Origin of the sequence: Psychrobacter sp., assembly GCF_041554015.1 — a bacterium.
Taxonomy (GTDB): domain Bacteria; phylum Pseudomonadota; class Gammaproteobacteria; order Pseudomonadales; family Moraxellaceae; genus Psychrobacter.
In genome coordinates this window covers 57,672-106,695 of the sequence record NZ_JBFFMS010000006.1, presented here as the reverse complement: position 1 = coordinate 106,695, position 49,024 = coordinate 57,672, and the positions used below count along the sequence as shown (strand labels likewise).

Genomic DNA, 49,024 nt, shown 5'->3' with positions numbered 1-49,024 from the left:
TAACAATATATGTTTGATTAACGAGAGGACATATACTCTCGACATGCATCATTGAGTTTCATCACCAGCGTCGAAGCCAGAACATCCCCAATAAGGTCAATAATTATACAACACTTATACGGCTGCTTCAACCTATCACAGCTCTGTATTACATTACGTTACAGCTTGCATATCTATGCCAATACTTTATTTAGCCATTTACCGATATTTTGAATTTGCGGCATACATACCTGATGCGCCATCGGATAGGTATGATAAGTGACCTTGTATCCTTTCTCTGATAATACTTGCTTTGCTTGCTCACCCAATATTACAGGGACAACAGGGTCATGTGTACCATGCTCAATCAGAACTGGCATGTCTGTGTTGGCAGCACTATAGTGGATGCTGTCATTGGTTGCAAAATAGGTAGACAGCGTCATCAAGCCAGCCAAGGGCTCTGGATAACCTAACGCCACATGATACGCCACTGCCCCGCCCTGCGAAAATCCTGCAATGACAATATGCTCAGGTTTGACACCGCGCTCGATTTCACGAGCAATCAAATCCTGTATTTGCTGCGAGGACTCTTCAATCTGAGCAGTATCGACTTTACGCTCAAGACTCATCTCTAGGATATCATACCATGCGGGCATGACCATACCGCCATTGATAGTCACTGGTCGATTGGGTGCATGCGGAAAGATAAAACGTACACCCATGTCATCCGCTAAGCCGAGCTGCGGTACGACTGGCTCAAAATCATGACCACTAGCACCCAAGCCATGTAGCCAAATGACCGCTCTATCTATCTTTTTCTGTGAGGGATTATGCTCAACGATAACGGCATCTAAATACTTATTCATTAATTATCCTTAATAAGAGTCAAAAATTTAAACAGGATTCATATTATAAAGTGACTTTCATTATAAAACTGCTTTGCTTGTCATCATTCCTTAAACATAACCCTATATTTTAGGAGCTAAGTCAGTCACCACAAAATTACGAATGATGATGTATGCACATTTATAAGGACAGTTTACATGACAATGTCAAAAAATTCAGTGAATGCGCGGGCGCAGCTGCACAGCCCTATACAGAATAGAATCAGACGCCAAGGTCTGACCCTACCTTTAGCAGTTATCAGCACCTTTTTATTAATAGGCTGCAATGAAGATGACGGCTCATCGGCCATCGTACCGCCCACGCTACCACCAACGACTGAACCCACGCAGGCGCAAGCTTTTACCTATGGCGTTCGACCATTCTACTTGGTCAACGATATGGATGAAAGTCCGCTAAAAGATGAGTTACTGGCATGTAAAGGTCAAATACCTAGCAAGACGGACTTCTCTATTGCCCATCGCGGCGCGCCGCTACAGTTCCCTGAGCATACTTATGACAGTTATATGGCCTCAGCACAGATGGGTGCAGGCATTTTAGAGTGTGATGTGGCCTTTACTAATGATGGTGAGCTGGTATGTCGCCATGCCCAAAACGACTTGCATACCACGACCAATATCGTTGCTACGCCATTAGCGAGCCAATGTAGTGTCCCGCCTATCATAGATACTAATAGAGCTCTTACCAATGCCGCTGATATCGAATGTCGAACCTCAGATATTAGCGTCAGGGATTTTAAAAGTTTAACGGGCAAAATGGACGCTGCCAATACAAAAGCCACCAGTATTAGCGCCTATATGCATGCAACTGCCCCATGGCGAACAGACTTATATTCACAAAATGGCGAGGTATTGACCCTAAAGGAACATATAGAGCTTGCCCGACGCTTGGGCATGAAGCATACACCTGAGCTCAAAGAACCAGTGGTTACTATGCCATTTAATGGCTATCGTTTAGATGATTATCGTCAACAGCTGATTGATACTTATAAAGCGGCAGGCGTACCAGCCAGCGATGTATACCCGCAGTCGTTTAATCTTGCCGATATCGACTATTGGATGAATAACGAACCAAACTATGCCGCCAATGCCGTCTATCTTATCGATGATAACAATGAGGCTGCGATGGGTAAAATATTTGATAAAAATGACCCAGCGACATGGAAGCATTCATTGGCTGAGCTGAAAGCACGCGGCGTTAATATTATTGCCCCCGCAACCTGGCTACTTGTCACCAGCGATGGTAATGGTAAGCTGCTACCATCAGCATATGCCTTGCAAGCCAAAGCCAATGGCCTAGACATTCTAACGTGGTCGCTTGAACGCTCAGGGCCATTAAAAAATGGTGGTGTCTGGTATTATAGTGGGCTTAGCGATGCCATCAATAATGATGGCGACATCATGACTGTCATTGATATGCTGGCGCAACAAGTTGGGGTTAAAGGTATCTTCTCAGATTGGCCAGCAACGGTCAGTTACTATGCCAACTGTAAAGGCTTAAATTAATGGAGCAAGCCTACTGAGCACGTAAAGACATTAAGTAATCGATTGGACTGGTTGCTTAATATCCGCGTTTTGACCACGATGACGCAGATAATGATCTAGTAAGACAATCGCTAGCATCGCTTCAGCAATGGGCGTGGCTCGAACGCCCACGCAAGGATCATGACGGCCTTTGGTTAGCATCTCAATCGCTTGTCCATCTGTATTGATACTCTTGCCAGCCGTCGTAATACTGGAGGTTGGCTTGAGTGCAATACTGACGCGGATATCCTGTCCTGATGAGATACCGCCCAAGATACCGCCTGCATGATTGGCAGTAAAACCATCGGGTGTCATCTCATCACGTGAGCGATGACCAAACTGCCCTGCTACCGCCATACCATCGCCAACTTCTACGCCTTTAACCGCATTGATACTCATCATCGCATGGGCAATATCCGCATCCAAGCGGTCAAATACTGGCTCACCCAATCCAACAGGCACTCCGCTTGCGATAATCTCAAGACGGGCGCCGCAAGAAGTGCCTTCACGGCGCAAGCTGTCTATCAAGGTCTCAAAGCGACTGACAGCATCTGTATCAGCACAAAAGAACGGATTGCTATTGACAAAATCCCAGTCGATTTGGCTTGAATCCACAACATTACTATACTCATTACCGATTTGGGTCACATGGCCGCGCACTTGTACGCCCAGACGCTCTCGCAAGTATTTCTTAGCGATAGCCCCTGCTGCCACACGCATGGCAGTCTCACGCGCCGATGAACGACCGCCGCCGCGATAATCGCGAAAGCCATACTTCATACTATAAGTATAATCGGCATGACCGGGGCGAAAGGTGTCTTTTATGTCACTATAGTCTTTGGATTTTTGATTGGTATTACGAATCAGCAGACCGATAGAGGTGCCCGTTGTTTTACCTTCAAAAACACCAGAGATGATCTCAACTTCATCAGACTCGCGGCGCTGAGTCGAGTACTTAGAAGTACCCGGCTTGCGGCGATCCAAGTCTATCTGTAAATCAGCTTCAGATAAGGCCAAACCTGGTGGCACGCCATCGACGATTGCCATAAGACCTGCACCATGCGACTCGCCGCATGTAGTGACGGTAAAGAGCTGTCCAATACTATTGCCTGCCATATTTATCCTTAAATAACTGAAGTCGTTCTCTAATGGTTTTGACTATTATGTCAATTTTGATTTATTGATTGCTATCCAATAACTGCACGTAATTGGCAAATAGCGAACGATAACTCATCAGCTCGTCATAGGTAATCGCAAAAACACCATGACCGCCATGGGCGAATTTTAACCAATCAAATTGAATCTCAGGATAAGCTTGTTTTAGTGCCCACTCGCTATCACCCACTTCACAAACCAGCAAGCCTTCGGGGCTTAGATAATCAGGTGCTTCAAACAAGATACGATGTACCAAGTCTAAACCATCTTGACCGGCAGCTAGTGCATGCTCAGGCTCATATAAAAACTCAGGTGGCAAATCTGCCATGATGGCGGCATCGACATATGGAGGATTGGTGACAATCAGCTCATATTGATTCTCAGCAGGGATTTTGGCAAATAAGTCAGATTCAATCACATTGACTTGATGACCTAGGTCGTGATGATCGACGTTGACCATCGCCACTTCAAGCGCGCCTTTATCAATATCAACCGCATCTACCAGCGCATCGACAAAACGGGTCGCTAGCGCAATCGCAATACAACCAGAACCTGTGCACAAATCTAAAATACGCTCAGGCTGTGACAGCTGCTTAATCTCTAAACCATGATCAACGAAAGCTGGCGCTTGGTTATTCACACTCACACCTAGTGGTTTTGCAAGCTCGCTCACTTCAAAGTACGGATGGAACTGCTGACGAATCAACTCCGCGATTGGTGAGCGCGGAATCAAGACACGCTCATCGACGTAAAACGGCAGGTCACAGAAATAAGATAAATTAATCAGATAGCTTAATGGCTTACGCTCAGCGATACGCTCTTCTAGCAAGCTTAACACCAGCTGCTTCTCTGATGTGGTCAAGCGGCAATCCAAAATCTGATCGTTAGCAGACCAATCTAAAGACAAAGAATGCAGCACAATCGCAGATGCTTCAGCAAACTCATCAGTCGTACCTTGAGCGACGACCACATCGTAATTGCGCAGCTGCGTCACCGCAAAACGAATAAAGTCACGGATACTGACCAGCTGCTCACGCGCTTCTTCAAGCTCAGCACGCAAGGCAGCAAATTCATCATGCTCACCCAGCAGACCTGTTGCCAAATCATATTCCATATCGCCATTGATACCTTGCGACTCCTCATCGCTAAAATATTGATCTTGAAACTCTTCTGCGCTCATTGTTTGGTCTTCTGACATATCGCACCTTGCTGATTACATGTTTACTGATTACATGCGGATGGGTTAAATCGTTTTCAATGATGCCGTTCATATCGCTGGCGTCATTAAATGAACCATTTATTAAATAAAAATCTCGTACCATATTATAGACGTAAACAAGATGCGGCGCCAATGACTACCGTTTTTAGTGCAATAAAACTTTTGCAGTATAAATTTGACCACTTATATTTTCATCACTTATATATAGCACCGCATTTAACACTGCCATCTGCCCAGATTGGCAGCAGACAAGTCAGTCAAACTCATTTGTAATATGACAATCCTTATATAGCCTGACTAAACTCTTGCGCAACTGTAGTGAATACGTCAACCGTTGTCGTTTGGCAAGTCTTAAATGAAAAAAAATGTGTCAAAAGTTTGCGAAGCTTACCAATTATGAGCATAATAGCTGCATTAGTAGCAACCACAAGTGTTCCCATATTATGATGAAAATAAAGCCTCTTATCACCGCTATTTCTCTTGCTATCGTTAGCGCTAGCATCAGTGCTGTTGCGGCGCCTGCCGATGGTACACGTACTTTACCGGTACGCACAGCAGATACGCTTCCTAGTATTTCTAAACCTAGCATTGCCAAAAAAGTCAGTCTGAATGTACAAGAAAACCGTACCAGCTCACCTACTGACCGTATGACTCAGCTGATTGATGCCAAGCAAGAAGCGGAAGTCGATGTCGATGCATCGGTTGCCGTGAGCGCTGATAACATGAGCGTAGAAGAGCTGACTCGTAAAGATGAGCAATCAGATAGCGATGATATCAGTGAAGGTCAAGCGGTCGCAGCACCAAGTTCTGCTAATGCTGATATCTCAGCCGATACCTCTATCAAAAGCATCGAAGATGTGGATGGCAAAAGACACACCACGCTAAATTTGTCTGATTACGCCAAACAAGTAAACGGAGCGGTCTGGACACCGAGTATGAAAGTTAACTCGGCAATGACGATCAAAATGCAGGCCTTGCTCGATTGGAATCACGCCTCTCCTGGCGCGATTGATGGCGGCTGGGGTATGAACAGTAAAAAAGCGCTGATTAACTTCCAAACCATGAAAGGCTTGCCAGCAACGGGTAAAATGGATCAAAAAACCTGGGATGCTTTAAATAAAAATATCCCTGCTAATAAGCCAGTACTTGTAACCTATACTATTACTGAAGACGATGTGAATACCAATTTTGCGACCACACCTTCAGGCTCAGAAGCCAAGTCAAAAATGAAAGGTTTGTACTATCAAGACATCAAAGAGATGTTTGGTGAGCGCTTCCATATGGATGTGCGTTATTTAGACAAGTTGAATAAAAACAAGCAGTATAAAGCGGGCGAAACCATTACGGTACTTAATACCCGCGCACCGCTTAAGCAGCGCATCAACCGTGTGGTTGCCAATAAAGCCGATAAGACTTTATATGCTTATAACGGTGACAAATTGGTTGCCACCTACCCAACCACCATTGGTAGTGATGCAACGCCATCACCACAAGGCACCTTTAAAATCATTAATAAAGTAAAAATGCCGTGGTACAAAGCGACGGTTGGTAAAGGCGCAGATAAGCAGATCCACATGTTACCACCAGGACCAAATAGCCCTGTTGGGGTCGTATGGATGGGTTTATCTAAACCCTCTTATGGTATCCACGGCTCGCCAAAGCCTGAAGGCATTAGCCGCCAAGCCTCAGCTGGCTGCGTACGCTTGACCAACTGGGATGTATTAGAGATGTATGCCAATATCGAAAATGGCGCAACCGTTGAGCTAAAATAATCTAGCCTATAGCTCTTAGTAAAAAAGACCTTGATCATTCCATCAAGGTCTTTTTTTTATTAAAAAACGCAAAACCAGAGCTTACAATGTAAAAATGTAGAAATATAGACAGGACTTAATCAACTCCAATACAGGTTTTTTAACGCAAATCAGGCTTTGCGCCCCTCTTCATTACCTGTAATGCTGCCTATTTTTTTAGTAAAAAATAATGCTGTAGGTATAGAAACTAAAAAACCGATCACGACGACGACTTGAATATGCCGGATCTCATTAAATCCTGTGAGCAGTGCTGCAATCATAAAGAGACCGACAGTGACGGTTGCTGCCATTGAATAGGTAACAGAGAATAGTGGCCAATTCATCATTTATTCCTTACTTTTATCATGGATATAATACTTTATACACCATATCCACAATAAAAGTAAGCCTTTTATTATCTGTGCGTAGCCCAATCATAGTAAGTCATTGCTATTAATAACCTTATTATGAGTATTGATTTATATCCTGCGCTTTTTTAACAGCAAATTCTATTACATCTAAGGATTTCCTATCCCTTATGTTGGACAAGTTTTATTTAATAGGATTTATCATTAGGTGCTTGTTTGTCCTTAATATGCAAACACTCGACTATCAATCCACATAAAATGCGCTGTTTTATAATAGAAAATGCGTCGTGATTGCCCTGCATTTACTTATGAATCTTCAACACCTAAGGCACGTTTGTGCTAAAATCGCTTGCAAAATTATTTTACTTATTCTACCCAATACATCCGTCAGTAAGGAGCCGCTGTGAGCCAGCCATTTCGCTCAGCCGATATTCGTCAAGCTTTTATCGATTTTTTCATAAGCAAGCAGCATACCCAAGTTTCATCGTCTAGCTTGATTCCGCACAATGACCCGACCTTGCTATTTACCAATGCCGGTATGAATCAATTTAAAGAAACCTTTTTGGGTATGGAGCCGCGTGACTATACGCGCGCGGTAACCTCGCAAAAGTGTGTACGGGCGGGCGGTAAACACAACGATTTGGACAATGTCGGCTATACGGCGCGCCATCATACGTTCTTTGAGATGCTTGGTAACTTCTCTTTTGGTGATTACTTTAAGCAAGCCGGTATTGAATATATTTGGGAGTTTTTGACCTCCGATGAATGGCTAGCGATTGATAAAAACCGCTTGTATGTGACCATTTATGAGACCGACGACGAAGCCTTTGATATTTGGCATAAAGACATCGGTATCCCAAGCGAGCGCATTATCCGTATCGGTGATAATAAAGGCGCGCCTTACGCATCAGACAACTTTTGGACGATGGGAGATACCGGTCCTTGTGGTCCTTGTACCGAAGTCTTTTATGATCATGGCGCTCATATCGAAGGTGGTCTACCGGGTACGCCAGAAGAAGATGGCGACCGTTATATTGAGATTTGGAACTGTGTCTTTATGCAGTTTAATCGTCAAAAAGACGGCACCATGCTGCCACTACCAGCCCCAAGTGTCGATACTGGCATGGGACTTGAGCGTATCAGCGCCATTATGCAAGGCGTGCATGGCAACTATGAGATAGATTTATTCACTCATTTAATGGATGCAGCCGCTGAAATTTTAGGCATTGAAAATAAGCAGCAGTCGTCGTTAAAAGTCATCGCCGATCACCTCCGCGCGGTGGCGTTTTTGATTGCTGATGGCGTCACCCCAAGTAATGAAGGTCGCGGTTATGTACTGCGCCGTGTGATCCGCCGTGCCGTCCGCCATGGTAATAAGCTTGGCGCTGACAGTGAGTTCTTTTATAAAATGGTCGCGCCCTTGGTTGCTGAGATGGGCAGCGCTTATCCAGAGCTAAAAGATAAGCAAAGCGTCATCGAAAACGCCATTCAAAAAGAAGAAGCGCAGTTCGCCAAGACATTGGCGCAAGGTTTACGCCTGCTTGCCAGCGAGCTTGAAGGGTTAAAAGACGGCGATACCCTCTCTGGCGAAGCAGCATTTAAGCTTTATGATACCTACGGCTTCCCGCTTGATTTGACCGCTGATATCACCCGTGAGCGCGGTATTGTGATTGATAAAGCGGAGTTTGATGAGCATATGCAAGCTCAGCGTGCGCGCGCACGTGATGCGGGCAAATTTGACGTCGATTACAGCAGTGTCATTCAAGTGGAAAACCCAACCACCTTTATCGGTTATGAGCAGCTTGAAGAAGACGGCGTGACGATTGACGCGCTTTATCAAGATGGTAATCCAGTGGGCAGCTTAACTGAGGGTATGGAAGGCGTGATTGTCCTTGACCGTACGCCATTTTATGCCGAAGGCGGTGGTCAAGTTGGTGAGCTGGGTGAAATACGCAGTGCAACCGGCGTTTTTGAAGTCCAAGATACCAAAAAATCTGGTCAAGCCATCATTCATTATGGCGTGGTCACCATGGGCGAGATTAACGCTCAGCAAACAGCAGATGCGCAAGTATTGTCAAGTATCCGTGCCGCCAGTGCCAAAAATCACTCTGCCACTCACCTACTGCATGCGGCATTGAGAGAAGTATTGGGTGATGAGGTTACGCAAAAAGGCTCGCTAGTATCAAGTGACGTCTTGCGTTTTGACTTCTCTTACGATAAACCAGTGAGTAGCGCTGAAATCATGCGTATCGAACGTATGGTCAATGAGCAAATTCAAGCCAACACCCCTGCCCGTATCCAAAACATGTCTATCGATGAAGCGATGAAGCAAGGCGCGATGGCGTTATTTGGCGAAAAATATGGCAGTGATGTACGCGTGCTGACCATGGGGACGGATAGCATCGTAGACGGTCAGCGTAAGCCGTTTTCTATTGAGCTATGCGGCGGGCTGCATGTGCAGCGTACTGGTGATATTGGTCTATTAAAAATCACCAGTGAATCTGGTATTGCCGCTGGTATTCGCCGTATTGAAGCGGTCACTGGTATGAACGCGATTAAGAACATCCAGCAAAGCGAGCAACAACTCAGCGAGCTTGCCAGTCAGTTAAAAGTGAAACGTCCAGAGGTCGCACAGCGCGTACGTACCATGGCAGACAAACAGCGTGAGCTAGAAAAGCAGCTCGAACGCTTAGAGCAAAAAATGGCCAGCGCCCAAGCTGCCAATTTACTCGATGACGTACAGACCATTGCTGGCACGCCTGTGCTTATCAGCACTTTAAGCGGTATCGATGGCAAATCCATCCGTACCCTAATGGATGACATCAAATCAAAACTACCAGATAGCGTGATTGTCTTGATTGGTGATAAAGATGAGCAATTGGCATTAGCCGCAAGCGTATCAAAATCGGTCACGGCTAAGATAAAAGCTGGTGATATCATTCGTCATTTAGCAGGTGAGCTTGGTGGTAAAGGCGGCGGTAAGCCAGACTACGCCCAAGGCGGCGCGCCAAAAGCTGCCAATACCAGCGCTGTTATCAATGCGCTACCAGCTTGGATGGCAGAGCAGCTTGGTTAAGTAGTAAGCTGAGGCTAATAGGTGATTGGTTATAGTGGTTATAACCAATCGCCATATATCTAATGCTTGTTGGCACTTAAAGTTATCATACTAATATGGTATAAAGTACCACGCTTAAATGACTCTCAACATAGGAAGTCTTTAGCATAAACAAAAAGTAAAACATCAAAGATGTAAAATACAGGGCGCATTTTTATAATCCGGCTCTATCGTTATTAAAATTAATCCCACACTGAATTTGTAAACTCAATATATAAATAGTGGCTTATAAATAGTGGCATAACAGATTGATATTAATAATTAACAGATGGCCATTGGTGAATAATAGGTAGATTTTTATGGCGTTAATAGTACAAAAATACGGCGGCACCTCGATGGGCAGTATCGACCGCATCAAAAACGTCGCCAAACGAGTCAAGCGCTGGCATGATAACGGTCACCAAGTGGTCGTGGTCGTCTCTGCTATGAGCGGCGAAACCAACCGCTTGATCGATTTAGCACGCCAAATCAGCACCCAGCCCGACCCTCGCGAATACGACCAGATGGTTTCAACCGGTGAGCAGGTGTCTATCTCACTACTTGCTATGGCGATTAAAGAGCTGGGTATTGGTGCCCGCTCATTTACCGGTCGTCAAGTCGCTATTAAAACCGACAGCGCCCATAATAAAGCGCGTATTGAAAGTATCGATGATAAAAATATCCGTGAACAGCTCGATGCCGGCAATGTCGTTATCGTAGCAGGCTTCCAAGGTATCGATGAAGAAGGTAATGCAACCACCTTAGGTCGCGGCGGCTCGGATACTACTGGCGTGGCGATTGCCGCTGCCCTAGGCGCTGATGAGTGCCAAATCTATACTGATGTCGACGGGGTTTACACCACTGATCCACGCGTCACATCAAAAGCCAAAAAACTTGAAAAAATCACCTTTGAAGAAATGCTAGAGATGGCAAGCCTTGGCTCTAAGATTTTACAGATTCGCTCAGTAGAGTTCGCTGGCAAGTACGGCGTGCCGCTGCGTGTATTATCTAGCTTTGATGAAAATACCGATGGTAGCTTCGACCAAGAATTTCAAGACAATGTCGGCACCCTAATTACGATAGACGAAGGAGACAATATGGAACAGGCAATCATCTCAGGTATCGCTTTTAATCGAGACGAGGCAAAAATCGTCGTACGCGGCGTCCCTGACCACCCTGGTATCGCCTCTGCTATTCTTAGCCCCATTGGACGCGCCAATATCGAAATCGATATGATCGTGCAAAACCTATCAACCAACGGCATGACCGATTTCACCTTTACCGTTAATCGTACTGACATGGACAAAACCATGAAAGTATTAGAAAACGAAGTCAAAGATGAGATCGGTGCCAAAGAGATACTGGCCAATGATGAAGTGGTTAAAGTCTCATTAGTCGGCGTTGGTATGCGCTCTCATGCTGGGGTTGCAAGCCTTATGTTCCAAACCCTTGCTGAAAACAATATCAATATTCAGATGATATCGACCAGTGAAATCAAGGTGTCTGTCCTTATCCAAGAGCAGTATCTAGAAAAAGCAGTTAAATCACTGCACACCGCTTTTGGGCTTGATCGTGAAGACGGTGAAAGCAAAATCGCTGGTTTATAAACGCAGTTTTGTAAGATTTTACCAAAGCGTTATCAAATAATGTCAGCCTAGGTATTTTTAAACGAACAGCGAGTTTTATTAAAATCTCCTTAAATAGGGTCTTAATCAGACCCTATTTTGTTTTTTATGATGACTTAGCTGGTTATAAACCTAATAGTTTTGTGAAAACCCGTGACAGTATCTGTTCTGCCCCCTATAATGAAGCTTTCATTTGGGCTAAATGAATTTATCTATCATTATCGCTATTAGCATCCTATTTTGGGTAAGATTTATAAAATAATGTTCATAGCATTGACTTTATAAGCGCTGCCTATTTTGTGCCGCGATAATGTCCTGTAATTGAGACGCAATCTAATGAGTAATAATCTGTTGATGCGACATAAGGAGTGTGACGCATGTTAATTTTGACACGCCGCGTGGGCGAAACGCTAATGATTGGCGACGAGGTCAGTGTGACTGTCCTAGGTGTCAAAGGCAATCAAGTACGTATTGGCGTTGATGCGCCAAAAGATATTGCCGTACACCGCGAAGAGATATATCAGCGTATCCAACATGAGCGCACAGTACAATCGCAAATGCAGCATCTTGAGCAAGGCAGCTTTGCGCCATCTTTTGATGATGAAGACTATTTTAATCGTTAATCTATTCGCTTTATAGTTAACTATCATTAAGCTTGTATTAAGCATGCTAGTTTTGGCTTTTTAATAGCTTTGAGGTCATTTATTTATGAGTATCCGCCAATCAGATGTATCGGCTCTACTTAATGGTTTGAATAAAAAAGCCATTGGTTTTAATGATGTCATCAGCTTTATTGATGATTTTTATCGTTATGCGCCAGCGCCTTTTGTTAATGGCTTGCTGCATAATGCGGCTGGTGAAAACGAAGGCAGCGCCAAGATTTTTGGTTTTGCAAAACATCATGGCTTAAACCATTTAGATACTTTAAAGTTGTTTGGTGAGCATTACCAAACTGTTCAAGCGACGCCTAAAGGCGTTGATCATCCCAATATTCGCAATTTTTTGCATTGGGGTTGGCAAGGCTTTTTGATGGAAAAAAACCCATTAACACTGCGTCCTAGCGTCGATACCAGCACGCTTTAATGGTTTATGATTGACGATTATAAAAAAGCCACGCTATGATAGCGTGGCTTTTTTATGCTGCCTTTTTCACCAGTGCACTCAGGTAATTGAATACTTAAGCAATCAGACGCTTAGGAATTTAGGCACTTAGACTCATACACACATAGACATCAGTCTATTTATCGCGAAACTTCACAGGTTGTACTGCGCCTTTCGGATTTGGCATATTGGGATAATGATGTTCATGTTCGACATCACATTCAGCGCCAACGACAGAGCCGTCTTCTCTGACCGGCTTATGAATGTAGCCTGTGCGCTCAGCAGGGGCTAGATGCTCATGTTCCCATACCATCACAGCTTGCATACAGGTCTCACGCTGCTCAGCGGTCAGTTTGCGCCCGTCTTGCCATTTGCCAAGCTCAATCGCCGTACGGAAATTATCGACCACTTCTGGTGTTAGGCTTGCTAATATCGTTTGTTTGTCCATCGTGCCTACTCTCCACTACTATTTTTGTATCACATGTTTGTCTAATAAAGACGCTTATTCATCGTCCATAATATCATCATCAGCGTCGAGACTGAATTCTTCAGCATGCACATTCCAGTGCAACTTCGTCCGACATGCTTCATAAAAATCAAACCCTGGCGGATGTAATAAGGTTAATTTGTCCGGATGTTTGCGAATATATAGGCGCTGCTCTTGCTCAAGCGGCGTGCTCGGCTTACCATCAGCACTGACCATCGGTTGGGTGCGGTTATCCTCGTGAATACGAATACAAATCTCACTGGTACCACTGACCACAATAGGGCGACTGGACAGCGTGTGCGGGTGCATAGGTACCAAACATATCGCATCCATACTCGGGTGGATGATAGGACCACCGCCAGAGAGTGCATAAGCGGTCGATCCCGTCGGTGTCGCCACAATAAGACCATCACTGTGCTGCCGATAAACATCGTGCCCATCAATTTTCATCTGAAAATCAATCATATGCACCGACTTACCAGCATGCAGTACCACATCATTAAGTGCCATATCCTCATGAATAATCTTACGACCTTCACGAATCTCCATCGTCAGCAAAAACCTATGATCTAATTGATAATCACCCATCAATACTTGGCGTAGTTTGAAGGCAGCTTCATCAGGTTTGACATCAGCTAAAAACCCAAGGCGACCACGGTTAACCCCTAGGACGGGCACACGATAGCGCGCCAGCGCCTCGGCAGCATGGAGTATAGAGCCATCACCACCCACCACAATGACCAAATCACAAATCTCACCGATAAGGCTACGCTTGACGATTTTCACTCTTTCTATTTCAGTGAGATTTAGAGTTGGCAAGTTGGCGGTTTGCACATCCATGATCAAGGTCAGATTCATATCGTTAATTATCTGAGCAATCTGCCCAATACTTTGAGTAACGCTGCGCTTTCCGGCACGGCCCATCAGGCCAATACGGCGAAAAGCGGGGTTTTTGATAGCGTGGAACAGCTCTGACTCATGTAGGTGCGGCAATCTTGCAGACTGCGCTGAGGTTTCCATAAAACGACTCGGCATAACGGTAAATTACAGAGCAATGATAACGAGAAATGGGCAATTAGACTAGCCTGTTTATCAATTATCGTTGTTAACTGTCGTTATCGACCCCATATAATCCTCAATATATGCTGTTTTAAGCGTATCTATTTGGCTACTTACATCTGCTTATTAAAGGCTTACAAGCACTCTAGTTATCGCGTAAAGCCTTGTATGCGGTCACGCAAACACCGTTGACAATAATAGCGGTTTTGCTAAAGTAGCTGACATCTTATTGATATTTTATTGAGGACAACTTTATGGCCAATCCTATTGTCAGTCGCGCAGAGCTTGCTGTTGGCGGCGCTTCGATGACGGTTAAGGGCGTGATTCAAAAAACCAGTCTATTGCTTGGCTTATCGGCGATTACTGGCATTGGGTTTTTCTTTTATGCGCTGATGGCAGGTTTATCGCAAGGTTTTATTACCATGGCAGCTTTTGGTAGTATGCTTGCAGCTTTCGGCTTGGCGATGTTTATCACCTTTAAACCACAAAAAGCTAAGACGCTTGCTGTTCCCTATGCACTTTTGGAAGGTATATTCTTAGGTGGTATTTCTCTGTTTTTTATGAGAATGTACCCAAGCGTGCCAGTCACGGCAATGTGTGCGACCTTTGTGACAGCAGCAGTAATGCTAGGGCTATATCGCTCAGGTCTGGTCAAGGTTACTGAAAAGTTCCGCTCAATCGTTACCTCAGCATTGATCGCTATCATGCTGGTTTATGTGGCGCAGTGGGTGTTATCTTTAGCCTTTGGTTCAAGCTTACCCTTCTTGTTTGAAGGTGGCGCTATCGCTATTGGCTTTAGCTTATTTGTCATTGTTATCGCCTCTTTTACCCTGTTATTAGACTTTGATAACATCGAGCGCGGTGTGGCGATGGGCGTGTCAGAAGACTACGAATGGTTGTTCAGTATCGGTCTTCTTGCAACGCTTGTTTGGATGTATATCGAATTTATGCGTCTGCTAAGCTATCTGCAAGACTAAGCGAAACACGGTTTATCCGTTAGTTAGAATAAAAAACCGCCTTTATCAAAGGCGGTTTTTTATGGATTAAATTCAGTGCTCATTGAAGAGCGTATTAAGCACGTTTTAGACGCAGCGCATTTAATACCACAAATAGTGAACTTAGCGACATACCAATCGCAGCCAGCCAAGGTGGTACATAGCCCAAAGCTGCTGGTATCAATACACTGCCATTATAAATAAGTGCCCAGCGCAAGTTTTGTTTGATAATACGCTTGGTTTTATCAGCGATACGTTTGGCCGCAATAATCGCTTCGATTTGTCCGTTTAGGATAATACTGTCACTAGATACTTGCGCCAAATCCGCAGCACCAGCAATCGAGGTTGAAACATCTGCTGTTGCCAACACCGGCGCATCGTTGATACCATCGCCGACCATCAATACAACCGCGCCTTTTGCTTGCAGCTGCTGAATATGATTAACCTTGTCCATCGGCGACAGACCATTATACGCGGACTGCATACCCAGATTTTCGGCCATAACCAAGGCTTGCGGACTTGGATCTCCTGTCAGCATCACAGGCTCGATACCTAGTTCTTTTAGACTATCGAGCATAGATTGAGCGCTATCACGTACTTTATCATTAAAATAAAAACCTGCCAGCGCTTGCCAGGCATTTGATTGACTGTTGTGACAAGACAATACCACAGCCGAGCTAGCACGGTGCATGACCAAATCAATTACTAAATCGTTATCTGTATTGGCGTTATCATTTGCTTTATCTAAGGCAAAATCCACATGTCCTATACGATATAGCACGCCATCGATCATTGCTTCCACGCCACCTGCTGGATAATGCTGCAGCGCTTGTGTCGCTGGCAGATGTAGCTGATAGGCAGCGGTCAGTAACGCATGAGCAATCGGATGGCGACTGCCTACCTCTAGCGCTGCCGCAATAGCCAATACCTTTTCTCTTTGCTCTTGTACCTGTGTGATGACACCTATGTCTGTTAGGAGTTCAATATTTAATAAATTGGGTTTTCCATAAGTCAAGGTTCCCGTTTTATCGAATGCCACATGGGTAATTTCGGCAAGCGTTTGCAAAGTATGTCCGCGCGTGGTCAAAAACCCATAGCTGGCCAATCTATTGGTCGATACAGTAAGCGCAATCGGTGTCGCTAAAGACAGGGCACAAGGACAGGTCGCGACCAGTACCGCAACTGTGGCCCAAATCGCTTGGCTTGGGTCAACGATATACCAGCCGATAAACACTAAAACGGACAATACTAATATCCGCGCAACAAACCAACGTGCCAGCTTATCTGCTTGCTGGGCAAGTTTTGGTTTCTCACTCATTGCCCGATTCATTAGCCTATCAATCAGACCGATTTGGCTGTCTTCTGGCAGGGCGGTGACCAGCATCTCAAACGGTTGGCTGTCATTTTGCGCGCCGCCAACGATATAATCACCTTGGGATTTAGTGATTAAATCCCCTTCTCCTGTCAGTAGGCTTTGCGATACCGTTGCCGTTGCACTCAATAAAATACCATCACTAATAATTTCAGAGCCGGCCTCAACCATAATGATATCACCCACTTGCAAGCTATGAGCGGTTACCATCTGCTTTTCTTTTGCTTCATCTATATTTGCGACAGAGACTCGATGCTGGCGATTCTGCTGCCAATCTTGCGCGATACGCACCGTCAATTGCTGGATACTGGTATCCATCATTTGCATAAAGTTGGGTGTGGGTTTTACTACAACGCTTGTCTCATTAGCCGCTAAATCTTGAGCTGAATTAACCTCTTCTTTAGAGTGGTTGTTATTAAGCGTTTCATCAAGCGTATTTTGTTCTAGTAACTGCAAAATACTTGCAGCTGCCGTTTTATCTTCAGCGATTTTTTGTACCAATACTGGCTCGACCACCACCAAGTCATTGGCCATGGTTGCTGCTTTTAGCCGCGCATTGTGTTCGATATAACGACCTGCCAGTAAGAAAAATATAAACATACTGACCGAGTCATAGTACGTCTCCCCTTGCCCAGTAATAGTGGCAAACAGACTGGCGAAAAATGTGACAACCAAGGCAATGCTCACCGGCACGTCCATATTGACTTGACGGGCACGAATTGCGGACCATGCTGAGGTAAAAAACGGCACACCAGCATAAAAGAATACTGGTGTACTCACAAACAACGATACCCAACGCAAAAAATCTCGCTGAAATATCAGCATGTCGCTGTATTCACCAAAATAAATGGCTACCGCGTACATCATCGCCTGCATTGAGCCGAGCGCCGCGATACCAAGCCTGATGAGCATTTGGTTATTATGACGCGCTAGCATGGCTTCATGAGTATCTTGCCGATAAGGCTTGGCTTCATAGCCAATCTCATTGATGACAGCCAAAATACGGCTAATTGGTAGCTTGGTTTCATCCCAAATCACCCGCATGCGCTGATTGGTCAAATTCACCTGACATTTACTGATGCCGTCCAGCTCATCGAGTCGCGATTCAATCAACCAAGTACAAGCGGCGCAGCGCAGATTATTGACCGACAATTCTGCGACCGACATACCTTCTTGGGCATAGACGAACTGCGATTTTATTTCATCATGGTCGTAGGCTTCAAGACGGGTCATCTGAATAGGTAAGCTTGCCGTACGATTAATCTCTGAGCGATCAAGATAATATTGCTCAAGCCCTGCCTCGACGATACTTTGCGCGGCCAATTGGCACCCCATACAGCACATTTCACGAGGCTTACTCAATATATCACTATAAAACGGCGGCTGCGGTACGGGATCACCGCAATGAAAACAGTGACCCGTCAACGGCAGTACCAGACCATCAACAATAGAGTTATCTTGGTGATGAACATGAGTATTTGGTGACGCTGGTGAGCTTGGCGGCATAGAAGATGGAATACTGGACATAATCGCACTTATTTCCTTTAGACAGAACAGTGAGTAAATGGCTTTACATCAACGCTCTATCATCTGATCTACTCGGTAAGAGAAAACCTTTTTATTAAATAACTATTGGTTAAAGAGCCATTATATTTGGGGCTAAGCGACCCTTATGATTGCTCGTATGACAAATAATGCTTGTTGCTACAAGCTGCTGCTTTTATTCAGATGTAAAACAGCATGCTGACAACAACAGCTGGCGGATACTTTTAGATAACCATCCGTATTTTATAAGGATTATACTATAAGCACAGGCTCTCAGCAGTATAACTGCTGTGAGCTGAGCGTGAATGAATGCCTGAGTTGATGATGATAGATTGAAAAATTTGTCAATTTGCGTCATTATGAGGCAGTTTTTTATCCCAAAATGGTGTGTCATCAGTGCAAAACTCTTATTCTAAGCAACCACAGTCCTCTAAGTCTGCTATCAGTACGCTACCTTCCCAGCAGCGCGGCGTGGTGTTTAGTAGTCTTTTATTAATTGTCGTCATCGCTGCCATGGTGCTATTCGCACTATATTTGGTCAAACTTGATCGTACCATTACCAGTAAGTTTGAGGGTAAACGCTGGGATATTCCAGCAAAGGTTTATTCGCAGCCCCTTGAGTTATATGAAGGCGCCAATGTCGATAAAGACACCATGAAGACCTGGCTTGAATTACTCAATTATCAAAGCAACAAAGCCTATGATCGCACGGGTACGTATCATAAGTCTGGCAATACCTATTTTATCCATACGCGTGGCTTTACTTATAGCGCCAACGATGTGGATCAAGAGCAGGTCATCAAACTAAAAATTGCTGGTAATAAGATTGACTCTATACAGAGCACCATACCTGCCAAAACCGGTATCATTCGTCTTGAACCGGTCAATATTGGCGGTATTTATCCCGACAGCAATGAAGATCGGATGGTTGTTTCTTTAGATCAGGTACCCCAGCCGCTTATTGATGCATTGATAGCGACAGAAGACCGTGGTTTTTATGAGCATAAAGGCGTATCGATACGTGGTATCGCTCGCGCCATATTGAATAACTCCTCTGGCGGTTCTAGGCAGGGTGGTTCGACCATCACCCAGCAGTTGATTAAAAACTTCTATTTGAACTCAGATCGCACGCTGAAACGCAAAGCCAATGAAGCCTTGATGGCCGTGCTACTTGAGCTGCATTATAGTAAAGATGAGATTTTGCAGGCTTATCTTAACGAGATTTATTTGGGTCAAAACGGCAAACGCTCTATCAATGGTTTTGGTTTGGCATCACAATTTTATTTTGACAAACCGCTCAATGAGCTGCGCCTAGATCAGCAAGCACTGCTGGTGGGCATGGCAAAGGGACCAAGCGTTTATAACCCGCGTCGTCATCCAAACGATTCAAAAGCGCGCCGCGATATTGTGCTAAATAACATGCTAGCCGTCGGCTCTATCAGTCAAGAAGACTACGATAAAGCCTTAAAAAATTCGCTTGGGGTGGTTGATAAGCCTGTTGAAGGTAAAAGCCAGTTCCCCGACTTTTTAGATATCGTCAAGCGCGAATTGAATAAAGTCTATTATTCTGACGACCTGAAAAACGAAGGTTTGATTATCATCAGCACCATGGACCCGATTGCCCAGTTGGCAGCGGATAAAGCGGTTGAGAGAAAACTTGGCGAGCTACGCCGCAGTGGTAGCAAAACCAAAGATTTACAGGGGGCGCTGGTCAGTGCTAATCCTGAAACCGGTGAGCTAGTGTCTGTCGTTGGTAGCGGCAGTGAATTTACTGGCTTTAACCGTGCGGTCGATGCCAAGCGCCAAGTAGGGTCGTTACTAAAGCCAATTATTTATATGACGGCTCTTGAAAGTGGTCGCTACAATTTGGCAAGCTCGGTTGATGACTCGCCTATTACGGTCAGTCTAAGCGACGGTACTGAATGGAATCCTAGAAACTATGACAATCGCGATCATGGCTATATCCCCTTTACCACCGCGCTGTCGCAATCGTATAACCATAGCGCTGTTCGCTTAGGGATGGAGTTTGGGGTTGACACCTTTGCTAAACAACTAAAACGTATGGGCGTTAAAGAAAAAGTACCCCCTTATCCTTCAGCATTATTGGGCTCAGTCAACCTAAGCCCGATGGACATGCTTGGGGTTTATCAAGTCTTTGCGACAGGTGGCTTTCGTACGCCTATCCATAGTATCCGTAGCGTGATTGATGATCGCGGCAGTATCCTACAGCGTACAGGCTTAAATACTCAGCGTAGTATTCCGCCTGAGACCAACTTTTTGATTAACTATGCGCTGCAAGACGTCGTCAAGAACGGTACAGCTAGACGCATCCAGTCGCTTGGTAGCGATTTAAACCTTGCTGGCAAAACAGGTACTACAAACGATTATCGCGATGCTTGGTTCGCAGGTTATAGTGGCAACTACGTCAGCGTGGTTTGGGTTGGACGTGATGATAACAAGCCAATTGGGCTGAGTGGCGGTAGTGGCGCTTTACCCGTTTGGGTCGATTATATGAAGCGTCTAAAATTGACGCCGGTTGCACTGCCTGAACCCGAAGGCATCGAGTGGCTGTGGCTAGAGAACAATTCAGGCAAGCTGTCGAATGAGCGCTGTGCCAGTGCACGCTATTTGCCAGTTATGTCAGCCTATTTGCCGCAAGAAGCCAGTAGCTGCGCCGTTAGCTTATATCAGCAAGATCGTGCGCGCGAGCAGATGCAGTGGCAAAAACAGCAAGGCGATATCAATAAGCAACGTCGCCGTGAAGGACTCGATATTCAAGATGGTGAAGCTATTGATAATGACGGTAATGATGCCGAGCAAGGTGGTGACACGCCTAGTCGCGCAGATACTTGGTATGATCGTGCTGTTGAATGGTTTTAAGATGTTTAAAACTTAAAAAGGATTTTCATATGCTGTTATCTATATTGCAAGCGTTATCGACTCGGCAGACACTTGCGGCTCAGTCCAAAACACAGCCAACACCTCTACATAGCGCTCTTTTAATGAGTGCTTGTTTTGGCATGCTAAGCTTGAGTGCTTGTCAGACTGCACCAACGTCAGCGACTTCTGCGGCTTCAACAACAGCCCCTTCTGCTCAAACCTTGCCATCAACCCATGTGCAAAAAACGACGCCACTGCAACAATCAACCAGCGTGACGCAAACGCCTCGCACTGACCCTAGTGATCATAATGATTATGAAAGTGTTCAGAGTACTGAAGCTGATAAAGGTGACGACAATTATCCTATTGAGCCTTATCGTCCACCGGTATCGGCGGAATCTCCAACAGAGCCGCCAATAGCATCAGTGACAGAAAAATCATCTGTAATCGCGCAGCCTATTGAGAGCATCAGTCAAAATCCGATCGTCACTCAGCCCGATACCGTGATCCTCACACCTGCTCGTGAAGATGATGTCATATATACACCCTCTATTCCATCGCACAATGAGCTACTAGAGCGTGCGCGGCAGAACTCGCAGCGTAGTCAGAAAACCACCTCCAATAATAACAACTTGCCCGCCTTTCGAAACCTGATGCAAGTGGGCACTGATCAATTAAAGGCAGGCAATATAAATGGCGCTGAAAGCAGCTTTACAAGAGCTCAGCGCCTAGCGCCCAAATCATCAGCGGTATATTTTTATCTTGCGCAAGTGGCGCTTAAAAAGAACCAGCCACGTAAGGCTGAAGCAATGGCACGACGTGGCCTTAGTGTCTCTCAAGACAGCAGTCGCCGCCGTGCACTATGGCAAATTATTCTACAATCTGGACAAGCACAAGGTAATGCTCGGGTGGTAAAAGAAGCCAAACAAGCATTACGCTAATAATGCTATCTTTTTGATTCACCATGACGACTGACTATATAAGCGCTAAAATAGGCTGTTATAGTCGGTCGTTACTTTTTATTATCCATTTTTTATTTTGAAACAAGGTTACTTTTATGGCATGGCAACAACTGCACTTACAGTGCGAAAAAGACAACGTCGATCTCGCTGAGGCGCTATTATTAGAAGCAGGCGCGCTATCTATTGCACTTGACGATGCAGGCGACCAACCTTTATTTGAGCCACTTCCTGGTGAGTCGCCACTATGGGATGAGGTCATTTTAACAGGGCTCTTTGATGCCAACACCGAGGCTGGAACCAGTCAGGTCATTGAGCAGCTCAGTCATGAGATTGCCGCACAAGTACAAGCAAGTCGTACATGGGTAAGTGCGGTCGATGATAAAGACTGGGAGCGTGAATGGATGTCTAACTATAAGCCCATTGAGTGTGCCAATGACTTATGGATTGTGCCTAATTGGTTGACACCGCCCAACCCTAAAGCAACTAATATCATTATGGATCCAGGCTTGGCATTTGGTACGGGCTACCATGCGACCACTCGCTTGTGTCTTGACTGGCTGACGGAGCAAGACCTTAGCGATAAAGTCGTGATTGATTATGGTTGCGGCTCGGGTATCTTGGGTATTGCCGCCTTATTATTAGGGGCGCGCCAAGTTTATGCCGTAGATATTGACCCGCAAGCGGTACTGGCAACCAATCAAAATGCAGCACGCAACTTAGTCGACGATCGGTTGCAAGCTTTTTTACCAGAGGACTTTACCATTTTTTGGCAACAGCAAAACATAGCGCCAGTAGAGGTGATGGTTGCCAATATTTTGGCCAAGCCACTTATCGGACTAGCTCCTTATTTTGCTACCTTGATGGCACCAAAAAGTCGCATCGTCCTCGCAGGTTTGATCGAATCACAAACTGAGCAAGTGACCGAAGCGTATCAGCCTTATTTTGCCCTTGATCCAAAGCACGCCTTTACGGCACAAGAAGATCAGCATTGGCAAAGATTGTCTGGTACATTTACAGGCTAGCAACATTAAATTACATCTGTTACGATAGAGTAGTAGTTAAATGTTGTGTATTTGACGCTACTCTAAAGTTGCCTGTAGGTTAGGATTTAAGCATACTTCTATGATGACATTGGAGTAATGGGCAGCGGTTGGTGAGTGGCTATACGGTATTCCTATTGATACTCTTTTGGATTCAGCCCTATGACCACACCTATTAAAACCCAGTGTCCTCATTGTCATACCATTTTTAATATCAAAAATACCCAGTTAAATCAAAAAACCGCGACGGTTTGCTGCGAGCATTGTCAGCAAATGTTTCTGGTCAATAACCATCTTATCGTGACGGCTGATGTAGTCAGCGGTCATAAGCTAACAGATCTAGAAACCTTTAGTAAGCTAAATAGGAAAACCAGCGCCACACCTTCTCATAAGAAACACGCTACTCTAGTCACTGCCAGCCCAGAGAATGCCGATCTGTTAATTCATGACGATATGATTCATGACGATATGATTCATGATGATATGGATATTGAGGCACCAACTGATAATAATCTAGAATACGACTCATTGGACAGTATGGATGCTTGGCTTACTCAAGCTACCGACAACAATACCAATCCAAAAGATATATCATCAGAAAATACTGCTAAAACATATTCAAATGTGCCCATTGATTTATTTGAAAAAACTGCTAACACAACTAAGCATACAAATGACTCTCCTTCATCTGCAGAAGTCGCTTTAAGCTCGACCATGGCCAATCATATTCATGCCCATATCGATGACAATGCTGATGAGTCGTGGCTCGAAAAACTGCTAAAAGAACAAAACCCAAGCGAAGATACGCCAACCAACGATACTGATTTATCACAGTTACTCCTCAGTATGGGCGTCGATTTTGAAAAAGAAGACCGCAGTAAGGCAGCACAAGCAAAAAGCCTACAAGCACAAGCCAAGTTTTCGCCAGCGCTGACGCGTCGCTCAGCAGCCTCATTGTTATGGATATTTGGTTGCCTACTATTAACCCTGCTGCTTTTTGCTCAGTACGTTATTTTTAACTTAAATAACTTGGTTAAGAACCCTGTATATGCTGAACGCTTACAGAAGATATGTACGATGGCGGCTTGTAGCCTACCAAGAGCGGAACTAACGTCCTTAACTATAGGTGATGCCCAATACCGAGCCAGTCAAATAAGCAGTGCAGCTGACTCTAGTGATATTAGTGCGACTCTTAATAACCAAAGCTCACAGACACAGTTATATCCTCATATAAAAGTGAGCCTCTATGGTGCCAATGCGCTTATAGGGGAGTTTATTGCATCGCCAGATGAATATTTAGTCAGTACGCAAAGTCAATTGGCTGCCAATGGCCGTAAGCAATTACTCTTTACGGTGCCTATTAACCATCATCAAATTAGTAAAGTTGCTATCAACCCCATTTACTGAGGTCCGCTGAATGATATTCACTCATTAACTTCATCTTCTAAAGATGATAGCTGCTGATTTTGATATAATGGCTAACGAGAGACTCATGGTTTTACTCTTTAATCCAAAGGATATTATCTTATGACACCACAGGCACAGTATAATGCCAGTCATGTTAACAAAAGCACTGCTCATCCTGAGTATTATGAGGAGAGCGACCAGCGCTCAATTCACAATGTGGAATCTGCTTTAGATGATGCAGGTCACACACATGAGCCACTGCGGATACATGTTGAACGCGTGGTGCGTCAATATTTTGCGATGTTGGGAGATGAGACACCAACCGACTTATATGAGCTTATTTTAAAAGAGATAGAGCAGCCCCTTTTGTCTGTTGTACTGGAAAAAAGCCGCGGCAATCAAACCAAGTGCGCGCAGATTTTAGGTCTAAATCGCGGTACACTACGTAAAAAGCTCAAAATATATGGTTTAATGTAATACTATATATTGTGTTTTATATGAATCTCACTAAATAACTAGCATCAATCCTAGTTCTGCTACGCTCACCTACCCTCACTGATCTTATGTATGGCAGTTTGTAGTTTATGATCTTATCACTTACGATATGCTCTACACTAATTGTCATTGTTACCTTGCCAGACGTTTACGTCAGGCTTTTTTTATGGAAATTTTTTTATGAATAAAGCACCACTTGCATTACTGTCGGTCTCCGACAAATCCAATATCGTTGAATTCGCTCAAGGTCTGATTCAGGCAGGTTTTGCTCTGTTATCGACTGGCGGTACTTTTCGCCTGCTAACAGAGCATAATGTTGATGTAACTGAGGTATCAGATTACACAGGTTTTCCTGAGATGATGGATGGTCGGGTCAAAACGCTACATCCTAAAATTCATGGTGGCATTTTGGGGCGCCGCGGTACAGATGATGCAGTGATGAGTGATCATGCGATTGAGCGCATTGATTTGGTTGTGGTTAACCTTTATCCCTTTGCAGAGACGATTGCACGTAGCGACGTCACCATGAATGATGCCATCGAAAACATCGATATCGGCGGACCTACTATGGTACGTTCAGCGGCAAAAAATCATGCACACGTTGGTATTGTGACTGATCCAGCCGATTATACGCGTGTGCTTGAAGCATTAGGCGATAGCACTGAGCTGACCACTGCCCTACGTTACGACTTAGCCGTTAAAGCCTTTGAACATACTGCACAATATGATGGCATGATTGCCAATTTCTTAGGTAGCCGTGTCAATGAAAATCAAACGCCTGAAGATTTTTCACGTACCTTTAACGTTCAGCTAGAAAAAGTACAAGACCTGCGCTACGGTGAAAACCCGCATCAAAAAGCAGCCTTCTATGTTGAAAATAACGCGTTGAAGAGCAAGCAAGCATCTATTGCTACTGCTCAGCAGTTGCAAGGTAAAGAGTTATCTTATAATAATATCGCTGATACCGATGCCGCGCTTGAGTGTGTAAAAGCCTTTAGTGCGCCTGCCTGTGTGATTGTAAAGCATGCCAACCCTTGCGGTGTTGCAGTCGATACTGATCAAGTAGCTGCTTATCGTACAGCTTTTAGTACCGATCCTGAGTCTTCTTTTGGTGGTATTATTGCTTTTAATCGCCCACTAACCCTTGCCGCTGCTAAAGCCATCATTGATAATCAATTTGTTGAAGTTATCATTGCACCAAGTGTCGAAGATGGTGTGTTAGAGGCGACTGCTTCGAAGAAAAATGTGCGCGTTTTGGTCTGCGGCGACTTGCCAGCACCTGATCTACGTGACCGTCAGCTTGATTATAAGCGTATCAATGGTGGTCTGCTGGTGCAAGAGCAAGATTTGGGCTTAATTACCGCTCATGATTTAAAAATCGTCACAGATGTGCAACCAACCGAGGCGCAGATTGCCGATTTATTATTCAGCTGGAATGTGGCCAAATACGTCAAATCTAACGCCATTGTCTATGCCAAAGGTCAGCGCACCATCGGCGTTGGCGCAGGTCAAATGAGCCGTGTCAACTCAGCCCGTATCGCCGCTATTAAAGCTGAGCACGCTGGGCTTGTGACCGAAGGCGCGGTTATGGCCTCTGATGCCTTCTTCCCATTCCGTGATGGTATTGATAATGCTGCCGAAGTAGGTATTGCAGCAATCATCCAGCCGGGTGGCTCTATGCGTGATGATGAAACCATTGCTGCTGCAAATGAGCATGGTATCGCTATGGTGTTCACCGGTATGCGTCACTTCCGTCATTAATTTGTGATTGAGTGCTATCATCATTGAAAACTCATCCTCTTGAATAAAAAAAGCCACTGTATAACTACAGTGACTTTTTTAATGATTAAAAACAGACGCATTTAGAATAAATAGCGCATCACGTATTTATCGCCCTTGAGCATTGTCCATATTGGCTTTATTAATCTCAACCTTGTACACCAGTCGCAAATAATCTAAGTAATCTTGCAACTGATCTTGACCTAAATTATCACGGATAATCGCAGCCGTTTGCGCTCTTTGGGCAGCAGACAATGGTGATTGCTGCTCAGTTTTGATACGGTCACCAACCAATACAGTCGCGCCCATCTCTGTTTTACTTGCTACGGCAACCACACCGTTTTCAGGCGCTTGCTTACTAAAGGCCAAACCGCGCTCTTTTTCTGTCAGCTGCGTCGTCTGACGATTGATTTCACCAAGCGCTTGCAATGTGACCGCTTGCTTATTGATATCAGCAGTCGTTTTGATGCCAGCGGCCAGTTTCTTCGCATCCTTTAGCGCCAATTCACTGGCTTTTTGCTGACGTAATAGCTGGGTAATTCTAGGCGTTGCAGCAGATAAGGACAGAGTTTTGGTTGGACGATAGTTGCTTGGCTGCACCCATACTGTGCCGCTGCCAACTTCGATACCGGCTGTGACTGCTTGGTCTTGAATGGTAAACTCATCAAACGCTTGCTTAATCAATGCTGGCTGTGCAAGGACAGATTTATTATTCTCTTTACGGTAGTCTTTAAGACGTTTTAATGGCACATTTTCTTGCTGAGCAATATCTTCGATGCTAAAGCCATCTGCGGCTAAATCATTAATTGCCGTTACTTTGTCAGCGTAGATTTCTTGACGCTTGTACTCTTTTGCTTTGGCAGTCAATTCAGCACGCATACTCTCAAGGCTTGGTATCTTGTTGCCATTATCTTCAGTCACAGTAAATATCTGATAACCAAAGCTGGTCTTCACCGGTACACTGACGTCGCCTACACTCAAGCCCTCTAACGCTTTTTCTACTGCGGCAGCGTCATTACCAAATACTGACGGATTAAAGCGTCCGATATCACCGCCTGTTTCGCCTGATGGATCATCTGACTCTGTTTTAGCAAGCGTTGTAAATGCTTCACCCTTTGCAAGACGGGCTTTTATTTTATCAGCGCGCGCTTTGGCATCGCTGCCCGTCAATAAGATTTGGCTAATTTTACGCTCATCGACAACCGCAAGGCTTTGCTTATAGGCTTCATATTGCTGCTGTAAATCTTCTTTAGTGACCTCACTCACTTGGATGGTCTGAGGGCTAAGCTGCAAATAAGCCAAATCGACCATAGCCGCACTTTTTAGCGTGTCTTTATTGGCATCATAATATGCTTGAATGTCGTTTTTACTTACTGTGACCTTTGAGACATAATCTTGCCAGTTAAAACGATGCAGCCAAATATTACGCGACTCTAGCTGTAAATCAATCAATTGACTGACCGCCTTCATCGGATAGGCAGCAGTACCAACGATACTGGCATTTAGCTGATCTAAGCTCAACTGATTGCGAAACTCATCAAACAGCTGGTTCTTAGTCATATTACGTTGACGTAAAAAACTTGCAAACTGATCATTTGAAAACTCGCCATCCGCCCCTTTAAAGATCTCTTCTTGGCGCAACAGACGATTGATCGTATCATCAGAGACTGTCATGCCAAGCTTGCCAGCCTGCTGCTCTAGCAAAGTACGGTCTATCAGACCTTTTAACACTTGCTCATGTAGCACGTCTTCATTTAATAAGCTGGCATCATCAACTTGGTCCAAAAGCTCAGTACGGCGATTGTTTACTGCAGTCTGATACTCTGATAGCCCGATACTGGCGTCCCCTACCTGAGCAATCTGATTGGGATCGACATTACCGCCAAAGTAGCTTTCGACGCCCAATAGCGCGAGCGGCGATAGGCATAAAATCAATAAAATGCGACCCGGCCAGCTTTTTAAGAAATCGCGCAATTTATCCATAGTTATCTCTGCTTTATTAACCTATATTGATGAAAAACCATTGTAATACTATTAATAATATCAACGCTCTACAAGCTGGCAATGGTCAGAAAATGGTAAAACCAAGAAGGGGGTGCATTTTATTATGGTCGTTCAAGGAACATAACACCGCCTCGCTGTCAACAACCTCTCTATCGCGCGCCCTATGATACGTGATTTTTGAGGCAGACTCAAAATATTCAGGCGATATAATACAAACTGTAGCACTAAAAAAAGCACCTATTATCTAGGTGCTTTTTTGATGAGTCTCTCATCACTAGGATGAGCTATCACCTTTTATTACTATACCGTCATTACATGCAGCTCTTATGTGTATATCACACCATAAGCTGCGACTACTTTTAAGTAGATACGGCTTAGTTCAAGCGCTCTTTTAGGTTTTTACCAGCTTTAAAACTTGGTACTTTGCTAGCTGGGATACTTAGCTCTTCACCAGTCTTAGGGTTACGGCCAGTACGTGCTTTACGATCTTTTACGCTAAAAGTACCGAAACCTACTAGTGAGATGCTATCGCCAGCTTCTAAAGCTTCGCCAACACTTTCCATAACAGCGTTCAACGCATCACCAGCTTGAGTTTTATTTAGACCACTTTTCTCAGCGATGCTATCAATTAATTCTGACTTATTCATAAAATTTCCTTCAAGTTTTAGGGGGTAAAAAAACGCTCACGCCAAGCATTGTATCGTTCTCAGAGTACTTAAGCAATAAAAACCACTTGGCTTATACATAAACAGGTTTTGCTTTGTTATCGCCTTTATAGCAAGGCAGCATAAGGAGCGCAAGCAATTTTACATATTTTTGTGCACTCTACAACGTATTTGACACCCAATGTTACCTAAAGCAGCTGCATTATGATGACAAGAGCGCTATTTTATATTTTAATTTGTGGTAAAGCTTTTATTGACTGAGTAGTTATCTAGACGCTGATATCTATCAGTCCTAACCGTAACATAACGATAAATAGCTTGGTTGACACACCCAATCACGGAATTATGGTCAGGTAATAATTTTGCAACTGACAGAAACGGGCGTTACTTTTTATTATAAAGGCGTTACTATAAGCGCAATATCAGTGCATATTTTGGGTCAGTGTTAACCCTTACGTCCCCTCTTATAGGTTATTTGAACAATAAAAACGGATTATTTACATGAAGCGTTCTACGTTGTCTCACTCTTTTCTTAATGTCATTTTGGTGTTTATCGAATCGGCGCTGACCCTATTGTTACGTTTAGATCCAGAACTTCGTAAAGCGGCTTATCCCCTTGCCAAGCAAGAAACGGTCGTTGCGCTTAGATTGTATTTACCACACGTAGAGGTGTTTGCTACGTTTAGTACCAAAGGCGTGTTGTTAGATGACAGGCTGCCTATCGGGCGCAGTGAGCCTGATGTGGTGATTAATGCTTATAGCCTGCAAGTGCTTAACGCCATTACCACACATGACAGTGAGAGCACCGAAAAGCTACAAATGCGCGGTGAAACGGTGCAGGTGCAGCTGGTGAAGCAGTTTATTCTACAACTTGGTTTTGGCAGCTTGATTCAAGGGCTGATCAAAAAGATTAAAGGCGGCAAAAGCAAACCCAAGCCAACCGAAGCTGAAATGGCGGATAAAAAAGAGCGCTATAAGCTCCGCATTAAAGAGCAGCAAGTTGAGATTACTACGTTGACCATCAAAAACCGTGAGCTTGAAACCAGCGTTAAAGAGCTGCAAAGCAAACAACAGACCTTTGTCACCACGACAATCATCGCTTCTATTATTGCTCTTGTGGCCATCATTGCCCTATTTATAATGCGTTAATGTTCAAAAAAATCTGATATAAACCATGTAACCTAAATATCCCTTAAGAGCGTTTGATGCGACATCTTGTCCATTAAGCGCTTTTTTGTTTTATCTGCAACCATTGTTTTTATCAATCATCGTCATTGACATCACTCACCATTCAACCACAATTTAATCTTGACTAAATTACTCGGAATTGAGTATAATTACCCTATCGTTACACGCATCCGGTAAACCATCTGTTGTTTAATAACGATAAGACACATTCAGTCGATAGATGATTTTTCTTATTGGTAGTACAGCGTTTTGTATTTAACTGGCTGCCGTTTAAGCATCTGACAGAACTAAGATCGTTGTGACATAAACTTATCCTTAAAAAGTTTGGAGATAACACATGCGTTTGACTACTCGAGGCAGATATGCCGTGACCGCTTTATTAGATTTGGCATTACAAACCAGCCAACAAGACAGCGCGGTGTCTTTATCCGATATTGCCAAGCGACAGTCCATTTCTATCTCTTATCTTGAACAGTTATTTTCAAAACTTCGTAAAAGGGGTTTGGTCACTAGTATTCGCGGTGCCGCTGGTGGTTACCATTTAGCAAAGCCGCTTGATCAGATTGATGTGATGAGTATCATCTCTGCTGTCGATGAGTCGGTAAATGCCATGCAGTGTGAAGGACGCGGTGACTGCCAAGGTGGTACAATGTGTCTGACCCATGATTTGTGGTGTGCCTTATCAAATCATGTAGAGCAGTACTTGAAAAATATAACATTAGCGCAATTATTGAATATGGAGCATGTGCAGTCGGTATCAGACCGTCAGCACAATGATGCTCTAAAAGATATCTCTATAAAAGACATTAACACTATTACTTTATCGACCAGCGAGGCAAACCCAGCATGAGCCAACATAACACCCTTATATATTTAGATTATGCCGCCACGACGCCAGTTGCTAAGTCAGTCGCTGCTAAGATGAGCGAATATCTGACGGTAGATGGCATCTTTGGTAATCCAGCATCACGCTCGCACGGCTACGGCTGGCAAGCGGAAGAAGCGGTGGAAACGGCTCGCCAGCAAGTTGCTGAAGTCATCAATGCTGATCCACGCGAAATCGTCTTTACGTCTGGTGCGACAGAATCTGATAACTTGGCCATCAAAGGCGCTGCACATTTTTATCAGTCTCGCGGTAAGCATATTATTACCAGTAAGATTGAGCATAAAGCGGTATTAGATACTTGCCGTGAGCTTGAGCAAGAAGGTTTTGAGATTACCTATCTAGAGCCACAGCCAAGCACTGGCATGATTTTACCAGAGCAAGTAAAAGCCGCTTTACGTGAAGATACGATTTTGGTATCACTGATGATGGTAAACAACGAGCTTGGTACGGTAACTGATGTTGCAGCGATTGGAGAGATCACCCGTGAAGCTGGTGTTATTTTCCACGTTGATGGTGCCCAGTCTGTTGGTAAAGTACCGGTTAACCTTGCAGAGATGAAGATTGACTTGATGAGCTTCTCAGGTCACAAAGCTTATGGCCCTAAAGGTATCGGCGCGTTATTTGTCAGCCGCAAACCACGTATTCGCCTAAAAGCCGAGCAGCATGGTGGTGGTCATGAGCGTGGTATGCGTTCAGGTACTTTGCCGACTCACCAAATCGTAGGTCTTGGGGCAGCATTTGAGTTAGCCAATGAGCGCTATCAAGAAGATCATGCTCATGCGGCAAAATTACGCCAAAAATTGTGGGATGGTTTACAAGATATCGAAGAGATTTATCTAAACGGTGATTTAGAGAATAGTGTTCCTAATATTGTAAATATCAGCTTTAACTTTGTTGAAGGTGAGTCCCTTATGATGTCGCTAAAAGACTTAGCGGTATCATCAGGTTCAGCGTGTACCTCAGCGACGCTAGAGCCATCTTACGTGTTGCGCGCTATTGGTCGCCCAGACGAGTTGGCACATAGCTCAATCCGTTTTAGCTTTGGTCGTTATACCACTGAAGAAGATATCGACACGGTTATTAAGCAGATGCATGAAGCCGTTGACAAACTACGTGCCCTATCGCCACTTTGGGATATGTATCAAGAAGGCGTTGATTTAGATTCAGTAGAATGGTCTGAGCACTGATATTCCCTTTAAATTTTATGATTTAAAAATAATGGTGACAGCGATATTTTTATTAAATGGCTTTTTATTAAACATAAAAATATCGCCCAGCCAATGAATCAGACAATTATAAATCCAGTTTTTATAAATATATGTTTGACCCCAATTATCGATGAGCATGTAATAGATACTGTCATTAAATGACCGCTCATCATCTAACCAGGAGAAAACCTCATGGCCTATAGTGACCAAGTTATTGATCATTACGAAAACCCACGCAACGTTGGCAATCTTGACAAAAATGCCAAAAACGTCGGCACTGGTATGGTCGGCGCACCAGCCTGTGGTGATGTTATGCGTCTACAAATCCAAGTCGATGACAACGGTATTATCGAAGATGCACGCTTTAAAACTTATGGCTGTGGTTCAGCTATTGCCTCAAGCTCGCTCGTTACTGAGTGGCTAAAAGGCAAAAGCTTGGATCAAGCTGGCGAAATTAAGAACAGTGATATTGCTGAAGAATTGGCATTGCCACCAGTAAAAGTGCATTGCTCAGTCCTTGCAGAAGACGCCATTAAAGCGGCTATTAGCGATTATAAAGGCAAGCACGTTCCTGCTTAAGCTGAGTCATCGTTCAAGTTACCCGCTATATTAAGTAGGGTATAAGCTGTTTGATATCTGTTGTTTAGCACCTTGTTCTCTGCATAAAAGCGCAAGCTGCCAAAAAGCGGCTAACGCCAAAGAGGTGACAATGACGCTTATGTAATTGTCACCTTTTATTTATGATGTAAGGTACTTTGAATTTTTATCCCTATTATTGATAGTCAATGGGAGTTGGCATGATTGAAATGACAGAGCGCGCCGCTCAACATGTGCGTGAGTTTTTAGACAATCGCGGTAAAGGCGAAGGCATACGAGTAGGTATCCGTACAGCAGGATGTTCAGGCTTGGCTTATGTGTTAGAGTTCGTCGATACCCCTGATGAAAACGATACTCGCTATGAGAGCCTTGGCGTCAGTATTTTTATTGATCCTAAAAGCTTGGTATACCTTGATGGTTTGTTAATGGATTACGAAAAAGAAGGTCTTAATGAAGGCTTTAAATTCAGCAATCCCAATCAAAAAGGCGAATGTGGCTGTGGTGAGTCCTTTACAGTATAAGCGTTTTATTAGATTGAATATAAGCCCTTAAAATAATAAATAAAATAAAGGCAGACGATATGACAGACAATGTATTAGAACCACAGTTTGATAATTTTTTTGCCTTATTTGATCAGCCTGTACAATTTGAAGTTGTACAAGAGAGTCTCGATCAGCGTTTACGTCTTCTACAAAAACGCTATCATCCTGACAATGTCGCAAAAGATGTGGCCAATATCACAAAGGCGAAGCAGCAATCTGAGCAAGCATCAGCGCTTATTAATCAGGGCTATCAGACCCTGAGCGCGCCTGATAGTCGAGCCAGTTACTTGTTAGATATGGCGGGTCAAACACAAAATATAGAGCACTCCATCGCAGATTTGGACTTCCTAGAAGACGCTATGGAGATGCGTATGGATTTGGATGACGCTATTGGTGCTAAAGACATAGCGACGCTGAAGCAGCTGCATCCACAGATTACAGACCGTCTAACCAAGCAGTCAGCAAACTTTAAAAGCGCTTATGAGAATCAAGACTGGCAAACCGCTACGGATTCGACCCAAAAGCTCAAGTTTTTGGTGAAACTAAATGCTGATGTCGTGACAGCCATTGATCAAATCTCATCCAACACACATTTGGATGACGATGACTTATATGTTTAGATGATTTATATGTTTAATAGTTGCTCTTCAGTCCTCTGTTACGACTATTAATTACTACGGTCAGTCTTCAATATTCTAATCTTAACTGGTATCTAAGATACAGTTTGGACGTTTTGCAAAGTCTTGATTAGAGTAGTATCACCTATCTTGTATAATCTTGGCTTTAAGACCTTTAAGTGGCTGGTTTTTATATTAGAAGACTTATAGTAAAACTCTTTATGTAGTCCTGATGATAGTCGAGCTATCGTCTTTGTATCATTTCACTCGTTCATTTTATCTTTGAGTTATCTTATGTCCTTAATGCAAATTGCTGAACCCAATCAAAGCACCCGACCTCACGAGCATCGTTTTGGCCTAGGCATTGACCTTGGTACGACGCGCTCACTCGTCGCTGTAGTACGCTCAGGCAAGGCACAAGTTTTGCAAGCAAGCACAGCGACAGATACCTTATTGCCTTCTGTGGTGTATTATCCAAGTGAAGGCAGCCCCCTAGTTGGCGCAGACGCCCTCGCCCATGTGGCTGATGACCCAAAAAACACCATTATTTCAGCCAAGCGCTTTATGGGTCGTAGCCAAGCTGATATCAAATTCTCTCATCCTTATGAGCTAAGCGGCGGCAAAGATGAGATGCCTACGTTTGTCACGGCACAGGGCGCTGTATCTCCTGTTGAGGTGTCAGCACGTATCTTAGCAGCGCTTGAGCAGCGGGCGGCTAATGCATTGCCTGATGAGAGCATCCAAGGGGCGGTCATTACGGTGCCTGCCTATTTTGATGAGGCACAGCGCCAAGCGACAAAAGACGCTGCTCAAGCAGCAGGTATCAAGGTACTGCGCCTATTGAACGAGCCGACTGCTGCTGCGGTCGCTTATGGTCTTGATCAAGCGGCGGAGGCAGGCATTGAGAAGCATTACCTTATCTATGATTTGGGCGGTGGTACGTTTGATGTCTCTATTTTAAAGCTAAATGATGGCGTTTTTGAAGTGCTCGCAACCGGTGGCAACAGTGCACTTGGCGGTGATGATATCGATCGCTTATTAACCAATTGGCTGATCAAGCAGTTGAATATTGACCCAAAAGACGTCAGCCTGCATGACAAGTCAATTCTTGCCCAACAAGCCAAAGCCTATAAGCAAGCGTTAACAGATGCTGAGCAAGTCGATGTTGATATCATTGTGAATGAGCAGTCTTTTAAGGGCATTTTGCGCCGTGAAGACCTATTAGCTATTGCAGATCCTGTGAACCGTCGTACCTTGAGCGTCTGTGAGCAAGTATTACGTGATGCAAAACTCTCAATATCTGATTTAGATGACGTTATTTTGGTAGGCGGCTCGACCCGTATGCCAGCTATTCAGCAAGTGGTCAGCGACTTTTTTGCTAAAGAGCCGCTTTGCCGCTTGAATCCAGATGAAGTCGTCGCCTTAGGTGCGGCACAAACTGCGCATCAATTGGTTAATGGTGATAGTGATAACAATTTATTGTTATTAGATATCACCCCACTATCGCTTGGTCTTGAAACTATGGGCGGCTTGGTGGAAGTGCTTATCCCGCGCAATACCCCTATTCCAGTGAAAAAACGCCAAGTATTTACCACCTATCAAGATGGTCAAACGGGCATGGTCATTCATGTGGTACAAGGTGAGCGTGAGACCGTCGATAACTGCCGTTCACTAGGACGTTTTGAGTTATATGGTATTCCGCCTATGAAAGCGGGATTTGCGCGTATTGAGGTCACTTTTGCTATTGATGCTAACGGACAGCTGACAGTGAGTGCGCAAGAAACCACTACCAAGACCGAAAGCAAAATTGAGATTGTACCTTCTTATGGTTTGTCTGATGAACAAAAAGAGCAGTTACTGATTGCAGGCTTTAAGCACGCCGAAGAAGACAAAAATGCGCGCTCATTGATTGAAACCAAGGTTGAGTCAGAACGTGAGATATTGGCACTGCAATCGGCACTAAAAGACTTTAGTGCTTTGCTTTCAGAAGATGCGAAGCAGTTTTTGGCGCAAACCATGCAAGATCTGCAAGCTGCACTTGATACCAATGACTTGACCCTTATTGATGCAAAAAAAGCCGCGCTTAAACCTCATAGCGACGCCTTTGCTGCTCTTATTATGAATCAGAGTGTCAAAACCAGTATGGCAGGCACCAGTGCTCAAGACTGGTAACAGGGAGGCTTTGCTATATTCCTGACCTGTCAGATAAAGCGTATTTTTATACTTTTAGATATTATTTTAAATGAATTAGCAGCGGATAGACTACTTTATGCCAAAAATCACTGTATTACCCCATCATGAAATTTGCCCTGAGGGCGCTGAAGTTGAATTAGCAGCCGGCGACAACTTATGTAAAGCCTTACTCGAAAAAGGCATCAAGATTGAGCATGCTTGCGAGATGTCAAAAGCCTGTACGACTTGCCATGTCGTCGTACGTAAGGGTTTTAATAGTTTGGATGAGATGGATGATATCGAAGCTGACTTACTTGATCGTGCTTGGGGGCTAGAGCCTGACTCACGCTTGTCTTGTCAGGTGATGCTTGAGGACGACGACTTGGTCATTGAGATTCCTAAATATACGCTGAACCATGCAAAAGAAAATCACTGATTGCTAATTGCCAACGACCGACTTTACTTAGTTGCTCTATGTGAGTTTTGTGCATGATATTTTTATAAGCAATACTCGTAGAAAAGCCAGCGCTGTCTCATCGCTGGCTTTTTGCTATTTCAATCTTTGCTAATGAAAACGCTACTGTTAAAAAGTCACATTCTATTCATGCGCAAGGAAAATTCCTGACAACCACATATTGGAGCATAGTGATATATAGTGCCGTATAGTACTGCTATCCGTTATTTATGATTGCCCTCTTTTTTGCTGGCTGTGTCAATGTTGCTCGCGGTAGATTTCTCTTCTTGCTCAATACGCGCAAGGGCAAGATTCAGACGACTTCTAATATCTTGATAATCGTGTTCTTGCATGTCTCTAAAATTTAAATGCAGATTAAAACCTGGCAGCGTATGATCTACCCATTTTGATAATTTACCTTTATTCTCATCTGGATCCAATACTTTCCAAGCACCTACTTTATTATCGAACCCTTTTAGCAGAAAAGCGCCTGCATATTCACATTCAAAATCATGAGCAATATAGTCATGAGTGCTCTCACTGATATATATTTCACCTTTACCAGCGACAGATTCAAGCCTTGCAGCCAGATTGGCTTCTTTGCCGATAAGGGTATAGCTCAAACGATTATTACTACCAAAGTTACCAACATGACAGTATCCTGTACTAATCCCTACACGTATATACAAGCCCTCAAAGCCCATCAGACGCCATTTTTGCCGCAGCGTACGCATCTCACGGCGCATATCTATTGCCATCGCCACACAGTCTAGGGCATCTTGACGCGGACCACGGCTATTTGGTTCACCAAAAAAACACACCATGCCATCACCGATAAACTTATCTAGTACAGCACCATGTTTATTGGCAATCAGGGTCATACAGTGCATATAAGTATTTAAAATATCAGCCAAGTTATCTGCACTTAAGGTATCAGACAGCTCAGTAAAACCGACAAGATCTGAAAACATAATCGTCAGCTTGGCGCGTTTATTCGCGACAGTAACTGGACCATCCGTTTTGACAATAGGCTCCCATACTTGCGGTGGTACAAAACGCGTCAACTTATTGATAACAGATACCATCGTACTTAAGCGCCCACCTACTTGCTCAGCCCGTGCTTCATAATGCACATATTCATTATATATATGACGAAAGTGACAAAGGATCACCAGTATCGTTGCTAGCAGGATAATAGGCGTGATCCAACTGGTATGACAATCTATCTCAGCACTGCTCAAAATGACACTGACGTAGTAAAAAATAATGACCGTAACAACGGAGACAGAAATTAGCTTTAGATGATTCTCAGGGCTGCTAATAATAATACGCAGTCCAATCAACGACGCTAAACTTAGTGAGATAATAGGACAAAGCTGAATAGAACCAATAACAGAAGACAATAAAATAATAACGATATTAGACGTCCAAAAGCTTTTTTGACGTCGAAAGTTATAGATTAAAATCATGAGGCTAGGTAAGCAGACGACGACCAAAAGCGCCATCGAAGTTGGACTAAAGTCAAAATGGATAGCGAGCAGTATCACACTGAGTATGAGAACAAAGATTTCAGGATAATCAAATCGACAGACATCCGTACCCTGTATAGATTTTTTTGGGCTAAAGGTGTCTAAAAATGCCATGATAGCGATTCACCTAGATCAGTAAAATCATTGAAAATAATCATAAAGATAGTATAGAGAATGAGCCTTATCCTTATAAATAATATAAGATAAATTAAACAGTTAACCTGCATAGTATACGTTTTTATTTTATGAACAGCTATGTCATTGAGTCCTCAAAGTATACCGTTTGTCATTTACATTATCATAAAAGGCAATGAAATCAGCATGACAGTATATTGTCCCTAAACATACTTATTAATTGCGAACGTATGGCAAAAAATCCAGATAATATATCTGGATTTTTAATGGATAGCTAGCAGTTGCTGATAAAGGCATGACTAAGTGTTCAGTTACATTTGCCAATCAAATGGCATTTGATGATGACCACGTAATGCCATCATTAATGTTTGCTGCATCTGCGCCAACACCTCTTTGCTATAAGGCACAGCAGGAATGCCCCATACTGGGTTTGGCCACTGCATATCGTTTTGGTAGCGAACGATATGATGAAAGTGTAACTGCGGTACTTGATTACCGAGCGCCGCTACATTCATTTTATCGGCCTGAAAAGTTTTAGCAAGCTGACTTGATAACCAGCTCGATTCACGCAAAAACTGCGCTTGGTCAGCCTCAGATAACTCATATAATTCTTTGATACCTGATACACGCGGCACCAAAATCAGCCATGGAAACTGGCAATCATTGATTAGACGACAGGTTGATAGTGGAAAATCACCCACTAAAAAACTATCGGCAGCAAGCTTATGATGTAGTTGGAACATAATGACGGTTCTCTTGTTATGACGCTTAGATAAAAGAAATGGAAATAATGGAAATATAGAAAAGCAGCGTTTAACTTACTAAAATATAATGCGCTTAAAATACTATGCTATAAAAAATAGTAGGCTAAATATAGGATGTCGCTATTTTATCAGGTATCCAGCCGATAAAATAGCGCCATGACCGATTGTCTTAATGGCCTACTTGAGCACTAGCCAGCTAAAACATCTACGCAGGCTCTGCGACTATATGTTCGCTAAAATAGCGCAATAGCTCCTGAATCGCGGTGACGCGCTGCTGCGGCGTTGCCAGCTTATCGCCATCCTGATAGCGAATACCAGAGGCTCCATTCATACGATAACGCTGCCCATTTGACTGAATTAACTTAATAATCGCTAAGGCATCGACCGGCGTATCAGGTGCAAACTCTAAGGTCATACTGCTGCTATTGGCATCAATCTTATTAATCTTGAGCGGCTCAGCCTGTATACGCAGTCCATGAACAGCAAATAACTGCTTGGTTTGATCCGGTAATATACCAAAACGATCAATCATTTCAGTGCGAATATCGGTCAATGCCTCTTTATCATCGGCATTACTGATGCGCTTATAAAATAATAAACGCTGATGCACATCGTGTAAATAATCCTCTGGTATCAACGCCGAACTATGCAGATTAATCTCACTGGTCAATGACAGTGGTGTACTCAAATCAGGCTCTTTACCCGCTTTAATCGCCTTAGTTGCGCGCTCCAGCATATCCATATATAGGCTAAAACCAATCGCTTGCATATTACCACTTTGCTGCTTACCCAGTATTTCACCGGCACCGCGAATCTCTAAATCTTCACTTGCCAGCATAAAGCCTGCGCCTAAGGTGTTGGCGCGTTCAATGGCATGCAGACGGCGCTTAGCATCGCCTTTAAGCCCTTTAATAGAAGGCACCAACAGATAGCAATAGGCTTGATGATGACTACGACCAACGCGACCTCGCAGCTGATGCAACTGCGCCAAGCCAAACTTATCGGCGCGCTCAATGATAATGGTATTGGCATTGGGCACATCAATACCGGTTTCGATAATGGTCGAGCAAACCAGCACATTGAATTTTTTATGATAGAACTGCTGCATCACCTGTTCAAGCTGGCGCTCTTGCATTTGACCATGAGCAACCCCTACTCGCGCCTCAGGTACCAGCTCACGTATGGTCTCAGCCATACGCTCAATGCTGGCGACATCATTATGCAATAAATAAACCTGACCACCGCGCAATAGCTCACGCAATATGGCTTCTTTCATTAGAGCGTCGGTCTTCTGCATGACAAAGGTCTTAATTGCCAATCGACGCGCTGGAGGCGTCGCAATAATAGACATATCTCGCATACCTGAGAGTGCCATATTAAGCGTTCTCGGGATTGGCGTTGCTGTCATCGACATACTATCCACATCAGTCTGAATCGCCTTGATACGCTCTTTATGGCGCACGCCAAAGCGATGTTCTTCATCGACAATCATCAGACCCAAGTTAGAAAACTTCACATCAGGCTGTAATAGCTTATGGGTGCCGATAACGATATCGACCTTGCCTGCTGCGAGGTCAGTTAACACAGTATCTTGATGTTTTTTGCCGCCAAAGCGTGATAACGTCTCGATACGTACCGGCCAATCAGCGAAGCGATTACGAAAATTGTCTTCATGCTGACCGGCTAGCAGGGTGGTCGGCACCAATACCGCCACTTGATAACCAGCACTAACCGCAATAAAGGCGGCACGCATAGCGACCTCTGTCTTACCGAAACCCACATCACCGCAGATGAGTCGATCCATTGGCTGGTTTTGCCTCATGTCCTCCATCACCGCATGGATAGCATTGGCTTGATCTGGCGTTTCTTCAAAAGCAAATTGGCTAGCAAACAGCTCGTACTGTGAAGGGTCAATTTTAAAATGAATACCAACTTTAGCTTCACGACGCGCCTGCATATTAAGCAGCTCAGCTGCGACATCATGGATTTGCTCAAGCGCTTTTTGCTTAGCCTTATCCCATTTACCGCTACCGATTTTGTGCAATGGCGCAAGTGCTGGGTCGCCGCCACTATAACGATTGATCATTTGCAAGTTGGCAACCGGCACATAAATACTGGCATCATCAGCATACTTTAAGTGAATAAACTCTTGCTCACCATCGCCGACATCTAGCGTAATCAAACCGTTATAGCGCCCAATACCATGCTCGATATGCACTACTGGGCTGCCTTCGGTTATTTCGGTGACACTCTTAACCAAGAACTCTTCTGACACACCACTTTGACGACGGCGTCGCGTTTGCAGTACCTGCCGGCCAAATAATTGCGTTTCACTAATCAACACCAAGCGTTCAGGGACATATACTCCGCGTTCAATGGGTGCAACCGTAAGACCAACCTGTGGCAGATTTTTAGCATTAAGACCAGTGGTTTTATCGGCGGCTAAAAATGCCTCAAAGCTGTCATAAGCTTTGACATCAATTTTACCTTTAAACAACTCAATGAGAATCTCACGGCGACCTGCGGTTTCTGCCACGATCAATACTGGCGTCTCTGTTTGCGCTTGCAACGCTAAAAACTCGAGTAGTGCAGTGAGCGGCTCAGCCTTTTGGTGGTTCACAGCCAACTGCGGCGGCTCTTGTGCACTCAATGTCACTAAGCCTTGCTGTTGATGCTGCATGAAATCCGAAGACACTTGCTCAGCTGGCTGTAACTGACCCTGTAACACGGCATTGTCAATGTCAATCGCAGACTCATCATTCATCGCCAAAAGCTCATCACGCGCACTGAGTATCACACGAGGATAATGATTGAGATGCTCATTGAGGAGATTTGATCTTAAATAAAGCATTTCAGGGGCGACGATAGGCTTATCGATATCATGACGGCGCTCTTCATAACGGCGCTGAATCTGCGACCAATAGTCCGCTTGTTTTTCGTTAATCAGCTCATCGGTGATAAACAAGGCATCGCTTGGTAAGTAAGCCAATAAGCTACTCTCCGCCTCCCAATCTTTTAAGTCAAAAAACAATGGCTGATAATATTCTAATCCGCTACTAGCGATACCTGCCATGACGTCTTTATGCAGCTCAAATTTTCGGCTGCTGCTATTAGGGAACATGGCAGCAAAGTTGGTGCGAAAGGTTTCGCGTCCTTCATCGAGCGGAAACTCTTTTGCTGGCAATATTTGAAATTGCTGAATAGGTTTTGAGATGTCTGGCAATTTATGCAATAGCGATAATGACTCTTTGCCCATGCTGCTATCACTGCCACTCATCATTGATTTTAAATCATCAACGGTCAACGTCCGCTGGGTTTGCGGATTAAAAAAGCGAATGGTTTCAATTTCATCGTCAAACAAATCTAAACGTAGCGGGAACGGCTGACCCATGGCAAAGATATCAATAATACTACCACGTACGGCAAATTCACCCGGCTCAAAGACGTTTTCAACCGCTCGGTAACCGGCTTTTGCTAGTAGGCTACGCTGAATATTAATATCAAATCGATCGCCAACACTTAAGTCAAAGTGCTGTCCAATCAACCAGCTCGGCGGCGCTACACGATGCATCAACGCCTGCACAGAAATCAATAACACGCCTGTCGTTGGCATATCAGTCAATAGATTAATACGCTCACTGACGATATCTTGATGCGGTGACAGCTCATCATAGGTTAGCGTCTCCCAATCAGGGAACACATAAGCATCGACGCCGCAAAATGCCAATTCTGTCTCTATCTGATTAAGCTGGTTTTGGTCACGGGTTACGACGACCTTTAGACGGTCAGCAACACGCCATATAGGCGCTTGTAACAAACTTGCCAGCCATAAGCTACTAACGGCACCGTGTACAGGCGCAAGCCAACGGCGCTGGGCATTTTCGATAGGAAACAGCTGCTGGTTAATAGGGTCAAAGGCGTCAGTCAGAGCAGTGATAGGCATAGAGGATAGGGTCAACGTTATGAGTCAGAAAGCTATTATACGAATATTTGTACAATTACCAAAATTTATGCCGTAACGGTTTGTCACTTAGTTTTTTTATCAAGGAAGAGACCGTTATAACACTCGATAAAACACATATTTATACGCAAAAATGGCACGGTTAAATGCAAAAACCTCAACGGTTAAGATGAGGTTTTGATCTGCCTTATTAAGCCGCGTTTAAATCAATGGCTTATCACTAGCAATAATGCCATTATTATCGGCATAAACAAACATACCCGTATTCAGAGTCAAATCACCAAAACTGATTTCGATATCTGTTTGACCTTCATCGCGGCGATTTGATTTACGCGGGATGCAGCCGAGCGCCATGACACCGATGTCCATCTGTGCCATATCATCAACATCACGAACACAGCCATACACGATGACCCCTGCCCAATGATTATCAATAGCAGACTGGGCAATCATGTCACCTAACAGCGCATAACGCATCGAGCCACCACCATCAACGACTAATACCTTGCCATTACCGTTTTTGTCTTTACCATCGCTATTTAGTAGTGATTTTACGCGGCTATTATCTTCAAAGCATTTTACCGTCACAATCTCACCGCAGAACTTGTCTTTGCCGCCAAAGCTACTAAAAGACTTACCTTCGATATTAGGCAAACATACCTGCGACTCAGGATTGGCATCCAATAAATCACAGGTCACAAAGTTCACTTTAGTCATGGTTGCTGATTCTGGCATGGTAAGACTCCTTGTCTGTTATGGTCAAATTATTTTCGATGATGATGCTTTTTTACTTAGGCTATTTGCTTTTATCTTACCTAATGCAAAATTTAATCAGATTTGTAGCTTACTGCTTTACGCGGGTCATCGCAAGCATCTGTTTATTTTCGATAATATCAGTGGTTTGTATCATAGGCTCGCTGCGATATTTACTGCGGTGATAAATATCGTGGGCGCTCATCGCCATGGCACTCGCAACACGCTTAGCAGAAATGGGATGTAAGGACAGTGACTCAGACAGCAGTGGCGAGATAAGCTGAAAGGCTTTTTGTCCCAGACTCTCAAGCGGGCGACCTTTATGTTTGCCAAGCAGTAACGACGGACGAAAAATAACCAATTGGGCAAACCCCAATGCCATTATGGACTCTTCCGTTTCAGCTTTTACTCGATTATATAAAAAGCGACTGTTTATATCTGCATTCATTGAGGACAATAAAAAGAAGTTTTCGACGCCTTTAGCTTGGCACAATTTAGCAAAATCAACGTTGTAATCATGGTCAATCTTGCGAAAAGCTTCATCACTACCCGCCTGTTTTCTGGTGGTACCCAAACAACTAAACGCATCGGTTTTTCGATCAGCGCCAATGCTGGCAAAAATTTCAGCCAAATTGTCAAAATCATTCACTTGATAAAAACGCATGCTCGCATTGATGTAACGAGGAGGACGCCGTGCAATCACAATTAATGTGTCATAAATCTCACTAAGCTGCTTGACAAGATGTTGCCCGACCAATCCTGTTGCACCTATTACCATTGCTTTTCGCTGCATATCCTATCCATTTATAAAGTGTTGGAATGTTTCTGATCATCAAAAATGTGACCTTTCAAAGCCCGCCCGTGACGCTGATCACTTTAGTATCATACCTAAATTAATGAAGCACCGAAGCTATTATGCCTGATTTATTGTAAGAGATTTTATCAGCAAGCGATTTTACTGATCTCACACGCTCGTTTAGACTCAGATACGGACACAATATAATGATAAATCCTGTGTATAGCCCTATCAAAGGTATAAAATGCCGCTCATCCATGTAATGACGTAACTTCTTTATGGATTAATCATCAAACTTATTGTCCTAAGGGCGATAATTTGCTAAGATAACCGGCTTTACACGTCAACGCTGTTTAATTATTCCAGACAGTTTTGGCGATTGCGATGATTTATTACTATAAAATACTTTAATAATAATAGACATCGACATCATGCTTTGCGAGACGGCTGCTCGTTACCGATGATGGTTAAACCCTTTATTGTAATCCACATTCATAATTTTATCTGTCTTTATCAAGGAGATTCGCGTGGCTAATACTGCACAAGCTCGTAAACGCGCCCGTCAAAACACCAAACGTCGTCAGAACTCTGCGTCACAACGCTCTATGGTTCGTACTTATTTGAAACGTGTTGACGCGGCTATCGCTGCTAAAGATTATGACGCGGCTACCGAAGCTTACAAAAAAGCGGTACCGGTTCTTGATCGTATGGCTGACAAAGGTATTCTTCATAAGAATAAAGCTGCTCGTCGTAAGAGCCGCTTAAACAAAACTATCAAAGGCCTACAAGCTTAAGATTGGTTGCGTTTAGACCGTATGATGCTTCGATAGCATCATAACTAAAACCTTGTCACTGGTTCTAATACTGGGGCAAGGTTTTTTTATGCCTACTCAAAAGTAATTAATAATTTCTTAAATAGAGTTTATGTCCATTTTACTTCTGGTGGCAATAGTAGCGTATTTGGATGAAAGCCTGCAGCACGGTAGTCTTCAAGCAAAGTATGAATTGGACGCACATAGATTTCACCGCGCCAGACAAAATAAGCACTTGCTTGCTCAAATGGCTTGTCATCGAACCATAAAAATACCCCCTCCATCATCTTTGGCCAATCGTTCCAATCAATCTCGACCACATCAAACATCACTGCCAAAAACGCTGACAGCAAGGTATCATGACTAACAGCAAGCATCAGATGCCCTTGCTGCGGTTGATGCTGATAAAACAGCGATAAAATATCAAGGCCACCCTGATAAGCGTTTTTAGTGCCTTCAAGATTGCCTTGCAAGAATCGATTGATAAAATTGAGAACACCAATCTCTTTAAAGATAGGATTTGCAATATCAGGCTCAGTGACGAGGCTACCAGGCTCAACCAGTAATGATTGGTGTGCAATAGCACGCCGTAGTCCTGCCCCTTCTTGCATCAGCTGCGCGGTATCAATACAGCGGCCAATCGGGCTTGAGATACTATCGACATCGAGTGAATATGGCAAATGTCCTGCCAGCCAGCGCCCCCAAGATTTTGCTAATATGCGACCTTTGGGTGTCAATGGCAGCTGATAACTGGCAAAGCCATTACCATCAGAGCGCTCACGCAAAGAGTGTCTGGTAAATAAAATCAGCCGCTTATTTTCAGGCAACAGGCTAACCGACGACATCATGCTATCAGGAAGATGCGAGGGCGCTGGCGCACTTGGCGTATGACTCGCAAGCGTTTCAGCAGATAAGCTTGATGGGGCGTTATTAGAAAGTTTACTCATGGCTTAAGACTAGCAGATTTTTTGATAGGAATGAACCAAAATACTACGACACGGTGACCTCAAAAACGAAAGACTCCTATTTTTTACGTTTGATTAGCCTATATCAATCACCCTATCCCATGCAAACGATAAGGCTGTGCTACTAACCTCATTTGGATAAGCACGCGGATTGACGATAACGCGTGTGTTATGAATATGGTAATCAAATGCCTCGTGCGTGTGGCCATGCACCCAAAGCGCGGGCGCCCAGTCTTCGTACATCCAGCTTGATAAGTCACTAACAAACGCTGCATTACTTGGCAATTGGGCATACTTTTCAGATACTGATAATGGACTGATGCTATGATGACTCATCACCACCGTTTTTTTGCCCAATGCTTTTGCTGTTATCAATGCGTGTTTGAGCCATTGACGCTGCTTAGCATGAATCTGCATCGACATTTCAGGTGAAAACAACTCGCTGCCGGCATAGATCTGTTTATAGTCACGCATAAAGCGCATAGCTACTGCCATCGTGTCTTCATTGGCCTGATATTGATAATCTGTCCAAAGAGTACACCCTAAAATGCGCACCTCTCCGATATCGATATGTTGACACTGTAAAAATCGGACGCCCTGCTTTGATTCATGATCATAGTTGTCCCAAGTCGCCAGCTTTTTATCAAAATGGAGGACGTCTTCATTGAAGTACTCATGATTGCCAGCAATAGTGATTAAAGGGACCTCTAAGCGCGCTGCTTGCTGTTGTAACCATGGCATACCCATATCACTATTTGCTGTATCTCCCGCCACTAGAACGATATCTGCGTCAGTTTTAGGGATATGCCCTGTCGGATGGGATTGACGAATATAACTGTCAATATGTAAGTCACTCAAAATCTGTAATTTCATAGCAGCCAATATCAGTAAATAAACATAAATAGTTTAGCACCTTTTCATCTAGAGACAAAAAGTAAAAAGACAGCGGATGAGGCTGTCTTTTTACTTTTTGACTGAATTCTCTACTTAAAAACTTAGAGACTTAAAAACTTAGAGATTTAGAGACTTTGAAGGATGCGCTGTAATTTTGCCGCAGGATCTGCTGCTTGGGTAATTGAGCGCCCAATCACCAGATAATCCGAGCCATCATCTAATGCTTGTCTTGGCGTACAGATACGCTTTTGATCATCAGCATTGTCATCTAACAGACGGATACCAGGTGTAATCAGCTTAAAGTCCTGACCACATAATGTCTTTAATGCCTTTGCCTCTTGCGCTGAACATACCACACCATCGAGACCTGCTTGCTTGGTCAATTGTGCTAAGCGGCTCACTTGTACCTCTAAGCCATCGGTGATGCCCGTTTGCAAAAGCGCTTCATTGTCCATAGACGTTAAGACAGTCACTGCAATCAGTAACGTATCAAACTTATTATCTAGCAAGCGCTGTTTTGCCAATGACATTGCCTCAAAGCCAGCACTAGCATGGACATTCACCATCCATACACCAAGCTCAGCGGCAGCCAATACTGCTTGAGCAGTGGTATTTGGAATATCATGAAATTTTAAGTCTAAGAACACTTCAAAATTACGTTGATGCAGTGCCTTGATGATATCAGGACCACAACGCGTAAACAGCTCTTTACCTACCTTCAACCGACATAACGCCGGATCTAATTGGTCAGCTAATGCAAGAGAGGCATCCTTTGTCATATTATCTAACGCAACGATGACAGGAGAACTTATTGCGTGCTTCATTGTTATGCCTCTTTATATCGGGTTTATCAAATTGTAATATTTAGAATGAGCCATAAAAACGCGTCTTACAAGCTATCAGTAATCGCGTTTTTGCTTGGTCAAACTTGCCCTATCATCCACATTGGTATTGTGATGGGTATTGGGCGTTGTCGTACCCTGTACATTGAGCGCTGTGGCGCCATAAACAGCTTCTTCTACCGTTGGTGCATTTGCTTGACGATCAATCACCACATTGGCTTGGGTGATCTGCGCTTGTAAATTGGCATTTGCCTTTTGTAGACGCGATATTTCCCACTTGTTTTGCAAAACACGGAAAATCAGTAATGCCAATAACATACCGATAACGATACCAAGTATCAGACACAGAATCAGTAGCAAACCCAAATTCATCGTAGGCGCTTGTGAAAACAGCAAATTCACGCCAATCTCAGTATTGTTTGCCAATACCAAAGCCAGTGAATAAGCGAAGCTTAAAAACAG

General features: G+C 43.9%; 39 protein-coding genes, 1 other RNA gene and 1 pseudogene (1 of these 41 running past the window's edge). 22 read left to right on the top strand and 19 right to left on the bottom strand.

Annotation, left to right across the window (positions count from 1 at the left end):
* Positions 1-89, bottom strand: a transfer-messenger RNA (tmRNA) gene (gene ssrA / locus ABYU67_RS03485); the annotation flags it as partial.
* Positions 90-173: 84 nt separating this feature from the next.
* Complete coding sequence (locus ABYU67_RS03480; RefSeq protein ID WP_372843623.1) at positions 174-845, bottom strand: alpha/beta hydrolase; 672 nt, start codon at positions 843-845, stop codon at positions 174-176.
* A gap of 177 nt (positions 846-1,022) precedes the next feature.
* Between ABYU67_RS03480 and ABYU67_RS03475 the strand changes: the two genes are divergently transcribed.
* Entirely contained in the window at positions 1,023-2,387 is a 1,365-nt protein-coding gene (locus ABYU67_RS03475; protein ID WP_372843622.1) for a glycerophosphodiester phosphodiesterase family protein, read from the top strand.
* 30 nt (positions 2,388-2,417) lie between these two features.
* Here ABYU67_RS03475 and aroC read toward each other — a convergent pair whose 3' ends face one another.
* Complete coding sequence (gene aroC / locus ABYU67_RS03470) at positions 2,418-3,521, bottom strand: chorismate synthase (protein WP_372843621.1); 1,104 nt, start codon at positions 3,519-3,521, stop codon at positions 2,418-2,420.
* 61 nt (positions 3,522-3,582) lie between these two features.
* On the bottom strand, positions 3,583-4,758 hold the full coding sequence (gene prmB, locus ABYU67_RS03465; protein WP_372843620.1) for a 50S ribosomal protein L3 N(5)-glutamine methyltransferase: 1,176 nt from the start codon (positions 4,756-4,758) through the stop codon (positions 3,583-3,585).
* Between the two features lie 386 nt (positions 4,759-5,144).
* Here prmB and ABYU67_RS03460 point away from each other — a divergent pair, with 386 nt between their 5' ends.
* Positions 5,145-6,551 carry a L,D-transpeptidase family protein gene (locus ABYU67_RS03460; protein WP_372843619.1) on the top strand — a complete coding sequence of 469 codons (1,407 nt, stop codon included), beginning with the start codon at positions 5,145-5,147 and terminating at the stop codon, positions 6,549-6,551.
* A 149-nt stretch (positions 6,552-6,700) separates the two neighbouring features.
* On the opposite strand, the gene ABYU67_RS03455 is transcribed toward ABYU67_RS03460, so the two are convergent.
* On the bottom strand, positions 6,701-6,916 hold the full coding sequence (locus ABYU67_RS03455; protein WP_372843618.1) for a hypothetical protein: 216 nt from the start codon (positions 6,914-6,916) through the stop codon (positions 6,701-6,703).
* A 424-nt stretch (positions 6,917-7,340) separates the two neighbouring features.
* On the opposite strand from ABYU67_RS03455, the gene alaS reads away from it, so the two are divergent.
* The 4 genes and pseudogenes from alaS to ABYU67_RS03435 all read left to right on the top strand — a co-directional run bounded on the left by alaS (position 7,341) and on the right by ABYU67_RS03435 (position 12,739).
* The gene (alaS, locus tag ABYU67_RS03450) at positions 7,341-10,013 is read left to right on the top strand and encodes an alanine--tRNA ligase (RefSeq protein ID WP_372843617.1); all 2,673 of its coding nucleotides are present in this window, start codon (positions 7,341-7,343) and stop codon (positions 10,011-10,013) included.
* A 338-nt stretch (positions 10,014-10,351) separates the two neighbouring features.
* Positions 10,352-11,638, top strand: coding sequence for an aspartate kinase (locus ABYU67_RS03445; RefSeq protein WP_372843616.1), 1,287 nt, complete (start codon positions 10,352-10,354; stop codon positions 11,636-11,638).
* Between the two features lie 395 nt (positions 11,639-12,033).
* A pseudogene (gene csrA, locus ABYU67_RS03440) lies at positions 12,034-12,201 on the top strand (carbon storage regulator CsrA); the annotation flags it as partial.
* Positions 12,202-12,364: 163 nt separating this feature from the next.
* The gene (locus tag ABYU67_RS03435) at positions 12,365-12,739 is read left to right on the top strand and encodes a HopJ type III effector protein (protein WP_372843615.1); all 375 of its coding nucleotides are present in this window, start codon (positions 12,365-12,367) and stop codon (positions 12,737-12,739) included.
* 154 nt (positions 12,740-12,893) lie between these two features.
* Here ABYU67_RS03435 and ABYU67_RS03430 read toward each other — a convergent pair whose 3' ends face one another.
* On the bottom strand, positions 12,894-13,205 hold the full coding sequence (locus ABYU67_RS03430) for a YeaC family protein (protein ID WP_372843614.1): 312 nt from the start codon (positions 13,203-13,205) through the stop codon (positions 12,894-12,896).
* A gap of 54 nt (positions 13,206-13,259) precedes the next feature.
* Positions 13,260-14,264, bottom strand: coding sequence for an NAD(+) kinase (locus ABYU67_RS03425; RefSeq protein WP_372843613.1), 1,005 nt, complete (start codon positions 14,262-14,264; stop codon positions 13,260-13,262).
* 293 nt (positions 14,265-14,557) lie between these two features.
* On the opposite strand from ABYU67_RS03425, the gene ABYU67_RS03420 reads away from it, so the two are divergent.
* Positions 14,558-15,280, top strand: coding sequence for a Bax inhibitor-1/YccA family protein (locus ABYU67_RS03420; protein ID WP_372843612.1), 723 nt, complete (start codon positions 14,558-14,560; stop codon positions 15,278-15,280).
* Between the two features lie 94 nt (positions 15,281-15,374).
* Here ABYU67_RS03420 and ABYU67_RS03415 read toward each other — a convergent pair whose 3' ends face one another.
* Entirely contained in the window at positions 15,375-18,197 is a 2,823-nt protein-coding gene (locus tag ABYU67_RS03415; RefSeq protein ID WP_372843611.1) for a heavy metal translocating P-type ATPase, read from the bottom strand.
* Between the two features lie 414 nt (positions 18,198-18,611).
* On the opposite strand from ABYU67_RS03415, the gene mrcB reads away from it, so the two are divergent.
* From mrcB to purH, 6 genes are all read left to right on the top strand, one after another.
* Positions 18,612-21,095: a penicillin-binding protein 1B gene (gene mrcB / locus ABYU67_RS03410; protein ID WP_372843610.1), complete on the top strand. Its 2,484-nt coding sequence runs from the start codon at positions 18,612-18,614 to the stop codon at positions 21,093-21,095.
* A 29-nt stretch (positions 21,096-21,124) separates the two neighbouring features.
* Complete coding sequence (locus tag ABYU67_RS03405; protein WP_372843609.1) at positions 21,125-22,036, top strand: tetratricopeptide repeat protein; 912 nt, start codon at positions 21,125-21,127, stop codon at positions 22,034-22,036.
* Positions 22,037-22,152: 116 nt separating this feature from the next.
* Positions 22,153-23,079 (top strand): 50S ribosomal protein L11 methyltransferase, encoded by a 927-nt coding sequence (gene prmA, locus ABYU67_RS03400; RefSeq protein ID WP_372843608.1) that lies wholly within the window; start codon positions 22,153-22,155, stop codon positions 23,077-23,079.
* Positions 23,080-23,259: 180 nt separating this feature from the next.
* Positions 23,260-24,504, top strand: a complete 1,245-nt coding sequence (locus ABYU67_RS03395) for a DUF3426 domain-containing protein (RefSeq protein WP_372843607.1) — start codon at positions 23,260-23,262, stop codon at positions 24,502-24,504.
* Positions 24,505-24,624: 120 nt separating this feature from the next.
* Positions 24,625-24,981 carry a DNA-binding transcriptional regulator Fis gene (gene fis, locus ABYU67_RS03390; RefSeq protein WP_372843606.1) on the top strand — a complete coding sequence of 119 codons (357 nt, stop codon included), beginning with the start codon at positions 24,625-24,627 and terminating at the stop codon, positions 24,979-24,981.
* Positions 24,982-25,179: 198 nt separating this feature from the next.
* Positions 25,180-26,760 carry a bifunctional phosphoribosylaminoimidazolecarboxamide formyltransferase/IMP cyclohydrolase gene (purH, locus tag ABYU67_RS03385; RefSeq protein ID WP_372843605.1) on the top strand — a complete coding sequence of 527 codons (1,581 nt, stop codon included), beginning with the start codon at positions 25,180-25,182 and terminating at the stop codon, positions 26,758-26,760.
* A 126-nt stretch (positions 26,761-26,886) separates the two neighbouring features.
* On the opposite strand, the gene ABYU67_RS03380 is transcribed toward purH, so the two are convergent.
* Positions 26,887-28,761: a SurA N-terminal domain-containing protein gene (locus ABYU67_RS03380; RefSeq protein WP_372843604.1), complete on the bottom strand. Its 1,875-nt coding sequence runs from the start codon at positions 28,759-28,761 to the stop codon at positions 26,887-26,889.
* Between the two features lie 395 nt (positions 28,762-29,156).
* Positions 29,157-29,429: an HU family DNA-binding protein gene (locus ABYU67_RS03375; RefSeq protein ID WP_011513979.1), complete on the bottom strand. Its 273-nt coding sequence runs from the start codon at positions 29,427-29,429 to the stop codon at positions 29,157-29,159.
* 519 nt (positions 29,430-29,948) lie between these two features.
* Here ABYU67_RS03375 and ABYU67_RS03370 point away from each other — a divergent pair.
* The 8 genes from ABYU67_RS03370 to fdx all read left to right on the top strand — a co-directional run bounded on the left by ABYU67_RS03370 (position 29,949) and on the right by fdx (position 37,093).
* On the top strand, positions 29,949-30,596 hold the full coding sequence (locus ABYU67_RS03370; protein ID WP_372843603.1) for a hypothetical protein: 648 nt from the start codon (positions 29,949-29,951) through the stop codon (positions 30,594-30,596).
* Between the two features lie 376 nt (positions 30,597-30,972).
* Complete coding sequence (locus tag ABYU67_RS03365; protein WP_372843602.1) at positions 30,973-31,485, top strand: Rrf2 family transcriptional regulator; 513 nt, start codon at positions 30,973-30,975, stop codon at positions 31,483-31,485.
* On the top strand, positions 31,482-32,708 hold the full coding sequence (locus tag ABYU67_RS03360; protein ID WP_372843601.1) for an IscS subfamily cysteine desulfurase: 1,227 nt from the start codon (positions 31,482-31,484) through the stop codon (positions 32,706-32,708). The genes ABYU67_RS03365 and ABYU67_RS03360 overlap by 4 nt, the downstream gene beginning before the upstream one ends.
* Positions 32,709-32,921: 213 nt before the next feature.
* Positions 32,922-33,308 carry a Fe-S cluster assembly scaffold IscU gene (gene iscU / locus ABYU67_RS03355; protein WP_372843600.1) on the top strand — a complete coding sequence of 129 codons (387 nt, stop codon included), beginning with the start codon at positions 32,922-32,924 and terminating at the stop codon, positions 33,306-33,308.
* Between the two features lie 218 nt (positions 33,309-33,526).
* On the top strand, positions 33,527-33,847 hold the full coding sequence (gene iscA, locus ABYU67_RS03350) for an iron-sulfur cluster assembly protein IscA (RefSeq protein ID WP_011513984.1): 321 nt from the start codon (positions 33,527-33,529) through the stop codon (positions 33,845-33,847).
* A 59-nt stretch (positions 33,848-33,906) separates the two neighbouring features.
* Positions 33,907-34,488 carry a Fe-S protein assembly co-chaperone HscB gene (hscB, locus tag ABYU67_RS03345; RefSeq protein ID WP_372843599.1) on the top strand — a complete coding sequence of 194 codons (582 nt, stop codon included), beginning with the start codon at positions 33,907-33,909 and terminating at the stop codon, positions 34,486-34,488.
* 291 nt (positions 34,489-34,779) lie between these two features.
* Entirely contained in the window at positions 34,780-36,657 is a 1,878-nt protein-coding gene (gene hscA, locus ABYU67_RS03340; protein ID WP_372843598.1) for a Fe-S protein assembly chaperone HscA, read from the top strand.
* A gap of 97 nt (positions 36,658-36,754) precedes the next feature.
* Positions 36,755-37,093 carry an ISC system 2Fe-2S type ferredoxin gene (gene fdx / locus ABYU67_RS03335; protein ID WP_372843597.1) on the top strand — a complete coding sequence of 113 codons (339 nt, stop codon included), beginning with the start codon at positions 36,755-36,757 and terminating at the stop codon, positions 37,091-37,093.
* A gap of 242 nt (positions 37,094-37,335) precedes the next feature.
* On the opposite strand, the gene ABYU67_RS03330 is transcribed toward fdx, so the two are convergent.
* The 5 genes from ABYU67_RS03330 to ABYU67_RS03310 all read right to left on the bottom strand — a co-directional run bounded on the left by ABYU67_RS03330 (position 37,336) and on the right by ABYU67_RS03310 (position 45,046).
* A complete protein-coding gene (locus ABYU67_RS03330) occupies positions 37,336-38,754 on the bottom strand; it encodes an adenylate/guanylate cyclase domain-containing protein (RefSeq protein WP_372843596.1) in 1,419 nt (472 codons plus the stop codon).
* A 332-nt stretch (positions 38,755-39,086) separates the two neighbouring features.
* A complete protein-coding gene (locus ABYU67_RS03325; RefSeq protein ID WP_372843595.1) occupies positions 39,087-39,518 on the bottom strand; it encodes an HIT domain-containing protein in 432 nt (143 codons plus the stop codon).
* Positions 39,519-39,744: 226 nt separating this feature from the next.
* Positions 39,745-43,482 carry a transcription-repair coupling factor gene (gene mfd, locus ABYU67_RS03320; RefSeq protein WP_372843594.1) on the bottom strand — a complete coding sequence of 1,246 codons (3,738 nt, stop codon included), beginning with the start codon at positions 43,480-43,482 and terminating at the stop codon, positions 39,745-39,747.
* Between the two features lie 219 nt (positions 43,483-43,701).
* Positions 43,702-44,235 (bottom strand): ribonuclease E activity regulator RraA, encoded by a 534-nt coding sequence (gene rraA, locus ABYU67_RS03315; protein WP_372843593.1) that lies wholly within the window; start codon positions 44,233-44,235, stop codon positions 43,702-43,704.
* A 109-nt stretch (positions 44,236-44,344) separates the two neighbouring features.
* The gene (locus ABYU67_RS03310; protein WP_372843592.1) at positions 44,345-45,046 is read right to left on the bottom strand and encodes an NAD-dependent epimerase/dehydratase family protein; all 702 of its coding nucleotides are present in this window, start codon (positions 45,044-45,046) and stop codon (positions 44,345-44,347) included.
* Positions 45,047-45,576: 530 nt separating this feature from the next.
* Here ABYU67_RS03310 and rpsT point away from each other — a divergent pair.
* Entirely contained in the window at positions 45,577-45,843 is a 267-nt protein-coding gene (gene rpsT, locus ABYU67_RS03305) for a 30S ribosomal protein S20 (protein WP_011280753.1), read from the top strand.
* Between the two features lie 128 nt (positions 45,844-45,971).
* On the opposite strand, the gene ABYU67_RS03300 is transcribed toward rpsT, so the two are convergent.
* The 4 genes from ABYU67_RS03300 to ABYU67_RS03285 form a co-directional block, all read right to left on the bottom strand.
* Complete coding sequence (locus ABYU67_RS03300; RefSeq protein ID WP_372843591.1) at positions 45,972-46,808, bottom strand: histidine phosphatase family protein; 837 nt, start codon at positions 46,806-46,808, stop codon at positions 45,972-45,974.
* 93 nt (positions 46,809-46,901) lie between these two features.
* Positions 46,902-47,699, bottom strand: a complete 798-nt coding sequence (locus tag ABYU67_RS03295; RefSeq protein WP_372843590.1) for a metallophosphoesterase — start codon at positions 47,697-47,699, stop codon at positions 46,902-46,904.
* 146 nt (positions 47,700-47,845) lie between these two features.
* The gene (gene pyrF, locus ABYU67_RS03290; protein WP_372843589.1) at positions 47,846-48,544 is read right to left on the bottom strand and encodes an orotidine-5'-phosphate decarboxylase; all 699 of its coding nucleotides are present in this window, start codon (positions 48,542-48,544) and stop codon (positions 47,846-47,848) included.
* Between the two features lie 75 nt (positions 48,545-48,619).
* A protein-coding gene (locus ABYU67_RS03285) for a lipopolysaccharide assembly protein LapA domain-containing protein (protein ID WP_372843588.1) crosses the window boundary here: on the bottom strand, positions 48,620-49,024 show its 3' portion. The gene runs 24 nt beyond the window's last position; the window shows 405 of its 429 coding nt (coding positions 25-429); its start codon lies off the right edge, out of view; it ends in the stop codon at positions 48,620-48,622.

Excerpts from the sequence above, each read along its gene's own strand:
- pyrF (WP_372843589.1), bottom strand. The coding sequence starts at position 48,544 with ATGAAGCACGCAATAAGTTCTCCTGTCATCGTTGCGTTAGATAATATG.
- ABYU67_RS03480 (WP_372843623.1), bottom strand. The coding sequence starts at position 845 with ATGAATAAGTATTTAGATGCCGTTATCGTTGAGCATAATCCCTCACAG.
- ABYU67_RS03365 (WP_372843602.1), top strand. The coding sequence starts at position 30,973 with ATGCGTTTGACTACTCGAGGCAGATATGCCGTGACCGCTTTATTAGAT.
- ABYU67_RS03455 (WP_372843618.1), bottom strand. The coding sequence starts at position 6,916 with ATGATGAATTGGCCACTATTCTCTGTTACCTATTCAATGGCAGCAACC.
- fis (WP_372843606.1), top strand. The coding sequence starts at position 24,625 with ATGACACCACAGGCACAGTATAATGCCAGTCATGTTAACAAAAGCACT.
- ABYU67_RS03460 (WP_372843619.1), top strand. The coding sequence starts at position 5,145 with ATGTGTCAAAAGTTTGCGAAGCTTACCAATTATGAGCATAATAGCTGC.
- hscA (WP_372843598.1), top strand. The coding sequence starts at position 34,780 with ATGTCCTTAATGCAAATTGCTGAACCCAATCAAAGCACCCGACCTCAC.
- ABYU67_RS03310 (WP_372843592.1), bottom strand. The coding sequence starts at position 45,046 with ATGCAGCGAAAAGCAATGGTAATAGGTGCAACAGGATTGGTCGGGCAA.
- ABYU67_RS03380 (WP_372843604.1), bottom strand. The coding sequence starts at position 28,761 with ATGGATAAATTGCGCGATTTCTTAAAAAGCTGGCCGGGTCGCATTTTA.
- ABYU67_RS03475 (WP_372843622.1), top strand. The coding sequence starts at position 1,023 with ATGACAATGTCAAAAAATTCAGTGAATGCGCGGGCGCAGCTGCACAGC.
- ABYU67_RS03415 (WP_372843611.1), bottom strand. The coding sequence starts at position 18,197 with ATGTCCAGTATTCCATCTTCTATGCCGCCAAGCTCACCAGCGTCACCA.
- ABYU67_RS03360 (WP_372843601.1), top strand. The coding sequence starts at position 31,482 with ATGAGCCAACATAACACCCTTATATATTTAGATTATGCCGCCACGACG.
- prmA (WP_372843608.1), top strand. The coding sequence starts at position 22,153 with ATGGCATGGCAACAACTGCACTTACAGTGCGAAAAAGACAACGTCGAT.
- ABYU67_RS03300 (WP_372843591.1), bottom strand. The coding sequence starts at position 46,808 with ATGAGTAAACTTTCTAATAACGCCCCATCAAGCTTATCTGCTGAAACG.
- iscU (WP_372843600.1), top strand. The coding sequence starts at position 32,922 with ATGGCCTATAGTGACCAAGTTATTGATCATTACGAAAACCCACGCAAC.
- ABYU67_RS03425 (WP_372843613.1), bottom strand. The coding sequence starts at position 14,264 with ATGGAAACCTCAGCGCAGTCTGCAAGATTGCCGCACCTACATGAGTCA.
- aroC (WP_372843621.1), bottom strand. The coding sequence starts at position 3,521 with ATGGCAGGCAATAGTATTGGACAGCTCTTTACCGTCACTACATGCGGC.
- ABYU67_RS03295 (WP_372843590.1), bottom strand. The coding sequence starts at position 47,699 with ATGAAATTACAGATTTTGAGTGACTTACATATTGACAGTTATATTCGT.
- ABYU67_RS03445 (WP_372843616.1), top strand. The coding sequence starts at position 10,352 with ATGGCGTTAATAGTACAAAAATACGGCGGCACCTCGATGGGCAGTATC.
- purH (WP_372843605.1), top strand. The coding sequence starts at position 25,180 with ATGAATAAAGCACCACTTGCATTACTGTCGGTCTCCGACAAATCCAAT.
- ABYU67_RS03325 (WP_372843595.1), bottom strand. The coding sequence starts at position 39,518 with ATGTTCCAACTACATCATAAGCTTGCTGCCGATAGTTTTTTAGTGGGT.
- ABYU67_RS03405 (WP_372843609.1), top strand. The coding sequence starts at position 21,125 with ATGCTGTTATCTATATTGCAAGCGTTATCGACTCGGCAGACACTTGCG.
- ABYU67_RS03420 (WP_372843612.1), top strand. The coding sequence starts at position 14,558 with ATGGCCAATCCTATTGTCAGTCGCGCAGAGCTTGCTGTTGGCGGCGCT.
- ABYU67_RS03430 (WP_372843614.1), bottom strand. The coding sequence starts at position 13,205 with ATGGACAAACAAACGATATTAGCAAGCCTAACACCAGAAGTGGTCGAT.
- hscB (WP_372843599.1), top strand. The coding sequence starts at position 33,907 with ATGACAGACAATGTATTAGAACCACAGTTTGATAATTTTTTTGCCTTA.
- mfd (WP_372843594.1), bottom strand. The coding sequence starts at position 43,482 with ATGCCTATCACTGCTCTGACTGACGCCTTTGACCCTATTAACCAGCAG.
- fdx (WP_372843597.1), top strand. The coding sequence starts at position 36,755 with ATGCCAAAAATCACTGTATTACCCCATCATGAAATTTGCCCTGAGGGC.
- iscA (WP_011513984.1), top strand. The coding sequence starts at position 33,527 with ATGATTGAAATGACAGAGCGCGCCGCTCAACATGTGCGTGAGTTTTTA.
- ABYU67_RS03330 (WP_372843596.1), bottom strand. The coding sequence starts at position 38,754 with ATGGCATTTTTAGACACCTTTAGCCCAAAAAAATCTATACAGGGTACG.
- prmB (WP_372843620.1), bottom strand. The coding sequence starts at position 4,758 with ATGTCAGAAGACCAAACAATGAGCGCAGAAGAGTTTCAAGATCAATAT.
- ABYU67_RS03370 (WP_372843603.1), top strand. The coding sequence starts at position 29,949 with ATGAAGCGTTCTACGTTGTCTCACTCTTTTCTTAATGTCATTTTGGTG.
- rraA (WP_372843593.1), bottom strand. The coding sequence starts at position 44,235 with ATGCCAGAATCAGCAACCATGACTAAAGTGAACTTTGTGACCTGTGAT.
- ABYU67_RS03375 (WP_011513979.1), bottom strand. The coding sequence starts at position 29,429 with ATGAATAAGTCAGAATTAATTGATAGCATCGCTGAGAAAAGTGGTCTA.
- ABYU67_RS03435 (WP_372843615.1), top strand. The coding sequence starts at position 12,365 with ATGAGTATCCGCCAATCAGATGTATCGGCTCTACTTAATGGTTTGAAT.
- ABYU67_RS03395 (WP_372843607.1), top strand. The coding sequence starts at position 23,260 with ATGACCACACCTATTAAAACCCAGTGTCCTCATTGTCATACCATTTTT.